Raw genomic sequence first — 56,709 nt, forward strand, 5'->3', positions numbered from 1 at the left:
CATCAGGCCGTGCGGCAGCGTCGCGTCGACCAGGTCCTCGTAGGTGCACATGCCCTGCACGTCGGCGGTGCGGCCGGCCGGGTCGACCGACAGCACGCCGTTCAGGCCACTCACGTCGAGCCCCGGAGTCCGGGGAGCGGACCGGGGGCGGAACAGGTTGGAGGTGCGTTTGGCCAGCCGGACAGGCTCGCCAGTGGGCACCGCGGCGTACGACCGCCGCAGCGTGTCCACCGCTTGATCATGGTCAATTGGGTGATCCACACGCTCAGCGCGCATGTGATCACCTTACGCTCGCCTTTTGGAAACCGTGGGATGTCGGCGGTGGCAGTTTCCCGTCCGCTGGCAGGCCCGACGGCTACCGTGGCGGGCATGCCATCGCCAGCGATCACCGCCCTGGACGCCGCCCAACTGCCGTATCGGCTGGTCAGCCACGGTGCCGTCGGCAGCCTCGCGGAGGCCGCCGCCGCCCGGGGCGTAACCGTCCCCGACGTGGTCAAGACAATCGTGGTCCGGCGCGGCGAAGACGATCACCTGTTCGTGCTCACCCCCGGCGACCGGGTCATCTCCTGGCCCAAGCTGCGCGCCCTGCTCGGGGTGCACCGGCTCTCCATGCCGGACGCGGCGGGCGCACTGGCCGCCACCGGCTACGAACGCGGCACCATCACCCCGTTCGGCGCGAGCACCGCCTGGCCGGTGGTCGCCGACGAGCGGCTGCGCGGCCGGGAGATCACCCTTGGCGCCGGCGAGCGGGGTCTCGCCATCGCGATCGACGCCGACGCCGCGATCGCCGCCCTCGACGCCACGGTGGCCGACGTCACCGACGAGCAGCCCACCCGCTGAGCCTCGCCGACCCCCGCACCGCCGGGCTGGCTCCGGCGCGACGTCGTGGGTGAGGATGGCGCGTATGTCAGCGCCCGAGGAACGCCCCGATCCCGCCGGCACCGTCTACGGCGGGCACCGGGCACCGCGCTCCGGCCCGCTGGCCGATCCGATGCTGCGGGTCGCGGTGGCGGTCGGGGCCGTCGGCGTACTCCTGGGGGTCGTCTTCGCCACCGGGCTGCTCGACGGTGACGGCGAGCCGTCGGTGCCGGCGTCGGTCGGTTCACCGTCCAGCGCGGCGCAGCCCAGCGCGCCGACCGGCGAGCCGAGCCCGACCGCACCGGCCGAGCCGTCGCCGACCCCGTCAGCCAGCACGCCGGCCGCCCCGCCCACCGGGCCCCGGGTGCTGCGCGCCACCTCGGGCCTCTGCCTGGGGCTCGACGGTGCCGGCAAGGAGGCCGGGGCCGAGTTGGCCGTGTGCACCGGCGCCCCGGAGCAGCAGTGGGTGGTCAGCCCGGCCGGCGCGGGCGTGCTGTCGTTGACGAACGCCGCGTACGGGCAGTGCCTCGACGTCGAGGGTGGCAGTCAGGACGACGGCGCGCGGTTGCTGCAGTTCCCCTGCCACGGTGGGGCCAACCAGCAGTGGCGGTTCGGCGGGACCGACACCAGCGCGGTCCTGCTCATCGCCGCGCACAGCAACAGGTGCGCCCAGGCCGACGACGACGCCGTCGAGGCGGGCGATGACATCCGGCAGCGACAGTGCGACGGCCGGCCGGCCCAGCAGTGGACAGTGAGCTGACCGGCCGACGCGTCGCACGTCCCGTGCGGCCGTCAGGTTCAGCGCGGTTCAACCCCGGAACCTCCACGCCCTGGGCGCGGTCGCGGCGACCAGCACGGCCTCCGGCACCGCTCGGCCCGGTCGGCGGCGCAGCAGCAACGACAGCCCGGCGGCGCCGATCGACAGCGCACCCGCCACGTACCAGGCCATCGCGTAGTCGCCCAGCCGGTCCCGGACCAGCCCCGCGCCGGTGGCGGCGACCGCCGCGCCCAGTTGGTGCGCGGCGAACACCCAGCCGAACACCACAGCTCCGGCGCCACCGAAATACTCCCGGCACAGCGCCACCGTCGGCGGCACCGTGGCCACCCAGTCCAGGCCGTAGAAGACGATGAACACCAGCATGCTCGGCTCGGCGGTGCCGGAGAAGAGGCTCGGCAGCACCAGCAGGGACAACCCGCGCAGCGCGTAGTACAAGCCGAGCAGCAGCCGGCTGTCCACCCGGTCGGTGAGCCAGCCGGAGGCGATGGTGCCGACAATGTCGAAGAGCCCCACCAGGGCGAGCAACCCGGCCGCCGTGGTCTGGGACATGCCGTGGTCGTGCGCGGCCGGCACGAAGTGGGTACCGACCAGGCCGTTCGTGGTCGCCCCGCAGATCGCGAAGCCTCCGGCCAGCAGCCAGAACGGTCGGGTCCGGGCCGCGGTGGCCAGCGCGCCGATCGCCCGGGCCGCCGCGCCGCCGGTCGCCGGCGGCGCCGCGACGACAGCGGTCGCCCCGTAGGCGGGCAGGCCGAGATCCGCCGGGTGCTCGCGCAGCAGCCACACCACCAGGGGTACGACCGCCAGCGCCGCCGCGGCCACCACGAGTGCGGCGGTACGCCAGCCGTGATCGCGTACCAGGATGGCGATCAGTGGCAGGAACACCAGTTGCCCGGCCGCCCCGCCGGCGGTCAGCACTCCGGTGACCAGGCCCCGCCGGTGCACGAACCAACGGCCGGTGACGGTGGCCACGAACGCCAGCGCCATCGAGCCGGTGCCCAGCCCCACCAGCACACCCCAGCAGAGCAGGAGCTGCCAACTGGCGGTCATGAAGACCGTCAGACCGCTGCCCGCGGCGACCAGCAGCAACGCCACCGAGACCACCCGGCGGATGCCGAACCGGTCCATCAGGGCGGCCGCGAACGGCGCGGTGAGCCCGTAGAGCAGCAGGTTGACCGAGACGGCCGCGGAGATCGTGGCCAGCGGCCAGCCGAACTCCTCGTGCAGCGGGTGCAGCAGCACCGACGGGGTGGCACGGAAGCCGGCCGCGCCGACCAGCGCCACGAAGGCAACGGCGGCGACCAACCAGGCGGGATGCAGACGGCGGTTCTTGGTCACGCGACAAGTCTGAGCGGGGCCGTCGACGGCGACGAGTGGCCGGAAAGCCATCGTGCGCAATAATCGGGCCATGTCCGTACGCCCGCACAACATCGCCGTACTCGCCCTCGACCACGTGGTCGGCCTGGACCTCGGCACCCCGGCCCAGGTCTTCAGCACCGCCCGCGCCACCGACGAGACGCACTACTACGACGTCCTGGTGTGCACTCCCGGCGGGCAGCCGGTCCGTAGCACCGCGGGCTTCCAGGTGCTACCCGACCACGGGCTGGAGTTGCTCGACACCGCCGACACGGTGATCGTCCCCGGCATCCACGACGGCACCGTCCTGTCCTCGGGCATCGTCGAGCCGGACGTGACCGAGGCGCTGCGCGCGGCGTACGAGCGGGGTGCCCGGATCATGTCGATCTGCACCGGAGCGTTCGTGCTCGCCGCCGCCGGGCTCCTCGACGGGCGGCGGGCGACCACCCACTGGGCGTACGCCGAGCAGTTCCGCCGCCTGCACGACCGGGTGGACCTCGACCCGGGCGTGCTCTTCATCGGCGACGACCGGGTGCTCACCTCGGCCGGAGTCGCCGCCGGCATCGACCTCTGCCTGCACGTCATCCGCCTCGACCACGGCAGCGAGGTGGCCAACCGGGCGGCCCGCCGCTGCGTGATGCCGCCGTGGCGCGACGGCGGTCAGGCGCAGTACATCGAGCAGCCGGTGCCGAAGGCGACCGACACCAGCACGGCGGGAGCCCGGGAGTGGGCGCGGCAGCGGTTGCACGAACCGATCGCGCTGCGCGACCTGGCCGAGCAGGCGCGGATGAGCGTGCGCACCTTCACCCGACGCTTCCGTTCGGAGACCGGCCTCAGCCCGGCGCAGTGGCTGCTGCACCAGCGCACCGACCACGCGAGACTGCTGCTGGAGACGACCGACCTCACCGTCGACCAGATCGCCCACCGCTGCGGTTTCGGCACCACCGCCGCCCTACGCCAGCAACTGCACCAACGCATCGGCGTGGCCCCGTCCACCTACCGCCGCACCTTCCACCCCCGCCCCGAACTGATCAAAACCTGACCGCACCGCACCGCACCGCGCCCCCGCACCCCGCGCTGCGCCCCCGCGATCTTGCACTTCCGGTCGCCCGTATGCACGGTTTGCCCTAATTGCTGGGACAGAAAGTGCAAGATCGCGTGGAGCCGGGGGCAGGGAACGGGTAGGGCTGGGCGGGCGTGATGTCTGTGGGTCATCAAGATGACCCACAGACATCACGCTCAACGGACCACGGCACCCGTGCCGGGTCGCACTGATCAGCCGCCGCCCGTACCGCCGCCGTTCAGGACCGGAGCAGGTGCAGTTGGGACTGGTGCTTCGGCAGGTGCACCCGGGTGTGCAGGTCCAGGGTGCGGGACCAGGGCAGTGGCTCGTCGACGACGAGGTCGAAGCCCTCGCGGAGGTGCGTCTCGACCGGCGTCTCCGCTGCCAGGCCGAGCTGGTCGACCAGCCCGCACAGCCTGTCGCTGGTGCCGTGCAGCAGCGCGGTCAGGCCACGCAGGCCACCCTGCTCGGCGGCGAGCGCGTCGAGCTGCGGACGGTGTACGTCCTCCTCCAACTCGTAGTAGGCGAACGGCGACCCGGCCAGCAACGCCTCGGTGGCGTGGATCATCAGCTCGTCGTTGGCGACCAGATGCGCGACGATCTGCTCGGCACTGAGCTGCCCCTCCGGAGCCGGACCGAACCCTCCAGCGTCGACCTCCGCGAACAGGGCACCGTAAGCCCGCCGCAATCCCCCGCTCTCCATCCCCCCAGTCAACCCGCCGCGGCGGGAGTTAGCGGCGGGATTGGCGGGAGCGGAGGTAGTCGCTGACCACGTACTCGCCCAGGTCGTCGGTGTCCGGCGTGAACATGCGACCCCGGCTGCGGCGGGCCACCGCGTCGACGAAGCGTCGCAGGCCCGGGTCGTCACCGAGCATGAACAGGTTGAGCGTGGCACCGTAACGGCTCAGCCGGTCCACCTCGCGGACCGTCGCCTCGATCGTCTCCGGCAGCGGCGGCCAGTGGAACAGCGCCTCCCCGTCGTCCGGATCCAGGTGCGCGGTCGGCTCGCCGTCGGTGACCACCAGCACGATCGGCTCGGCGTCCGGGTGCCGGCGCAGGTGCCGGCCCGCCAACCGCAGCGCGTGCTGGAGGTTGGTGCCCTGCTCCATGTCCGGCTCCACGGCCGCCAACTCCTGCTGGGTGAGCGTCATCGCCTCCCGGCCGAAGCCCACGATCTGCAAAGCGTCCTGTGGGAAGCGCGTCTCCATCAGGTGCGCCAACGCCAGCGCCGTCTGCTTCATCGGCCCCCAACGACCCTGCGAGATCATCGAGTACGACAGGTCGACGCAGAGCACCACAGCGGCCGAGGCGCGCCTCTCGGTCTCCACCACCTCGAAGTCGTCCACCGCGAGCTGCACCGGGACCGTCGGCCCGGCCCGACTGACCGCCCGGGTCAACGTGCGGACCACGTCCAACGGTTGCTCGTCGCCGTACTGCCAGGGCCTGGACGCGCCGCTGACCTCGCCCGCCGCACCGGCCGAGCGCAGGTCGTGCTGGCCACGCGGCCCGGCGGTAAGCTCCGCGAAGACCTGCCGCAGCGCGGTCCCGCCGAGCCGGCGCAGCGCCTTCGGGCTCAGCGTGAGCCCCTCCGCGTCCCGGCTGACCCACCCCTGGCGGCGCAACTCCCGCTCCAGGTCACGCAGACGGCGAACGTCATCGGCCGCGTCCCGGCCCAGTGTGCGCGCCACCGCGTCGACGTCCACGTCGTCGAGGGTCGCCCCCGGGTGCTCCTGGTCGAGCTGGTCCAGCAGGTCGTCCAGGTCGCCGATCTCACCCAACGCGCCGGCCGCGTCGGCGTAGTCCAGCGGCTGGTCGCCACGGACCCGCTCGCCGCGCCCCCAGCGCAGATCGGGTCGCAGCGCGCGCAGGTTCGCGTCGAGCGCGGACAACTCCCCCGCGAGGCGGTCGCCGAGCGACTGCTGCATGAGGCCAGCCAGCTCGGCGCGCTGCCGCTCGGAGAGCGAGTTCATCAGCCGCTCACCGGCCGCCGCCCGGCGGGCCAGCACATCGATCAACTCGTCGACGTTCTCCGGCTTCTCCGGGAAGAAGTCGCCATGTCGGCGCATGAACTCGGCGAACGCGTCGGTGGTGTCCTCCGCGCGACCGTGCCGGGCCAGCAGGTCGTTCAGATCGCCCATCATCTCGGCGAGCCGCTGCTGGGCGGCCGGGTCGGCGGAGGCGCGCACCGCGTCGCGCATCCCGGCGAAGCGCTGGCCGAGCACGTCGTCGCGGAGTTGGTCGAGGATCTGCTGGTACGCGCGGCGGGCATCGTCGCTGGCCCACCGGTAGCCGGACAGCTCCTCCACCGCCCGCGCCGTCGAGCGCGGCAGATTGTCCAGCACCGCCTCGGCGAACCGCGCGGCGTCGTCGTCGCGACCCCGCAGCTCGTCCCGCTCGGCGGCGAGGGCCTGGTCGAGCAGGGCCTGGGCCCGGGTCACCGCCCCGTCCAGGTCGCCCCTGCGCAACGCCTCCCGGCGTAGCCGCCGAGCCCGGGCGGCCAGGTCGTCCAGGCCACCCCGTCCCTGCGGGCCACGGCGCAGCAGGTCACGCAGCGCCTCCCGCAGGCTGCCGCCGGCCAGCACCTCGGCACCGACCGCGTCCACCGCCTCGCGCACGTCGTACGGGGGTGCGAGCGGGTCGGGCCCGCCGTTCCACTGCCCGTAACGGAACCGGTTGCCGGCCACTGTCAGCCCCGGCCGCCGTAGACGGTGCGCCCCGAGTCGGTGACGTCCTTGCCGAGCCGGCGGGTCAGGTGCAGCCCCTCCAGCACGAACTCGACGGCGGCAGCGGCCTCCTCCGAGGTGGGCGCGTCGCCCAGGTCGAGCCGGTCCATGACCTTCGCCAGCCCGGGTACGGTGCCGACCTGGCGCAGCAGCTCGGCGGCGCTGACCAACTCGCCGGTCTCGATCGCGGCGCCGTCCTCGACCAGGGCGGTGAACCCGGACAGGTCCAGCCCGGCCAGGCGGGCCCGGAACGTCTCGGCGGTCGCCGTACGCAGCAGGTGCGCGAGGATCTCGGTCTCCCGGCCCTCCTCGCCGCTCTCGAACTCGACCTTGCCGCGCAGCGTGCTCGTCACCGACACCGCGTCACCGACGCGGGCGACGGCGGCCTCGGGGCGTCCATCCGGGGTGTCGGAGGCGGCGAGCAGACCGGCGCGACGCAACGCGGCACCGGCGACCGTCTCGGCGGCGGCGATGGCGAAGCGGGCGGAGACACCGGAGCGCGGGTCCACCGACGGCGACTCCCGGACGGCGCGGGCGAAGCGGGCCAGCACCTCCAGCACGTGTTCGGGCACCTCGGCGAACAGGTCGGCCTCCTGGCGGATCAGCGCCAGCTCCAGCTCCAGCTCGACCGGGTAGTGGGTGCGGATCTCCGCGCCGAAACGGTCCTTGAGGGGAGTGATGATCCGGCCCCGGTTGGTGTAGTCCTCCGGGTTGGCGCTCGCCACCAGGAGCAGGTCCAGCGGCAGGCGCAGCTGGTAGCCGCGTACCTGGATGTCGCGCTCCTCCAGCACGTTGAGCAGGGCCACCTGGATCCGCTCGGCCAGGTCGGGCAGCTCGTTGACGGCGAAGATGCCCCGGTTGGTGCGCGGCACCAACCCGAAGTGGATGGTCTCCGGGTCGCCGAGGGTACGACCCTGGGCGATGCGGATCGGGTCGACGTCGCCGATCAGGTCCCCGACGCTGGTGTCCGGGGTGGCCAACTTCTCGCCGTACCGCATCGAGCGGTGCAGCCAGCCGATCGGCAGGTCGTCACCGGCCTCGGCGACCTGGGCGACCGACGCCGGGGTGAGCGGGTGCATCGGGTGCTCGTTGAGCACCGAGCCGGGCAGAACGGGGGTCCACTCGTCGAGCAACGCGCCCAGTGAGCGGATCAGCCGGGTCTTGCCCTGGCCGCGCTCGCCGAGCAGCACCATGTCGTGCCCGGCGAGCAGGGCCCGCTCGACCTCGGGCAGCACTGTGTCGTCGTAGCCGACGATGCCGGGGAAACGGGTCTCGCCGGAGCGCATCCGGGCGAGGAGATTGTCGCGGAGTTCCTGCTTGACGGTGCGGTACTGGTGACCGGCCGCCCGTAGCGCGCCGAGCGTGCCGGGCAGGTCGGCCGGTGGAACCGGGATTACCGGGGTAGGCGCAGTCACCCGACCCACGCTAGCTCACATTCGCGGGGGCGCCCCGGGCATCAGGGGCCCCCGCTCCCACCCTCAGCCCCTGTCGCAACGCCGGCAGGCACCGCGACGGCGCAGGTGGTAGGCGTACGTGGCGACGCCGAGGGCCACGCCCCACAGCGGCCAGAGCAGCATCGGCGCCCCGGTCATGCTGAACCCGCCGGTCAGCCGCCAGAACTCGGGATTGCTGAGCAGCCCCAGCGAGGCCGCGGTCACGGAGATGGCGACCAGGGTGGCCGGCACCACGGCCAGCTTCACCGGCACCCGACGGCCGGCCAGGCCGAGCATCCAGCGCGGGAAACGCTCGCCCCAGCGCTGCACCAGTCCCAGGGTGAGGATCGCGCCGACGCTGGCGAAAGCGCCCAGCCCGAGCCCGGCCCAGACCAGCCCGGTGTCCTGCATCTCGGTCAGGAAATCGCGGGAGATGCCGAGCGGGATGCCGGCCGCCCAGGCGAACCGGGTCACCGCGTACGTCAGGGGGATCAACGCGGCGATGCCGGCGGCCCACCGGCCCCAGCGGATGGCGGCGGCCGGGGTGGTCCACCCCTTGCCGGTGTCGGCGCGGCCGCAGCCGACGCAGGCCCCGGCGGTACGGCGCTGCCAGGCGAGTACCGCCCCGACCAGCAGCAGCCCGCCGGCCAGCGCCGCGAACCGGGCGAACAGCGCCCAGTTGAAGACATCGGAGTAGTCGATCGGCGGCCAGCCGAACGGCGCCCCGACGATGAGTATCGGCAGGTAGCCGAGGACGATCAGCACTCGGACGTCCGGCACGACCAGGACAAGGACGAACGCGACCGCCCAGCCGTAGCCGGCGAGCAGCGCCCGCAGCGGGCCGGGTGATCGCGCCGCCAGGCGGCTCATGGCCAGGGCGGCCACCGCGGCGGTGAGCAGCACACCGGCGAAGAGCGGGGTGGCCACCTCCACCGGCACCAGGCGGAGCAGGCTCACGTCGCCGCCGTGGGGGTCGTTCGGGCCGAACGGGTAGCCGGCGCCGGTGAGCGTGCCGAGCAGGGCGAGCACGCCCCACAGGCCGAGCCAACCGGCGGCCAGTGGGGCCAGCCGATCCGGCCAGCGGGAGTCGGTACGGGGCAGAGAGGCAGTGATCGTCGTCATGCTCTCAGCCTCGACTGGCAGCCGCCGGATTCCCTCCCGGCCGGCGGTGAACCCCCTCCCCCGGTGGAGGGACCGATCAGCCGGACGGGGTGACGAAGCCGGACTCGTAGGCGGCGATGACCGCCTGCGTGCGGTCGCGGACCCCCAGCTTGGCCAGCACGTTGCCGACGTGCGTCTTGACCGTCTCCACCCCGACCACAAGGTGCGCGGCGATCTCCGGGTTGGACCGGCCGGTGGTCATCAACCGCAGCACCTCGGCCTCCCGTTCGGTGAGCCGGGCGGTGCTCAACCGGTCGCCGCCCGCCGGCCCGTACGCCCCGACCAGTTGGCGGATCGCGGCCGGGAAGAGCAGCGACTCGCCGGCCGCGACCACCCGGACCGCCTCGACCACCTCGGCGGGCCGGGCCCGTTTGAGCAGGAACCCCGAGGCGCCGGCGCGTAGCGCCTCGTAGACGTACTCGTCGTTGGCGAAGGTGGTGACCACCAGGACCCGGGGCGGGTCGGCGGAGGTGGCCATCAGGTGCCGGGTGGCCTGGATGCCGTCGATGCCGGGCATCCGTACGTCCATCAGCACCACGTCGGGCCGGTGCCGGGCGACCAGCGGCGGCACCTCGGCCCCGTCGGCGGCTTCGGCGAGCACGCGCAGGTCGGGTTGGGCGTCGATGATGGCCCGCAGCCCCACCCGGATCAGCTCGTCGTCGTCGACGATCAGCACTCCGGTGGTCATGTCGTCTCCTCGTACGGCAGGCGGGCCCGGATCAGCCATTGGTCGCCGTCCGGGCCCACGGTCAGCCGGCCGCCGAGCAGCAGCACCCGCTCCCGCATGCCGTCCAGGCCTCGACCGCCCCGCCCCGGCCGGCCCTGGTCGGGGTGGCGCACCGCGTTGGTCAGCTCCAGCTCCAGCGCGTCGCCGCGCAGGTCCAGGCGTACCGTCACCGGCCCGCGGCCGTGCCGGGCGGCGTTGGTCAGTCCTTCCTGGACGATCCGGTAGCCCTCCCGGGAGACCACAGCGGGCACCCGGGCCGGGTCGCCGGCGCGTTGCGCGTGCACGGCCAGGCCGGCCGCGCGTGCGTCGGTGACCAGCCGGTCCAGGTCGGCGAGGGTACGCTGCGGCGCCACCACGGGCCGGTCGCGTCCGTTCTCCCGGAGCAGCCCGAGCACGTGGTCGAGGTCGTCCATCGCGGTCCGTCCGACGTCCTCGATGGCGGTGAGCGCCCGCCGGACGAACTCGGGGTCGGTGTCGAGGACCTCGCGGGCGGCCCCGGCCTGGAGGGTGGCCACTGTCAGCGCGTGGCCGACGGAGTCGTGCAGCTCCCGGGCCAGCCGGTTGCGTTCGGCGAGCTGGGCGGCCCGTGCTTCGAGGGCGGCGATCCGCTCCGCCTGGGCCGGGCCGAGCAGCACCGGCGCCATGGATCCGGCGAGCGCGCCGAGACCGGCGACGGCGTAGCCGAGGACGACCAGCAGGAGCACCCCGGTCACTGTCAGCCAGCCGCTGTCCTGTCCGTCCAGTGGCCCGAACTGTTCCTGGCTGATCACCTCGGTGCCGATGCCGAACTGTTGGGCGATGAACGCCAGTGCCATCGGCAGGGCGCTGAACAACCCGATCATCACCAGCGCGCCGACGATGAGGTGGGTGGCGATCCAGAGCGCGCTGCGCAGCCGGGTCTCCCGGTCGCCGTGGTGCCCGGGCGCGGGGTCGGGCAGGTCGACGCCGAGCAGGGCCCGGACGGCGGCGATCTCCAAGGCCCGGCTGCCGTCCAGCAGCAACGGGACGACGGCGATCAGTGCGGCGATGACCAGCAGGACGTAGACCATTGGACGGGGGATCGCCGAGTCGGCGAGCAGTTGGGCGAAGGTCACCGCGAGCAGCCCGTACGGCAGTGCCAGCACGCCGCCGAGCAGCAGGAACACGCCGCGTCGCCAGGTGGTGCCGGCGACCAGCGGGGCCAGCGCCGCTCGGAGGGTCACCTCGTCATTCTGCTGCCCGGACGGGTCCCGCCGACTCCCCCGCGTCGGGGAGATGTCAGCGGTGGTCGGCGACGTACTGCTGCGGGTCCTTGTCGCGGAACGGCAGGTTGCGGCCATTCTTGTGCTCGCCGTAGAAGGTCAGCCAGCGTTGGCCCAGCTCGGCGCGGAGTTCGGTGCCGGCGTGCCGGCGGAAGTCGGGCAGCGCCTCGTCCTCTTCCTCGGCCAGGTGTTCGCTGTTCTCCCGGCGGGCGTTGCCGACCGCCTCCCACCACTGGTCCGAGCCGACCGGGTGCAGTTTCGCCTCGGCGATGGCGTCGCGGATCTTGTTGTGGTCGCCGATCGCGTCGGCGGTCTCGTCCTCGCCGTCGTCGCCGTGCTTGACCAGGTGCGGGTAGAGGATCGCCTCTTCCGCCTCGGCGTGGATGTCCAGGTGCAGGGCGAGAGCGTCCCAGATGGCGAGCATCTCCTGCTCGTCGCGGGCGTCGTCGAGGCGGGCGAAGCCACGCCGGAAGGCGGCGTGGTCGTCCAGGATCAGTGCGGTGATGTCGTCCACTGTGCTCACTTTCCGGTTGGGTTGCCGAACCGGGCACGCAGCATCGCCGGCATCGCGGCGAGCCCGGTGATCGGGCGGAAGCGTTTCGCCGCCTCAGCCAGGGCCGTGTACTCGTCGTCGGCGAGGTCGATGTCGGCGGCGGCGGCGTTGCGTTCCATCTGCTCGACCCCGGACGCCCCGGGGATGGCGAGCACGTTCGGGTGGCGCAGCAGGTGGGCCAGCGCGATCTGGCTGGGGGTGGCGTCGTGGGCGTCGGCGACCTGACGCAGCGTGTCGATCAGGGCTGCGCCGCGCTCAAGGTTTTCCGGCAGGAAGTACGGGTTGGCACGCCGGACCGCACCGGTCGGCGGGTTCCTGGCGTCGTAGCGGCCGGAGAGGAAGCCCTGTGCCAGTGGGCTGTACGCGATGACCACCCGGCCGGCCTGCCGCGCGTACGGCAGCAGGTCCTGCTCGGGGGCGCGGTCCAGCATGCTGTAGCGGACCTGGTTGCTGAGCACCCGCCGGCCGAGCGCGGCTTCGGCGATCTGCCAGCGGCGCAGCCCGTAGTTGCTCACGCCGACGTCGCCGATCAGCCCGACGTCCTGAAGGGTCCGCATGCCGCGCATCGTGTTGTGGTCGGCGACCAGCGGGTTGTGCTGGTGCACCTGGTACAGGTCGATGCTGGTGACGCCGAGCCGGGCCGCCGAGGCGACCGCCCGCTGCTGCACCACAGCGGCCACCGGCAGCACCGGCAGGATCTTGCTGGCGATCACGACCTTCGGCCGGTCGTCGCCGAGGGCCGCGCCGAGGATGCGTTCGCTGCGCCCGAAGCCGTAGATCTCAGCGGTGTCGAAGACCGTCACACCCAGCTCGACGGCCCGCCGGACGATCTGCGCCGCCTGCCGCTCGAAGTCCGGGCCGTACCCCCACTCCCGGGAGCCGAACTGCCAGGTGCCCAACCCGATCTTGGACAGCGGTTTGGGGGTGTCGAGCGCAATGAAACGCATGGCGTCGAAACTACCCCGATGTCCCGGTTTCCACGCCCGATCCACGCCAGGGCTGGCCGGAGCTAGGCTCATGATCGTGACTTACCTCGCTGCGGATGACCGCTACGACACCATGACCTACCGGCGCAGCGGACGCAGCGGCCTGCGACTGCCTGCCGTCTCGCTCGGGCTGTGGCACAACTTCGGTCCGGACCGCCCGTTCGAACGGCAGCGCGACATCGTCCGCCGCGCCTTCGACCTGGGTGTCACCCACTTCGACCTGGCCAACAACTACGGCCCGCCGCCCGGTTCGGCGGAGGAAAACTTCGGCCGGATGCTCGCCACCGACCTGAAGCCGTACCGGGACGAGTTGGTCATCTCCAGCAAGGCCGGGTACCTGATGTGGCCCGGCCCGTACGGCGAGTGGGGCTCGCGCAAGAACCTGATCTCGTCGCTGGACCAGTCGCTGGGCCGGATGGGGCTGGACTACGTCGACATCTTCTACTCGCACCGGTTCGACCCGGACACCCCGCTGGAGGAGACGATGGGGGCGCTCGACGCCATCGTCCGCTCCGGCAAGGCGCTCTACGTCGGCATCTCGAACTACAACTCGGAGCAGACCACGCGGGCCGCCGCGATCCTGCGCGAGCTGGGTACGCCGCTGCTGATCAACCAGCCGTCGTACTCGATGCTCAACCGCTGGACCGAGTCCGACGGCCTGCTCGACACGCTGGAGCAGGTCGGTGCGGGCTGCATCGCGTACAGCCCGTTGGCGCAGGGCCTGCTGACCGACCGCTACCTGGGCGGCATTCCGGCCGACTCGCGGGTTCGCACCAGCGTCTTCCTCAACGAGAGCGATCTCAGCGACGAGAAGATGGCCACCATCCGTGGGCTCGGCGCGGTCGCCGAGGGGCGCGGCCAGTCCCTCGCGCAGCTCGCGTTGGCCTGGGCGCTGCGTGACCCGCGGATGACCAGCCTCATCATCGGCGCGAGCAGCGTCGAGCAGTTGGAGACGAACATCGCCGCGCTGGGCAACCTCGACTTCACTGCCGACGAGTTGGCCGAGATCGAGCGCCACCTGGGCTGAACACCGTCGGGTCCCGGGCGGGTCGGTTCACCAGATCCGGCGCCGCCCGGCCCGGTGGTTACGCACCTCGCACTGCCGGCCCACGGGTGCTGCGGCGCTGCGGCGTCGCCGTCCGGCACCGATCAGCAGCAGCGCCAGGACCAGCACGGTGGCGGCACCGGCCAGCACCGGCCACCGGCCGCCGAGGTTGGTCACCGACGCCACCGGCACGCCCGGGTCGGCCGCCGCCGCCACCGCCGTCTCGGTGGCGACCGGCCCACTCGCGGCGGTACGCGGCGCGCTCTTCGTCGCGGCGGCCTTCGCCGGGGTGGGGGTGGCCGTGGCTCCGGTGGCCTTGGCGCCGCGGAACACCACGTCGGAGCAGGAGTAGTAGGTGTCCGGCGTGTTGGAGTTCTGCCAGATCGTGTAGATCAGGTGTCGGCCGCTGCGGCCCGCCGGCAGCCGGCCCGCCAACTGGTACGCCCCGGCCCGCACCGGCGGGTCGGTCAGCGTCAGGAACGGGCGCGACTCCAGATCCGCCCAGGTCAGCTTCTTACTCGGGTCGTAGTCGGGCGTGGTGACGTAGAGCCGGAAGGTGCCCCGGTGCTCGATGGTGGTCCGGTACCGGAAGGTGAACTTCGCGCCGGTGGTCAGCGTGGTGCTGGGCCAGTCGGTGCGGGGCAGGTCCAGTCCCCGGTACGCGGACAGCCCGCCGCTGCACAGCTCGCCGTCCGGGATCCGTTCCCGATCTCGCCCGTTGACCGTGGAAACGCGCACGTTGTCCCATTCGCGGACCGCCGCGCCGGCCTGGATCGCCGCCCGGCAGGCACTGGTGGCCGCGTACCGACCCTCGGGGCCGCAGGCCGCCGCGCGACTGACCGGGTCGGTGGGAGCGCCGTGGGCGGCTGCGGGTGTGGCGGCCAGCGGCACGGTCGCGGCAGCGACCAGCACCGTGGCGACGAGCCGGCGTACGGGCATGAGGATGACCTCCGCCCACTGGTACGGCTGGCAGACGGCAAAGGTTCGACGGCCGCCCTGATCACCGTTTCCCGTCGACGGCCGCCGCAGCTCGATCGGCGAGGTAGGCCAGGTAGACCAGGTAGGGCACGACCAGCAGGGCGAGCACCAGCACGGCCGCGATCACCGGCGGATCACCGTAGGCGGCCCCGAGCAGAATCGGCAGCGGCGAGGCGACCGCCAGCAGGACGCCGGCGCGGCGCAGGGGGCGGGCGACCCGTTGGTGCGCGGCGTGCCAGTGCTCGGCCGACCGCATCGTCGCCGGCGTCCGTACGCCGGGGCTGCGGTTTCTGTTCACCGTCGGTCGCAGCGCGACCCGGGCGGTGTACGCCACGAGCCATCCGAGGAACGCGTAGACGACAGTCACAAAGGCCCCGGGCCACACTTGAGTACCTCCTCACACATCGCCAACCATCAGCGTAGGGGGCGGGAATCCCCAGGGTGGGTGCGGCGTTTCGATACTCGGAACCGCTGGCACCGAGGAGGCAGACATGAAGGTACGTAGCTCGTTGCGTGCGCTCAAGCAGAAGCCGGGTTCGGTGGTGGTCCGCCGTCGCGGCCGGGTGGTCGTGGTGAACCGCGCCAACCCGCAGTGGAAGAGCCGCCAGGGCTGATTGAGCCCTTAGCGGACATCCAGTCGCCAACGCCCTGACCGGGTCATCCGGTCGGGGCGTCCGCGTGCTGGGGCGGTCCTGCGGATCGCGGCTGACTGCGGCGGACACCAGAAACAGCAGAACGCCCTGGTCGGATTATCCCGACCAGGGCGTTTCTCAAGGGTGGAGCCGAGGGGACTCGAACCCCTGACCCCCACACTGCCAGTGTGGTGCGCTACCAGCTGCGCCACGGCCCCTTGTTGTTCTCCCGGTCGCCCGGGCACTGGGAAACTATACACAGACCGGCCCGCATGGTCATCTCGCGGGGTCCCCCGCCAGGCCGGGTCAGTTGAGCGCCACGTCCGGCGGAAAGTGCGCGACGGCGGCCATCATCCCGCCCTGTCGGCGCAGCACCATCGGCCACAGGTCGTCGGGCCGGTCGACGAAGGCGTCACCGGGCAGCCCGTCCAGCACGAACCAGGACCCGTCGGCGATCTCCTGCTCCAACTGGCCGCTGCCCCAGCCGGAGTAGCCGGCGAAGACCCGGATGCCGCCGATGCTCTCCCGCAGCCGCTCCGGGTCGACCGAGAGGTCGATAGTGCCGACCGCTCCGGAAACCTGGTGGAAGCCCTTCACCCGGCGCATCGGGTGCCGCATCCGGGCGAGGCAGATGGCCGAGTCGGGCTGCACCGGGCCACCCTCGAAGAGCACCGCCGGGTGGCGGGCCAGGTCGCTCCAGTCACCGAGCACCTCGGCCACCGGCACCTCGGTGGCCCGGTTCAGCACCACGCCGAGCGCGCCGCCAGGCTCGTGAGCGACCAGCATCACCACCGTACGGTCGAAGTTTGGATCCTTGAGCGCCGGAGTCGCGACCAGCAGCCGCCCGGTCATCGACTCCATCGCTCGTCCGCCGATCGCCTGGCCCTCTCCCTGCATGCCACACACCCGTCAACCGTGAGCCCGCGCCGGGCGCCGGTCATCGACCGGATCCGCCCGCCGCATCGGGTTCAGCCGCGCTGTCAACGCCATGCCTGGCACCATAGCCTGCGTGCTGGGTGCTGGCTAAGGTCTGACCGGCGGGTGATCGGACAGTTAAGACGAAGGGCCGGCGCACCCGGCGGCGGAGCTCCCGGTGATCGAACGATCGGGGCCACCGACGGCCGAGAAACGCCCGAAAGGTCCGTCACATCCCGATAGATTCGGCTGATCGGGAGGGCGAGCGCGGTTGCCCCTGCCCGCGAGACGGAGGCAGGTGCGAATGGCAACTGTCCGGGACGCGACGTACGACGTGCTCCGCACCCTCGGTATGACCACTGTCTTCGGCAACCCCGGCTCCACCGAGGAGCCGTTCCTCCAAGACTTCCCCGCCGACTTCCACTACGTCCACGCGCTGCACGAGGCGACGGCCGTCGCGATGGCCGACGGCTACGCCCAGGCCACCGGGATGCCCGCCCACGTCAACCTGCACACCGCGCCGGGCACCGGCAACGGCATGGGCAACCTGGTCACCGCCTGGCACAACAAGACCCCGCTGATCGTCACCGCCGGCCAGCAGACCCGGGAGATGCTGCTCCTGGAACCCCGGCTGGCCAGCCGCCGACCCACCGAACTTCCGCAGCCCTACGTGAAGTGGGCCTACGAGCCGGCCCGGGCGCAGGATATCCCCGCCGCGATGCTGCGGGCGTACGCGACTGCGGTGCAACCACCGGCCGGGCCGGTCTTCCTCTCCCTGCCGATGGACGACTGGGCCCAGCCGGCCGACCCACCGCCCGCGCCGCGAACGGTGGCCACCCGCTTCGCGCCGGACCCCCAGCGGTTGGAGGAGTTCGTCCGGGTGCTGGCCGGCAGCCGCAACCCGGTGCTCGTGTACGGGCCGGGGGTGGACCGCTCCGGGAGCTGGTCGTCAGCGGTCGCGCTGGCGGAGCGGCTCGCCGCGCCGGTCTGGTCGGCTCCCGCCACCGAGCGGTCGGTGTTCCCCGAGGACCATCCGCACTTTCGCGGTGTGCTGCCGTACGCGATCGGTCCGCTCGCCGAGGCGCTGCGCGGGCACGACACGGTGCTGGTCGTCGGCGCCCAGGTGTTCCGCTACTACCCGTACGTGCCGGGCGGGCACCTGCCCGACGGCGCCCGCCTGCTGCACATCACTGACGACCCCGACGAGGCCGCGCGGGCACCGGTCGGTGACAGCCTGCTCAGCGACCCGGGACTGGCCCTGGCCGCGCTGGTCGAAGGGGTGCCGCCGAGCGACCGGCCGGCACCCAGGCGACGGGACGCGCTCGCGCCGCCGGAGATCAGCACCCCGCTGAGCGCTGACGCCCTGTTCGCCGCACTGGCGGCACACTGGCCGTCCGACGGCGTGCTAATCCAGGAGTCACCATCCAATCTGTCCGCGCTGCGTCGTCAGCTGCGGATCACCCGCCCGGCGTCGTACTTCACGATGGCCAGCGGCGGCCTCGGCTACGGCCTGCCGGCGGCCATCGGCATCGCACTGGCCGAACGGGACACCGGGCGCGGTCGCCCGGTGGTGGCGGTGATCGGCGACGGCTCCTTCCACTATTCGGTGCAGGCGCTCTGGACGGCCGCGCGCCTGGCACTGCCGGTGGTGGTCGTCGTCCCGGTCAACCAGCAGTACGCGATCCTCAAGGCGTTCGCCGAGCTGAAGCACACTCCCGGGGTGCCCGGCCTGGATCTGCCGGGGTTGGACATCGTCGCGATCGCGGCCGGCTACGGCTGCGCCACGCAGGTGGTCCAGACCGCCGACCAGCTCGGCGCGGCGCTCTCCGCCGGGCTGCGCGCCGACCGGCCCACCGTGGTGCCGGTACCGATCAGCACCGAAGTGCCCAGCATCCTCTGAACCGGGTCAGCGCGGTCCGATCGAGAGCGGGGCACCGGTGAGGACGTCCAGCACCGGTCGGCTGCCCAGCGGTGTCGCCAGGGTCACGGTGACCGGCTCCACCTTCAGCAGGGCGATGCATTCGCCGGTGGCCCGGGTGACGCCGCCACCGACCACCACGACGTCCGGCCGTTCCCACACCAACGGCGTGATCCCGGTGTCGCACGCGCCGACGCCGAGGCGCACTGTCAACCGGGCGCCGTCGACGGTGGCCAGGTCATGGGCCGCCACCAACCCGTCCGGCAGGGGCCGGGCCGGCGTGGTCGGCTCGGGCACGGGGGTGACCGCCGTCGGCGCGACGGCGAGCCGGACCACCGGCGTGGTCAGCTCCTTGATGGTGAACAGCCAGGCCGGGACCTGCGCCACGCCACGGCTCGTGCGCACCGGCACGGCACCCAACGTGACAGCGGTGACGGTGAGCGGGAGGCAGGCGGTCTGCGTGCTGCTCGTGGCCCACCCGTCGGGTCCCGGTTCGACTGTGGGGCCGCCGGGGGTGGGTCGTCCGGGCCGTTTCGGCCGCCCCGGGCAGGGCAGTGGGTCACCCTGGTCGAGCTGCCGGTACGCCTCGGCGGCACTGACCAACGGCAGCGTCAACCGCCCGTCCGGGAACTGGATCTCGCCGCCGACCCGGGTGGGCGGTATTCCGACCTGCTCGCGGTACCACCCGGCCCGAAAGGCCGCCTCGGTCTCGGGGGTGAAGCCCGGGTCACCGGTGAGCAGTGTCGGCCCCTCCAACGGCACGTAACCCGTGCGCCACTCGACGCCGGGCCGCCACGCCTCGGCGACCTGAGCGGCCCGCTGGGCGAAGGCCTCCGCCCCGTCCGTGCGGCTGGGCGGGCCGCCGGCCGGACCGGCGTCGGTCGCGGCACAGCCCGTCAGGAGCAGCAACGGGAGTACGAGCAGCAGGGCGAGCCGATTCATGCACGGTTCGACGCCCCCGCCGACCGGCCGGTTCCCGACCTGAACTCAGGTCTCGCCACCCAGATCCGTCTGGTACGCCTCCCAGAGCAGGTCGGCGCCGCGCCGCCGATGTCGGGCCAACCGCCGCAGCAGGTGCCCGGCCCGGTGGCGCAACTCATCGGGGCGCGTCTCGGGCCGCTCGGCGATCTGCTGAACCGCCAGGATCACGGCGACGATCGCCTCGTGCTCCCGGGTCAGCAGCCGCACCCCGTGGTCCAGTCGTGGCGACTGGCTGAGCAACTCCCGGTAGAGGCCGGTGGGACCTTCGGTGACCCGGACGTGCTCGGCGAAACCGTGGCGCACCGGACGCAGGCGAAGGAGCACCTCCTCGCGCCAGCACGGCTCGGTGCTCGCGACGGCGACGGCCCGGCCGAGGGCGTGCACGTCACCGGCGAGGCCGGCCGGGCGCGGCACGCCGGGAAGACCGAGGGAATGTGGATCGGCGGGGAGCCCCGCCGGATGCGCGACGCGCGGTTGGGCGACGACTGACGGCTGCTGGACCGGACCGGTGACCATTGGCACCTCCCGCACGGCGACTCTGCTACCCCATACCGCGATGGTGAGGCTGCCAGGCCCACCCTGTCCAGGGCCCAGACTCGTCTCATCTGCCCCGTTGACCGCAGGAACCCCACCAGCCCCGCTGCTGTTGGCCTCCAGCCTTCCGCAACGGCCGCCTGGGACGTACGACCGCCTCAGTCGGCCGACGGGCGCTCTGCCAGCCGGCGCAGGTGGTCGGCCACGGCGGTCGCGTCGCCGGCCGGCTCGTCGCCCGGTCGACCCGTCGTGATCGCCTCGGCCAGCGCCCGCAGCTCGGACGGCGGCAGGACGGGCAGCCCCATGCCGCGCAGTGGGATGGTGACCCCCCGGGCGCTCCCCGGGTCGGTCGCGAGGATGGCCCGCGCCTGCGGTTCGCCGGCCGGGTCGTCAACGCCCGGCTCTCGGTACGACACCGCACCGGACTCGATCCGGGCGGTGGCGAGGTCGACGGAGCGGGTGCGCAGCGCACCGCGTACCCGAGCCCGGCTGCCGTCCAGCCAGGCGGCCGTACGGAGCACCCGCAGCACCAGGTAGAGGCCGAGCAGCACAAAGGGCAGACCACACAGGCCGACAAACGGGCTGGGACCGGACTGGTTCGGGTCGACGGAGTCGCGCAGCCCGGGCGGCAACAGCCCCGGTGGCAGGTCGCGAGCCTCCTCATAGGAGGGGAACGCGTCACCCCGGCCGGTCAGTCGGCGCAGCAGCCCATCGGCGACGAGGGGCAGTGCCACGAACGCCGCGCCGACGGCCGTGAGCAGGACGCCGAACACCACCGCCACGACGCGCTGGCCGGGCGACGCGCCGACCGACAGGCGCAGCTCCTGGTTGGTCACAGGAGGCAGCGTAGGACCCCGCGAACAACAAAGCGCCCCGGCTGGTGGGCCGGGGCGCTTCGTTCGAGGTGGTGGAGGTGCCGGGAATCGAACCCGGGTCCTTCGCCGGTTTGTCAGGGCTTCTCCGAGCGCAGCTCGCTGTGCCTCTACTCGGCCCCACCGCTCACGCGAGCAAGTTGGTGTGACGGGCCCAGTCGCTGATTAATCTCGCCGCACGGACCCCGCGACCGGGTCCGATTGGCCAGCCTCCTAGCTGATGCCGGCTACTGGGACGAAGGCGTTCCCAGGCCGACAGACTTAGCTACTCGCCTCAGGCGGCGAGAGCGAAGTCAGCGCGATTTTGCTTGGCGCTTATAAGTTTCCGACGACCGATTCTCGAGACGACGTCGGCTTCCTCGGCTCGCTTCCCCTGTCGCTGCGTACGAAGTCGAAACCAGTCACCCCCTCGACAGGCCGCCGATGTGGCGGCACTGACAAGACTAACGCCTTGCGCAACAGCTTTCATCCCGAGCCCCAGGCCGGCACGCCGACCCGGACAAACAGGATGAACTAGTCGTCCATTCCCTTGCCACGTCGACCGGAAACCCGGGCGATCTCCCGGTCCGCGTCGCGCTTGGCGAGATCCTGGCGCTTGTCGTACGACTTCTTGCCCTTGGCCAGGGCGATCTCGACCTTGGCCCAGCCGTCCGAGAAGTAGACCTGCAACGGGACGATGGTGAAACCGCCCTCGCGGGTCCTGCCGAGGAGCTTGTCGATCTCGCCCCGGTTGAGCAGCAGCTTGCGGGTACGCCGGGGCTCATGGTTGGTCCAGGTGCCCTGGGTGTACTCCGGGATGTGCATCGCGTGCAGGAACAACTCGCCGTCACGTTCCTGCGCGAACGCGTCGACAAGTGACGCCCGCCCGGCCCGAAGCGACTTGACCTCGGTGCCGGTCAGCGCCATGCCCGCCTCGTACGTGTCGAAGATGGCGTAGTCGTGGCGCGCCTTCTTGTTGGAGGCGACCACCTTGCGCCCCTTTTCCCGTGGCATCGGTGCCACCCCCTCTCCTGGCGTCCGCGGCCGGGCTCACCCCGGCCGGACAACCGATCATGCTACCCGAATGACAAGGACCCTCCCGCGCCGTTTATTTCCGGCTGGGGGAGGGTCCTCGGGAGACCACGGGACGACCCGTACGGTGCCTAGACCCGCAGGTAGAAGCGCAGGGTGATCCAGGCGGTGCCCGCGCTGACCAGACCACCGACGCCGGCCATCAGCGGGAAGATGAACAGGATGTCGCCCCAGGTGATCGGCGAGAGCAGACCCTGCAACGCGCTCAGCGACCCGTCGAAGAGCAGATACTTCGCCGCGACCAGGGCCACCAGACCGAGGAGTGAACCGATCAGGCCGGCCACCACGGCCTCCAGCACGAACGGCGCCTGGATGAACCAGTTGGACGCGCCGACCAGCTTCATGACCGCCACCTCACGCCGCTTGCTGTACGCGGCCACCTGAATGGTGTTCGCGACCAGCAGCAGGGCGGCGACCGCCATCACGATGGCAGCGGCCAGGGCGATGTTCTGGATCGCGGTGAGGATGTTGAAGATCTTGTCGAGCAGTCGACTCTGGTCGACGATCTCCTCGACACCCTCCGTGTCCTTGTACTGGTCGTAGACGTTCTTGTACTGCTCCGGATTGTTCAGTGTGAGTCGGAAAGACTCGGGCAGCTGGTCCGGCTTGACCGCGTTGACCAGATCCGGCGCGTCCTGGTACATCGACTTGAAGCGCTCGTACGCCTGGGCCTTGTCGACGTAGATGACCTCCTTGACCAGGGGGTCGCCGTCGAGCTTGGTCTGCAGGTCGGTGCGCTGCTGCTCGCTCACCTCCTGCTCCATGAAGATCGAGACCTGGATGTTCTTGTAGTAGAGGTCCTTCATGTCGTCGACCTGGCGGTACATCAGACCGCTGGCGCCGAGCATGGTCAGCGAGACCGCCATCGTGATGATCATCGCGATGGACATGGTCACGTTGCGCCACAGTCCGACCAGTACCTCGGACAGGACGTATTTCACGCGCATCGGGATTTCCTCCGGGTCTCCGGCATGAGGTGTTCGTCGTCAGGCTGCGCAGGGGTGGAGCGCCGGCTCACCCGTAGACGCCGCGGGCCTGGTCACGCACGATGCGACCGCTCTCAATCTCAACGACGCGGCGGCGCATCTGGTTCACGATGTTGGAGTCGTGGGTGACCATCACGACGGTCGTGCCGGTGCGATTGATCCGGTCCAGCAGACGCATGATCTCGATCGAGGTGTCCGGGTCCAGGTTTCCGGTGGGCTCGTCCGCCAGCAGGATCAGCGGACGGTTCACGAACGCCCGGGCGACGGCGACCCGCTGCTGCTCACCACCGGAGAGCTCGTGCGGGTAGCGATGCTCCTTGCCACCGAGCCCGACCAGCTCCAGCACCTCCGGCACGACCCGGCGGGCAACCGCCTTCGTCTTACCGATCACCTCAAGGGCGAACGCCACGTTCTCGTAGGCGGTGCGGTTGGGCAGCAACCGGAAGTCCTGGAAGACGCAGCCGATCGAACGCCGGAAGTGGGGTCGCTTCCAGGATCGCATCGACGTGACGTCCTTGCCGTTGACGACGACGCGCCCCTTGTTGGGGGCCACCTCGTGCAGCAGCATTTTGATGATCGTGGACTTGCCGGAGCCGGATGGACCGATGAAGAAGACGAACTCGCCCTTCTCGATCGAGACGGACACGTTGTCGAGCGAAGGCCGGGACGCCTTCGGGTACGTCTTCGTCACTTGCTCAAGCTGAATCACGGGTGGTGAGTCTACGCGGTGTAACAACTGAGCCAAGCCCCACGCCCCACAGATCCGGCGCGCGTCGTCGAATCAGGCCTCTACCTGGAGATCGATGACGCGCTCCGCCCGCGAGCCGTCACGCAGCGTCGTTGGCGAGTTGACGCTGCTTGCGCCAACGGATGCCGGCCTCGATGAAATCGTCGAGGTCGCCGTCGAAGACCCCGCTCGGATTGCCGGTCTCCTGCTCGGTTCGGAGATCCTTCACCATCTGATACGGGTGCAGGACGTAGGAGCGCATCTGGTCGCCCCACGAGCTCGTGCCGCCGCTCTTGAGGCCGGCCATCTTCTCTTCCTCCTCCTGGCGCTTGCGCTCCAGGAGCCGGGCCTGGAGCACCCGCAGCGCGGAGGCCTTGTTCTGCAACTGGGACTTCTCGTTCTGGCACGTCACCACGATGCCCGTCGGAATGTGCGTCAGGCGCACCGCCGAGTCGGTGGTGTTGACGCTCTGCCCACCCGGCCCGGAGGAGCGGTAGACATCGACCCGAATCTCGTTCTCCGGGATGTCGATGTGGTCGGTCTGCTCGGTGACCGGCAGAACCTCGACACCCGCGAAGCTGGTCTGCCGACGGCCCTGGTTGTCGAACGGGCTGATCCGGACCAGCCGGTGCGTGCCCGACTCGACGCTGAGCGTGCCGTACGCGTACGGCACCTTGACCGCGAAGGTGGCCGACTTCAGGCCCGCCTCCTCGGCGTACGACGTCTCGTAGACCTCGGTGGGGTAGCCGTGCCGCTCCGCCCAGCGCAGGTACATCCGCAGCAGCATCTCGGCGAAGTCCGCGGCGTCCACGCCACCCGCGCCGGCCCGGATGGCGACCAGCGCCTCCCGGGAGTCGTACTCGCCGGAGAGCAGGGTGCGGACCTCCATCTCCTGGATGGCCTTGGTCAGCCCGGTGATCTCCGACTCGACCTCGGTCAGCACACCCGGGTCGGCCTCGGCCTCGGCCAGCTCCAGCAGCACCTGGGCGTCGTCGAGACCGGAACGTAGGCTGCCCAGCTTGCTGATCTCGCCGTTGACGTACGACAGCTGCGAGGTCACCTGCTGGGCCTTGGCCTGGTCGTCCCACAGATCGGGGGCGGAGGCCTCCTGCTCCAGGCGGGCCTTGTCCTCGTGGAGCCGGTCGAGGTTGAGGACGGCCTCGATGTTTCGCAGGGTCGCGTCGAGTTCCTTGAGCTGTTCGGCGTAATCGGCAGCGGTCACGACAGACAAGCGTACTGCGTCGGTAGCGGAGCAGCTCGTTCCCTATGCGCGAACCCGCCGACCATCACCCGACGGGGGCGGACTTCAACCACGACAGGGCCGCGCGGTGGTAGGCGACGGCGAACTCCAGCGCGCTGGCGTCGTACGTCTCGCCGTCCCGTTTGGCGTTCTTCACCTGCTCCCGCACCTGGGCGAGGGCCTCGGTGTGGTATTCGTTGGCCGAGGCGTACAGGCCCTTCAGCTGGCTGGCGGAGTGCAGGTTGCCGAACGCCATCCGGAGCGCTATCGGGTTGCGGATGGTGTCCCGCCCCGGGTTCTCCGCGAGCCAGCGGGAAAACGTCCGTTTTCCGCTGGCGGTGAGTGCGTAGGGCTGACTCATCCGCGGGCCCGGCTTGCCGAGCCGCACGTAACCCCGCTCAGCCAGCACCGGCAACTCGCGGTACACCTGACTGCGGGTCATCGACCAGTACGGCGCCAGACGGCGCTCAGCGGCGGCCATCAACTGACCGCCTGTCATCGGGCCCTCGTGGAGGAGGCCGAGAAGGGCCGCCGCCGTAGGGTTGACTCCGGAATCCGCCATGGCCACTACGCTGCCACTTTGCGCACCCGGCGTCCAGGATTTGCCGGTTTGCCACCCGACAGGACTTCCTAAGTGCACTGTCGGCGGCAGACTGTCCGTTGAGGACTATCGATGGATTGCCACATTCGGGGCATCCCGCCGGCGACGCCCACGCGCCGCCGGCGGGTCGTCGCCGGTCAGCCCATGTGGGGGTACGTGTGGTCGGTCGGCGGCACGAAGGTCTCCTTGATCGTCCGCGGGGAGACCCAGCGGACCAGGTTCAGCCAGGAGCCGGCCTTGTCGTTGGTGCCGCTGGCGCGGGCGCCACCGAAGGGCTGCTGCCCGACCACCGCGCCGGTCGGCTTGTCGTTGATGTAGAAGTTGCCGGCCGCGTACCGCATCCGCTCGCCGACCGACTCGACGACCCGGCGGTCGGTGGCGAACACCGAGCCGGTCAACGCGTACGGGGCGATCGACTCCGCCTGCGCGACGACCTCGTCGAAGCGGGCGTCGTCGAACACGTGCACGCCCAGGATCGGCCCGAAGTACTCGGTGGTGAAGGTCTCGTGAGCGGCGTCGCCGCACTCGAAGAGCGTCGGTCGCACGAAGTAGCCGACCGAGTCGTCGGCGGTGCCACCGGCCAGCACCCGGCAGCTGTCGTCACCGGCGATCAGCTCCAGCGCGGCGGTGTGCCGGGCGAACGCCTTGTCGTCGATGACCGCACCGCCGAAGTTGCCGAAGTCGGCCACGTCACCGTAGGTCAGCGAGTCGGCAGTGGCGGCCAGCCGGTCCCGCAGCCCGCCCTCCCAGATCGAGCGCGGCACGTACGCCCGCGAGGCCGCCGAGCACTTCTGGCCCTGGTACTCGTACGCGCCACGGATCAGCGCGGTGTGCAGAGCGTCCACGTCGGCGCTGGTGTGCGCGACGACGAAGTCCTTGCCGCCGGTCTCGCCGACCAGGCGCGGGTAGCCCCGGTAGCGGGAGATGTTGTCGCCCACGGTCCGCCACAACTGCTGGAAGACCTTCGTCGAACCGGTGAAGTGGATGCCGGCCAGATCCGGGTCGGCGAGCACGACATCGGAGACCTCCTCGCCCCGACCGGTGACCATGTTGATCACGCCGGGCGGCAGGCCGGCGGCCTCGAACAGCCGCATCGTGAAGTGCGCGGCGAACTGCTGGGTCGGGCCCGGCTTCCAGACCACGGTGTTGCCCAGCAGGGCCGGCGCCGACGGCAGGTTGCCGGCGATGGCGGTGAAGTTGAACGGGGTGACCGCGTAGACGAAGCCCTCCAGCGGGCGGTGGTCGAAGCGGTTCCAGACGCCGGGCGAGGACGCCGGCTGCTCCTCGAGCAGGCGACGCGCGAAGTGCACGTTGAACCGCAGGAAGTCGATGAACTCGCACGCCGCGTCGATCTCCGCCTGGATCGCGGTCTTCGACTGACCGAGCATGGTGGCGGCGTTGAGCGTGTCCCGCCAGGGACCGGCGAGCAGCTCGGCGGCACGCAGGAAGATCGCGGCGCGCTCCTCGAAGGGCAGCGCCCGCCACATCGGCGCGGCGTCCTTGGCCGCCCTGGTCGCGGCGCGCGCGTCGTCGTGGGTGGCGTGCCCGGTCACCCCCAGCACGTGGGCGTGCTTGTGCGGCTGCACCACGTTGATCGGGTCACCGCCGGCCATCCGCTGCTCACCGCCGATGGTCATCGGCAGGTCGATGCGCTCGGCGGCGAGCTCGGTCAGCCGCCGCTGGAGCCGGTCCCGGTCGGGGCTGCCCGGCTCGTAGTTGCGAACCGGCTCGTTGCGCGGCTCGGGAACGGAGAACACGGCATCCATCAAGGCTCCTGGCGATCTCGACAGCAGTGGCGAAACCGGACCCGCGGGCGCCGACCGGATGGCCGGACACCGGACGCCGCACGGGAAGCCGAGCAGCGGCGGGACCTCCCGTGATTCTCCCACGACGAGCCGCGCGACCCACTTCCGCCACCGCCCCGCGCCAAGGACCGCCCCACCCCTCCTCCCCTTACCTACCGGCCTCGATCCGTCCCGCTGTCCCGGGGCGACAGGCAGCCCAGCGGGCCCGCGTACCCTGAATGGTCGGTGACCTGCCGCCTCGAAGGGGAAACGATGACCAAGCAGCCCGGCCGCGTCCCCGCGGTCAAGCAGCCCGGCCGCGTCCCGGCCGCTGAGTCGGACGAGCCGGCGGTCGACGCGGCCAGCGCCGGCAGTCGGCCGCTGCCCGCCCCCGGCGCCGCAGTGCTCGCGCTGCTGGCGCTCGGCTGGCTGGCCGCCATGCTCTGGTCCACCCGGGAGGCCATCACCTCGGCGGCGGCCGGGGTCACCGCGATCAGCCTCTCCGCGTTCGCCCTGCCCGGCGTGATCTCGGCCGCGCTGGTGGCCGGGGCCGCCGTCGCGCTGGCCGCCGGCAACCTGCTGGCCCGCCGGTACGGCGACTGGGCCACCCTGCGCTTCGCCGGGGCGATCGGCGGCGGAATGCTGGTCGGGCTCGCCGCCGCGGTGGCCATCAACCTGACCTACTTCGACACGTCCACCACCAACGTGATCGCCGGCACCACGGCGGCCGCGGCGATCATCGGGGGCGCGCTGGCCGGCGCGCGGACCGCCCCGGCGATCGGTGCTGTGGTCACCGCCGCGCTGGGCACGCTGATCTTCGTGGTCGCGTTCAGCCGCGCCCGGGACCCGCTGTTCGACCTCTTCGGCTCCGGCGACAGCCAGGAGTCGCTGATCAACGCAGCCAAGTGGGTGTCCCGCACCGAATCGCTCGTCGCCGGGCTGCTCGCCGGGCTACTGGCCTTCGGCTACCTGACGTGGGCGCGGCGTCGAGCCGTCCGCCGCGATCCCGGGGCACCCGCGCTGCGCTGGCCGGCGTACCTGCTTGCCGGCGCCGGCCCGGGGCTCCTCCTGCTGCTCGCCGAAGTGATCATCAGGGTTGGCGGCCGGTCGCTGCTCGACCTCGCCAGCGCGCTCAGTGAGGCCGACGCGGTAGCCCAGACCTCGCTGGGCACCTCGCGGGTCGACAACGGCATCTGGGTGCTCTTCGTGGGGGCGCTGACCGCGCTCATCGCGTTCGGCCGCACGCTCAGCCCGGCCCACAGCGACGACGACGAACCCGCCAGCGACCCGAACCCCGTCGCGAACCAGGTCGACCCGGCCGACGACAAGCCGGGCTACGCCAAGGCGTTCGACGCCGACCCGGCCGAGACGTCCGACGCACCTGACACCTCCGAAGCCAACCCGGCAAAGGCCGACCCAACGCGCTGAGCCCGCCCCGACGCAGCCGCCCTCTCCCCGGTCGATCAAGGAGTTGTGGTGGGCGGTTCACCCGCCTGTGCGGCTTGTGTCTACCACCACAACTCCATGATCGGCGCGGGGGCGCGCACCGCGGGGGGCCGGGGGCGGCTCGGGCGGTCTGGGCCGGTTTTCCCGGTCAGTCGGTGGCGTGGAGAACCTGGTCCAGCTCCGTCACGTCATACCACTCCAGCTCGTGGTCCTCGGCGCCGTCCACGGTGAACTGGGCGTCCGGGTCACCAGCCGCCGCCTCAGCCACCACGTCGGCAGCAGCGCCGACCTCCTCGGCCGCGTCCTCGCCATCCACGTGGATGGCCGCGACGGCACCCACCGGCACGGCGTCGGCCAACGTCACAGTGCTGGAGCCGAGCTCACCGTCAGCGCGCCCGACCGCCGCCGACGGCAGGTCGACCGAGACGACGACGCGACGCCGGGGAGCGGTCGGATCGGCCCGGAGCAGGTGCAGGGCGTCCTGGGCTGCGCGGGTGAAGGCGACGTACTCCAACTCCTCCTCGTCACCCTCGGCGTACCACTCACGAAGCGCCGGAGTCACGGCGTGCGCCTGGTCGGCGGCCAGCCCCTCCTCGCGAAGCCGAGCCAGCATCGGTACGGTCGCCGGCACGTACACCCGGACAAGCTCGTCGGTCACCGGTCGTCTCCCCGCGTCGTCCTCCACCGGCGGCCGCCGGCACGGGCGCAGATCATGCCGCACGCCGTGACCGTCATACACCCCGCCTCCGGCCGGAGGAAGTTTCCCGCCGGTGTGTCCCCCGCGGGGTTGGTCGGCCACCGAACCGGTGCGGCGCTGGGCGGCGGGGTCTGTCGGTGGCAAACTGAGCCAAACGACATCAACCCCGGGAGTTTCTGTGGAACCCAGGTTCCTGCTGCTCTCCGACGTGGCCGCCGAGCTCAACGTGTCGGACTCGCAGGTCTACCACATGGTGCGCAGCGGTGAACTGCCGGCAATCAAGATCGGCGGGCGCGGCCAGTGGCGCGTAGAGCGCACCCGGCTGGAGGAGTACATAGCGCGCAAATACGATGAAACGGCAGACTGGGTGCAGAGCAACCCGCTGGTCGACCGCGACCCCGAGTAGCAGAGCCCAAGCCCGCCCGTCCATCCCGCGAGCTGAGCCCGCCGAGCCCGCCGAGCCCGCCGAGCCCCGTCGAGAGCATGATCCACTCGGATTCACGGAAGTCGGGGCGTTAGGGCAGCTGGGACACCGCGTTATCAAGGAACCCGAGTGGATCATGCCCTTTGTCGGGTCGGGGCCGCCACGAAGCCATTGACCGAGGCCATTCTGTCACCCAGAATCGAGCTTGTCGGAGGCAAACGTAGGCAAACGCAAGATCAAAGGGGTCCTGATGAGCGGAACGCGACCCGGTCCTTCCCGACCCCCAGTGCGGCTACGCCCCGTTCCGCCCTTCGACCCGCCCTACGTGGACGAGAGCGACGGGTCGTACTGGCCAGGGCCGACCGACGGTCAACTCGCCCTCGACCTGTTCGCCTCCACCCGGCCCAGCCCGGTCCGGCCGGCGGAGCGGCGAGCAGCCCTGCGCCCGGTGCCCAGCCGGTCCACCACCCACCCGGTCGCGTCGTTGCCGCCGTCGACCGCACCGGAAACCACCCGGGCCGCGCACCGCTTCGTCGGCACCTGCCTGGAGGTGGTCAACGGCTACCGTTCGCCGGCCCAGGTGCGAGCGCTGCTCGACCCGGCCCGAGCGGGCGACCTGCTGACCGAGCTCGCCCGCGCATCCGGCCGGGCCGGGACATCCCGCCGCCGTAGCGGCCGACCACTCGTCCGGCTGCTACGCCTGCGGGTCTGTGAGCCCCGGGAGACCGCAGTGGAGGCGGCAGCCGTCCTCACCGGCGCGGGCGGCCGAAGTTGGGCGATGGCCCTGCGCCTCGAACATCGCCGGGGCCGCTGGCTCTGTGTCGCCCTGCACGTGCTCTGACCCGCCTGCCCCGGTCGGTCGCGAGGCTCGCAAGAACACCGACGGGCCCCGGCCTGGTCGGCCGGGACCCGTCGGTCAGACGCTGTCGGTGCAGCTGCTGTTGGTCAGTTGCCGCCGTTGGGCGCGCCGTGGCAGCGCTTGTACTTGCGACCCGAGCCGCACGGGCACGGCGCGTTGCGGGACGGGCCGTTGCTCGCCTCCGCCTGGTTCGGTGCCGGCCGACGGGCAGCAGCCGACGGAACAGCCGGCCCACGCAGCCCGGAGGCCGGCCGCTGCGGCGCGGACGGCGCGCTCCGCCCCGGTGCCGCCGGAGCACCCGGAGCCGGTCGTCCCACACCGAGCGCCGGTGCCTGCTGTTCGGCCTGCTCCACGGCGACCGCACCCGGGCTGGCCTCACCGTCGATGGTGGGGGCGGAGTATTGCAGGCCCTGCCGCCGCGGCGCCTGGTTGAGGCCCTTGGCCCGGATCTCCACCGGCTTGTCGAGCAGGGTGACCTCGTCGGCCCCCTCCTCCGGCTCCGGTTCGGTCACCTGGACGTCGACGTTGTAGAGGAAACCGACTGTCTCCTCCTTGATGCCCTCCATCATGGTGGCGAACATGTCGAAGCCTTCGCGCTGGTATTCCACCACCGGGTCGCGCTGGGCGTACGCCCGGAGGTTGATGCCCTCCTGGAGGTAGTCCATCTCGTAGAGGTGCTCGCGCCACTTGCGGTCGATGACCTGGAGCAGCACCATCCGCTCGAGCTGGCGCACCCCCTCGGTGCCGAGCTGCTCCTCACGCCGGTCGTACGCGGCGTTGGCGTCGTCCTTGAGGCGGGCGACCAGGAAGTCGGCGTCCATGCCGGCCCGGGAGCCACCGGCCTCCTCTTCCAACTCCTCGATCGTCACGCCGACCGGGTAGAGCTGCTTGAGGCTGGACCAGAGCTGATCGAGGTCCCAGTCTTCGCCGTAGCCGTCCGAGGTGGCGCCCCGCACGTACGCCTCGACGGTGTCGTCGATCATGTTGCGGACCTGGTCGGAGAGGTCTTCACCGTTGAGCACCCGGAGCCGCTCGGCGTAGACGACCTGGCGCTGCTTGTTGAGCACCTCGTCGTACTTGAGCACGTTCTTGCGGATCTCGGCGTTCTGACCCTCGATCTGGGCCTGGGCGCTCTTGATCTGCCGGGTGACCATCTTCGACTCGATGGGCACGTCCTCCGGGATGTTGAAGCGCTCCATCACCGCCTCGACCGCTCCGGCCCGGAAGCGCCGCATCAGCTCGTCCTGAAGGGACAGGTAGAAACGGGACTCGCCCGGGTCGCCCTGCCGGCCGGCACGACCACGCAGCTGGTTGTCGATCCGCCGGGACTCGTGCCGCTCGGTGCCCAGCACGTAGAGGCCGCCGGCGGCCGAGACCTCTTCCGCCTCGGCGTCGCAGGCCTGCTTCCAGGTCGGAAGGACCTCCTCCATCGCCTTGGCGTACTCTTCCTCGTTCTCCAGCGGGTCGAGGCCGCGCTGGCGCAGCTCGTTCGCGGCGAGGAACTCGGGGTTGCCGCCGAGCAGGATGTCGGTGCCGCGGCCGGCCATGTTGGTCGCCACGGTGACCGCGCCCTTACGCCCGGCCTGGGCGACGATCTCGGCCTCCCGGGCGTGGAACTTGGCGTTCAGCACGTTGTGCGGGATGCCACGGCGGCGCAGCAGCTGGGAGAGGATCTCGGAGTTTTCCACCGAGACGGTGCCCACCAGCACCGGCTGGCCCATCTGGTGCCGCTCGGCGATGTCCTCGATGACGGCGTTGAACTTGGCCTTCTCGGTCTTGTAGATGACGTCCGGCCGGTCCTCGCGAACCATCGGGCGGTGGGTCGGAATGGTCACGACGCCGACCTTGTAGACCTTGTTGAACTCGCTCGCCTCGGTCTGCGCCGTACCGGTCATCCCGGACAGCTTCTCGTAGAGGCGGAAGTAGTTCTGGAGGGTGATGGTGGCCAGGGTCTGGTTCTCCTGCTTGATCTCCACCCCCTCCTTGGCCTCGATCGCCTGGTGCATGCCCTCGTTGTAGCGACGGCCATGCAGGATGCGACCGGTGAACTCGTCGACGATCAGGACCTCACCGTCGCTGACGATGTAGTCCTTGTCGCGCTTGTAGAGCTCCTTGGCCTTGATGGCGTTGTTGAGGTAGCCGACCAGCGGGGTGTTCACCGACTCGTACAGGTTGTCGATGCCGAGCCGGTCCTCGACCTTGGCGACACCCCGCTCGGTCACCGCGATGGTGCGCTTGGAGTGGTCGACCTCGTAGTCGCCCTCGCCGTCGGTGCCGGCCTGGAGCCGGGCCACCACACCGGCGAACTCGCCGTACCAGCGGGCGGAGTGCTCGGCCGGGCCGGAGATGATCAGCGGGGTGCGGGCCTCGTCGATCAGGATGGAGTCGACCTCGTCGACCACCGCGAAGTTGTGCCCGCGCTGCACCAGCTCTTCCTTCGACCAGGCCATGTTGTCGCGCAGGTAGTCGAAGCCGAACTCGTTGTTGGTGCCGTAGGTGATGTCGCACTCGTACGCGGCCTTGTGCTCACTTGCCGGCCGGTTGGGCAGCACCACGCCGACGGTCAGCCCGAGGAACTCGTGCACCCGACCCATCCACGCCGCGTCACGCTGGGCGAGGTAGTCGTTGACCGTGATCACGTGGACGCCCTTGCCGGAGAGCGCGTTGAGGTAGACGGCCATGACCGAGGTCAGCGTCTTGCCCTCACCGGTCTTCATCTCGGCGATGTTGCCGAAGTGAAGCGCCGCGCCGCCCATCACCTGGACGTCGTACGGGCGCTGGCCGAGCACCCTGGCGGACGCCTCACGGGCAACCGCGAACGCCTCCGGCAGCAGGTCGTCGAGGGTCTCACCCTCGTCGAGCCGCTCCCGGAACTGTTCGGTCATGCCGGCCAGTTCCTCGTCGGTGAGGTTGACGTAGTCGTCCTCGATCGAGCTGACGGCATTGGCGATCGCCTTGAGGCGGCGCACCATGCGGCCCTCGCCCGCGTTAAGGACCTTTTCCAGAATCGACACGGATCAACGCTCCCCTAGACAGTCTCGAACCATCGTAGGCGCTTCATCGGCGCGATGGTCACTGGTGGCGGTGCTCGACCCCGCCGAACCCGACATAACTCGCGTCCTGCACACGCCCCAAACGTTATCCGGTTACGCCGTCGGCGAACGCTACGGCAGGATGCACGGGTGGAGCTCGTGGAGATCATCGAGGACGGCGTGCTGCTGCGGCCCTGGCGAGAGACGGATGCCGAGGCCGTGCACCGAGCCTGCCAGGACCCGGACATTCAGCGTTGGACCACCGTACCGCGCCCGTACCGGCCGGAACACGCCCACGGATTTGTCACCGAGATGAGCCGGAAGGCCTGGGCCGAGGGCACCGGGGCACCGTTCGCGGTCTGCGACCCGGACACCGGGGAGCTGCTGGGTTCCAGCGGGCTCACCTCGATCGGCGAGGACGGCACCGGTGAGATCGGCTACTGGACGGCACCCTGGGCGCGTGGTCGAGGCGTGATGGTCCGGGCCACCCGGGCGGTGGCCCGCTGGTCCTTCGACACCCTCGGGCTTCGTCGGCTCATCTGGCAGGCCGAGGTGGGCAACCACGCCTCCCGGCTGGTGGCCCTGCGGGCAGGTTTCCGGATCGACGGCAGGTTGCGGCTGGCCGACCCGGCGCTGCTGCCCGGAAGCGCGGACGGCTGGATCGGCTCGCTGCTGCCCGGCGAGGTGCCGGCCGCCGGGTCGACCGGTCCGGCCGGGCCGGGCACCCTCGCCGCCCGGCGGGCCGCCGTCTTCGGCCGCCCGCAGCCCGTCCTGTTCGCCGGGACCGGGGCCGGCGAGCTGCGGCTACGGCCGATGGAGGAGAAGGACCTGGACGCGGTGGTGCAGACCTGCCGGGACCGGGAGACCATCCGCTGGACGACGGTGCCGGACCCGTACGACCGGGCCGACGCGGAGGGCTACCAGGCGTACGGCCGCGACTCCTGGGCTCGGGGGGACGCCGCCTGCTTCATGATCGCCGACGCCGACGACCGGTACGTGGGCACGCTCGACCTGCGGCTCTCCCCCACCGACCCGCTGGTGGCCGACACCGGCTTCATGACCGCGCCGGCGGCCCGGGGCCGGGGCTACCTGCCCGCCGCGCTGGTCGCGCTCAGCGCCTGGGGCTTCAGCACGTTGGGTCTGGCGCGGATCGAGTGGAGGGCGAACGTGGGCAACACCGCCTCCCGGCGAGCGGCGGAGAAGGCGGGCTTCCTGATCGAGGGGACCGCCCGGGGTGGCGTGCAGCACCGGGGCGAGCGGGTGGACGTGTGGGTCGGGGCGCTTCTCGCGAAGGATCTGGGATGAGTCTGCGGCCGGTCGTCGAGGCGCACGGGGTGCGGCTGCGCCCCTTCCGCCCGGAGGACAGCGCCGACGTCGTCGACGGCTGCGCGGACCCGCTGACCCAGCGGTTCGTGTCGAACCTCCCGACGCCGTACACCGAGGCCGACGCCCGCTGGTGGATCGACGTCGGCGCCCCGGCGGCCTGGACCGGCGGCGGCACCGCGTACGCCGTCGCGGACCCCGCGACCGATCGGCTGCTCGGCGCGGTGGGGCTGAACAACCCGGTGCCCGCCCGGGGTCAGCTGGAGATCGGCTACTGGATGCGGCCGGCGGCCCGCGGTCGCGGGCTGGCCACCGCGGCGACCCGCGTGCTGAGCGAGCACGCGTTCGCCGCCGGGGCGGCCCGGCTGGAACTGCTCACCGAACCGGAGAACGGTCCGAGCCAACGGGTCGCGCTGGCCGCCGGCTTCCGCTACGAGGGTCTGCGCCGGTCGGCCGGTGCGTCCCGCGACGCGGGCCGGCACGATCTGCTGGCCTGGGTACGCGTCACCGGTGATCCGCCCGGCCCGACCGCCCGGCTGCTGCCCGACCTGCCCGGCGGGGTGCTCACCGACCAGGTGGTGGCGCTGCGCCCTCTCGCGCCGGACGACGCGGCGCTGATGTACCGGTTGCACAGCCGACCCGAGGTGGTGGCGAACCAGGCGCCGCCGGTGCCGCCGACCCGCGAGGCGATGGAGCGGCGTTGTCGTCTCGCGCAGAGCAGCTGGCTGACCGGCGAGATCGCCAGGCTGATGATCACTGACGTGACCAGCGGCGAGCCCGTGGGCAGTTGCGGCTTGTCGTACACCGACGTGGCCGCCGGTGAGGCGTCGGTCGGCTACGCGTTGCTGCCGGACTGGCGCGGCCGGGGGTACGCGACGAGGGCAGTCCGGTTGCTCGCGGGCTGGGCGTTCGGCTCGGTCGGTATCGCCCGGCTGTCGGCCGGAACGGTGCCGGACAACACCGCGTCGCACCGGGTGCTGGAGCGGGTCGGTTTTCGCCGCGAGGCGGTTCAGCGCGGCCGACTGCCCGGACTGGCCGGCGCCCGCCTGGACGACCTGACCTTCGCGTTGCTGCCCGCCGACCTTCGCTGACCGGTGTCGCGGGGTTGTGGTGGGGCACCCCACCACAACCCCACGAGCTGCCGGTCAGGTGGCGAGGGAGATGATGCCGTAGTCGTACGCGTGGCGCCGGTAGACGACGCTGGGGCGGCCGGACTCCTTGTCCTGGAAAAGGTAGAAGTCGTGGCCGACCAGTTCCATCTCGAACAACGCGTCGTCGATGGTCATCGGCTCGGCCGGGTGGACCTTCTCCCGGGCGATGTGCCACGGCTGGTCGTCGTGCTCCTCTTCGACCCGTTCGGCAACGGCGGTGCCGGCGCGGGCGCCATCGCTCGGCGCGCTGAGCGCGTTGGGCACCAGGTCCGCGACCGGCAGGCCAGCGGTGGCCTCGGCGACGGAGATCGGCGCGTGCCGACCCCGGTGTACGCGGCGACGGTCGGCCGCGCGGCGCAGCCGGGTGTCGAGCTTCGCGATGGCCGCGTCGAGCGCGCTGTAGAAGTCGTTCGTGCAGGCTTCGGCCCGCATGACCGGGCCCCGGGAAACGCAGGTGATCTCCACCCGCTGGCAGTGGTCGGCCTGGCGCGGATTGCGCTCGTGAAACAGCTCGACATCAACGCGAATAAGTTTGTGGTCGTAGCGTTCGATCTTCGCGAGTTTCTCGGCTACGTGTACCCGGTAATGGTCCGGCACTTCGACGTTTCGGCCCTTGACCACGATGTCCACGTGACCTCCCTTTTTCGGACGGTCTTCGATCCGGTTGCCCGGCCGCGCGCCGTGGGGAGACCCGCTGGCGTCGACCGGTTGGTACGGCTACGCCTCCTCTCACCGCCGAGAGTGGTGGGAACGACCTCCTACCCCCGACAGCGAAACGCTAACTCTTGTTTGCCCGGCAGTCACCCCATGTTGCCGAGACGACCCAGGATTTTTCGCAGCTCATACACCAACGGGTGAAACGGAAACACTATGGGTTACGACTGGTGCCTTTTCTCGGTCGCCGCGAGCACCGCCGCAACACCCGGTGCCCATCCTGTCGCGGTCAGCACCCGGCTCGCGGCGGCGAGGGTCACGCCGGTGGTGACGATGTCGTCGAGCAGCACCACGACCGGCGCCGGGCCCCCGGCACGCCCCTGGAGCGGCCCCGTCGGGCGGGGCTGGAAGGCCGCCTCGGCCGCCGCCGCGCGCGCGGCGCTGTCCAGGGTGACCGAGTCGGGCCGGGGTGACGCCCGCAGCGGACGGTGCACCCGCACCGCCCAACCGCTCCGGTTGAGCCGGGCCGCGCAGTGCCGGGCCAGCCGGTCGAGGTGGTCCCCGTAGCGGGACCGGGCCGCCGCCGCGGTGTCCGGGACCGGAACCAACGCCAGCGGACGGGCCCCACCGACGGCCGCCGCGACGACCTCGGCGAGCAGCGCGCCGAGCGGACGAGCAAGCCCGTGTCGGCCGTGTTCCTTGTACGCCAGCAGGGCCTCGCGCAGCGGACCCGCGTACGGGCCGAGGGCGACGCAGGACGGCAGGCCCGGCGGAGCGGGGGTGGGACGGACCGCCCGTGGCCGCAATGCACCCAGCGCCACGACACAGGCTGGGCAGACCCCGTGCCGCAGGCCGGGTCGGCGCTCCCGACAACCGGCGCAGTCGGCGGGCAGCACCAGGTCGGCGAGGTCCGCCCAGAGCCCGCTCACCGTGTCAGTAGAGGAAGAACGGCGCCGACGGGTTGCTCGGCCGGACACCGGTCGGCACCGGGGCGATGTCGCGTACCCGGCCGGGCTCGATCCGTTCGAACGGGCTGCTGCGGTAGGCCACCCCGTTCGCCTCGTACATGTACGCCCCGCCGGGCGTCCGCACACTGCGGTTGGTCGGGTACGCGGTCAGGTGGGTGACCTTGGCGCCGAGGTCGGTCCGCAACGGTGTCTCCAGGGCGCCGTCGACACTGATCTCGTAGATCGCCGGCTGGCCGACCGACCCCGCCACCACCAGTTGGTCCTCCCTGCCCCAGTCGACAGCCGTCGGGTTCGTCAGCGAGGTGACCAGCTCTCGGGGCGGGCCGATGGACGCCCCGCCGCCGTCGAGGTTGACCGCGGCGACGTAGAGACGGCCGCCGACGATCAGCGCCACCCGCTGGCCGTCCAACCCGGCGGCCACCGCGGTGACCGCGCCGGAGGGCAGGTTGAGCGGCACCGGATACATCCGGGCCGCCTCGTCGAACCGGTAGAGCTGCCCGTCGGCCACGACGAGGCCGCGGCTGGGGCGGTTGTCGACCGTACGCAGCCAGACCGGTCGGCCGATCGAGGAGAATTCGGCGCCGCTGCGGCTGACCACGGAGACCGGGTCGGCACCCGTGCCCACGGCGAGTCGGTACCGGTTCTTGCCGCTGCTGGCGACCACCATCGCGGCGAGGATCCGGCGGTCCTTGGCCAGCCCGAGGCTGGCGGAGACGACGTTACGGTTGGCCTCGGGTGTCAACGGCACCGTGCCGCTGGGCTCGCCGTCGAAGTCGAGCGGGTGGATCGCGCCGTCGTACACGCCGAACCGCTGCGGGCTGGTGGCATACGGGTAGAGCACCCGGGCGTCTCGTCGCTCGCCCAGCTCCACCACGGGCTGCGCGTTGTTGCGGATCTTCAACTCCAGCTGACCGGTGAGGTCGCCCAACGACCAGGCGATCTGCGTGATCAACTGATCGATCCCGCTCTGGTCGTCGCCGGACATGTCCAGGTTGACCTCCCACCGACCGTTGCCGCCGGTGGCGTTGTTGATCAGCTCGGTGCGGTCCGGCAGCCCGACGACCCCCGGGCGCAACCAGTCGGAGGGGCCACCGACCAGCCACTTCACCACCTCGTTGACCTGCCGCTCGACCGGCACCGCCTGCGGTCGGTAGCGCTGGTCGGGCACCAGGCGGCTGCGGTCCGAACTCCAGAAGTAGATCGTCTCGTCCTGGTAGTACTCCCGAAGGGCGGTGTCGCTGAGCAGCAGCACGTTGGGCGGGTTGATGACGTAGAGGCCGGCCCGGTCATCGTTGACGCCGCCGTTGAAGGACGCGCTGCGCAGGCCGAACTCGTACTCCGTCTCGGTCGCCACCGGTGGGGCCAGGATGCCGTTGGTGCGCAGCACCCCGATCTGCTGCACGGTGATCTTGACTGTCGTGGTCGAGTCGCTGTTGAGGGTGTAGACCGCCTCGCGCAGCCGGACCACGTTCAGCGCGACCTCGCTGCCCTTCTTGTCCTGTAGGCGAGTCTTGTCCTCCGGGGCGATGAACGCCTTGACCCGCTCGTACGCCCGATCCGGCTCGCCGGCGGCGGCGGACAGGAAGTTGCGGACGAACGTCTCGTTGACGCTGCCGCTGGCCGTGCGCGTCGGTGGCTCACTGCCCCGACTGATCACACCGGCCTCGGTCGCGGCGCTGCCCTTGCCGTCCACCCGCACGTCGGATGCCGCCGGAATGCCACAGCCGGCGCCCAGCAGCACCATCACGCCGAGGGTCCCGAGCAGAGTCGGCCGTCTCACGAGCGCACCTCCGTCCGCTGCCCGTCCCCGGCCGGAGCCGGACCGATCGCCAGTGCCCCGCCGGTGCCGGGACCGATGGCCAGTGGCCCACCGTCGCGGGGGCCGCCGAACGGTAGGGCGGCGTCGGCCGGCACCAGCCGCAGCGGTGAGGTGGTCAGCCGATCGCCAGCACGGGCCGGCAGGGTGAGTCGGAACTGCGCGCCCTGCCCGGGAGCACCCCACGCCTCCAGCCAGCCGCCGTGCAGCCGTGCGTCCTCCAGGCTGATGGACAGGCCCAGCCCGGTGCCCCCGGTCTGCCGGGCCCGCGACGGGTCCGCCCGCCAGAACCGGTTGAACACGAGCTTCTCCTCGCCGACCTTCAGCCCCACACCGTGGTCGCGGACCGTGATCGCCACGGCGGTCTCGTCGATGCCGAGGGTGATCAGCACCGGGCGGGCCTCACCGTGCTCGACGGCGTTGCCGACCAGGTTGCGCAACACCCGCTCGACCCGGCGCGGGTCGACCTCGGCGATGACCGGCGTGCCCGGCAGGTCGAGTTCGATCGGTACGCCCACCCGCTCGGCCAGGCCCGCCAGCCGGTCGACCACCCGGTGCACCACCGGCACCAGGTCGGTCGGCTCGGAATCCAGCATGGCGAAGCCCGCGTCGAACCGACTGATCTCCAGCAGGTCGGTCAGCAACTCCTCGAAGCGGTCCAACTCGGCCTGCAGCAGTTCGGCGCTGCGGGCGACGGCCGGGTCGAACTCATCGCGCTCAGCGAAGATCAGGTCGGCGGCCATCCGCACCGTGGTCAGCGGGGTGCGCAGCTCGTGGGAGACGTCCGAGGTGAAGCGGCGCTGCAACCGGGACATCTCTTCCAGGCGCAGGATCTGCCGTTGCAGGTTGGTGGCCATCTGGTTGAACGACGCGGCGAGCAGGGCCAGGTCGTCCTCGCCGTTGACCACCATCCGCTGGTCGAGCAGGCCCGCGGAGAGCCGCTGGGCGGTACGTGCGGCGACCCGGACCGGGTTGACCACCAGCCGGGTGACAAGCGCCGCGAGCAACCCGAGCAGGATCACCAGCGCGACCCCGGTGGCCACCACCGTGGCGCGGGCGTCGGCGGCGGTGACGTCCTGCCGGCCCAGCGGGACCAGGTAGTAGAGCTCGATCTGGCCGAAGCGGGTGGGCACCGGCGAGCCGTAGACCAGGTATTTGGTGGTCTCGCCGGTGAGTCGCCCGGTGCGGATCTGACTGGCCACCTTGCCGTCGGCGATCGCGGCCCGCAGCTCGGGGCTGATCAGCGACTGCACGTTCGCCGACGGCGAGGTGCGCGTCTGGATGTCGTTGGGATAGTCGTCGGCGGTGATGGCCACCACCACGCCGCTGGTCTGCTGGGGGTCGCCGCCGGCCAGGTAGTTGACAGTGCCGTCGATGGTCTCCTGGAGCTGCGCCTCCTGCGGCTGGCCGTAGAAGGAGACCTGCTTGGCCGCGTAGCTGGCACCGCTTGTCACCCGCTGCCGGACGTCGCTGCGCGCGCTGTCGAGCAGAATGGTGGTGATCTTGTCAGCGATCAGGAACGCGAACCCGCCGACCAGGAGGCTGGACGCGACCAGCGTGATGGTCACGACCCGAACCTGGAGCGAGCGACGCCAGGTCTGGTGTGCCCGACCCACCGCACGAGCGACCCGACCACTCACCGCACGCCAGAGCTCCCCGCCGGCGCTGGGCCGGCGGGCAGCCGTACTCGGGGAGGGTGGGGGCGGCGAGGTCGACACAGTGCGACCAGGCTATCCGGTCCCCGCCTTGTAGCCCACGCCCCGCACGGTGAGGATGATTTCCGGTCGCTCCGGGTCTGGTTCGATCTTGGCCCGCAACCGCTGGACGTGCACGTTGACCAGACGGGTGTCGGCCGCGTGCCGGTAGCCCCAGACCTGTTCGAGCAGCACCTCGCGGGTGAAGACCTGACGTGGCTTGCGGGCGAGCGCGACCAGCAGGTCGAACTCCAACGGCGTCAGCTTCACCTCCTCGTCGTTGCGACTCACAGTGTGCGCGGGCACGTCGATGGTGATCTGGTTGTCCGGCGGCCCGATGGTGAGCATCTCCGGGGCCACGTCCTCGCCTCGGCGCAGTCGGGCCCGCATCCGGGCCACCAGCTCCTTGGGCTTGAACGGCTTGACCACGTAGTCGTCGGCGCCGGATTCCAGGCCGAGCACGACGTCGACGGTGTCGCTCTTGGCGGTCAGCATGACGATGGGCACGCCGGACTCCGCCCGAATCGACCTGGCGACGTCGATCCCGCTCATGCCGGGAAGCATCAGGTCAAGCAGCACTATGTCGGGACGACTGTCGCGAAAAGCGGCCAACGCCCGCTCGCCGTCCGCCACAAAAGAGGGCAGGAAACCCTCACTGCGCAGCACGATGCCGAGCATCTCGGCGAGCGCGGGGTCATCGTCGACCACCAGTACGCGGGCTCTCATGGGATTAATATTGCATCCTCATTCAGTTCGGTGGGACCGGCGTCCGCCGGTAACGCTCAGCGCCGCCGTCAAACCGGGTGCCAGCAGTCCGCGGCGGCGGCGCCACGTGCTGCGGTGCCTGGGCGCACGGTTGGCCGCGGGCCAGGCTGCCACCATGATCCCCCTTTGGCGGCGCCCGGCGCCACCGCAAGCCGGACCGATCCGGCTGTCGCCATCCGGACGACGGTCAGCCGAACAGCCCACTCCCCCAGTGTTCCCCGCCGTCGCGTACCCCGGGCGGGCAGGCGAACACCCCGCTGGAGACGTGTCGCAGGTACTCGTTCATCACGTCGTGCCGGGCCAGCTGCGTCTGGATCGGCACGAACTGACGGCGTGGATCACGCTGGTAGGCGATGAAGAAGAGGCCCGCGTCGAGCCGGCCGAGGCCGTCCGAGCCGTCGACGAAGTTGTAACCCCGGCGAAGCAGTTGGGCCCCGCCGTTCCGGCTCGGGTGGGCGAGCGTGACATGGGCGTGCTCGGCGATCACCGGCTTGCCGTCAGCGCCACGGGCGGCGAAGTCGGGCTCGTCGAACTCGTCGCCGCGACCCAGCGGCGCGCCGCTGCCCTTGGTCCGGCCGACGATCTCCTCCTGCTCGGCGAGGGAGGTCCGGTCCCAGGTCTCCACCAGCATTCGGATCTTGCGGGTCACCAGGTACGAGCCGCCGGCCATCCAGTCCGGCCCGTCGCCCGGCTGCACCCACAACTGGTCGCGCAGCAGGTCGGTGTCCTCGGCCTTGAGGTTGGCCGTGCCGTCCTTGAACCCGAAGAGGTTGCGTGCGGTGGCCTGCTCCCGCGTGGTCGACGAGGTGCGGCCGAAGCCGAGCTGCGACCAGCGGACGCTCACCACGCCCATGCCCAGCCGGGCCAGGTTACGGATCGCGTGCACCGCCACCTGCGGGTCGTTGGAGCAGGCCTGGACGCAGAGGTCGCCGCCGGAGAGCTGCGGCTGCAACGCGTCGCCGGGAAACTTCGGCAGATCGGCGAGGGCGGCAGGACGACGCTCGGCGAGGCCGAAGCGGTCCCGTCCGTCGGCGTCGCGGAACAGCGTCGGCCCGAAACCGATGGTGAGGGTGAGCTGCGAGGGAGGCAGGCCGAGCGCTTCGCCGGTGTCGTCCGGTGGGGCCTCCGGCATCCCGCCGACCGCACCCAGCACCCCGGCGTCGCGCCCCGCCGTCATCCTGGCGGCGGCGGCCGTCCACTCCTCCAGCAGTTCGACGAGTCGGGCCCGGTCCTTGGTGATCACGTCGAAGGACACGAAGTGCAGCCGGTCCTGCGCCGGGGTGACGATGCCGGCCTGGTGCTCTCCGTGGAACGGCACAGCCCCGGCCGGGTGGTCGCTCGCCGCGGCCGGGCCATGGGAGCCGTTCAGCAGCGCCCCCGCGCCGGCCGCCACTCCGGCGACCCCCGCCACCCCGGCGCCGGCCAGGGTGATCGCCCGGCGCCGGGTGAACCTGCTTCCGCTCATCGACTCGACTCTTTCTGCCAGGTGGTCACTTCGCGACGGCCGCGGCGACCTTGCTGATCGGCTCGGCGAGCGCGTTGATCCCGTCGGAGAGCTCCTTGAGCTCGGCCTTGCTCAGCGCGGTGTGCAGCTTCCACCCGTCGCCGTCGCGGTGCTTGCCGAGCAGGCCCTCGACGTTCGTGAACTCGGTGTCCAGCTGGCTGACGAGCTCCGGCGAGCGCTGCTGCAACGCGGGCCGCAGGGCGGACACGGCGGCCTTGGAACCTTCGAGGTTGGCGGCGAAGTCCCACAGGTCGGTGTGCGAGTAGCGGTCCTCCTCGCCGGTGATCTTGCCGCTGGCCACCTCGTCGAGCAGTTCCTTGGCACCGTTGGCGAGCTGGAGCGGGGAGAGCTTCTCGGCGTTCGCCTTGGCCACGATCTCCTTGACATCCGCCAGCAGGCGGTCGGCGATCGGGCCGTCCTTGGAGATGTCGCCGGACTGCCAGAGGTCCTTCTCGATCCGGTGGAAGCCGGTGAACTCCATCCCCTCCTCAAGGACCTCCTCGCGGCCGTCGATCTTGGGGTCGAGGTCACCGAAGATCTCAGCGACCGGCTCGATCCGCTCCCAGTAGGTGCGGGCGACCGGGTAGAGCGCCTTGGACTTCGCCACATCGCCGGCCTTGACCGCGCCGACGAACTCCTCGGTCTTGTCCAACAGCGCGCTGGTCTGGCTCTTCACGTACCGCTGGTAGTTGTCCGTGGCGTCACCCAGCGCGGCGTCGGCGGTGAGCGGCTGCGCCGACCCGCTGACCTTGAGCGCGCCCCGGATGCCCTTGCCGCTCATCCCCGGCTTGCAGGCCGTCTGGTACGTGCCGGCCGGCAACTCCACGTGCAGCTCGCGGCTCAGCCCAGGGGCGATGTTCTCCACCTCGCCCATCACCCGGTCGCCGTCGGCGTACACGTAGAACTCGGTCACCTTCGCGCCCGAATTGGTGATCTTGAAGGTGGCGGTGCCGGCGCCCAGGTCGGTCGAGCCGACCTCACAGGCGGTGTCGCTGGCCTTGACCACGATCGGTCCGCCGGACCCGGCCGAGTCACCCTTGTCGGAGTCGGAGCAGGCGGCCAGACCGGCCGTGGCCAGCACGCCGGCGGCGGCCAGCGCGAAGAACTGGGTGGTACGCATCGAAGCTGTCTCTCCTCGTGGTCAGGCACGCTGCGGCGTGGACGCCGCCTCGGCCTCAGCGCCGGTATCGGCCCCGCGCTCGGTGACTGTGGTGGTGGTCGCGGTGGGTGCCGGCTTACGTCGGGCCGGTCGCAGGAAGAGCAGGAGCACCGGTACGGCGTACGCGACCCAGGCGATCGTCTCCAGCACTGTGGGCGCGGGGGTCACGTTGAACATGCCGGCGAGCAGGGCCGCGTACCAGGTGCTCGGGTCGAGCACGCTGGTGATGTCGAAGGCCAGGTCGTTCAGGCCGGGCAGGACGCCGGCCTCCTGGAAGTCGTGCACGCCGTACTTGAGGATGCCGGCGGCGACCAGGATCAGCAGCGCGCCGGTCCAGGTGAAGAACTTGCTGAGGTTGATCCGCAGGGCGCTGGCGTAGAGCAGCACGCCGAGGACCACGGCGGTGACGATGCCGCCGATCAACGCGAGCAGCGGGCCGCTGTCGCCGGCCGCGCCCTGGGCGGCCGAGTAGAAGATCAGCGCCGTCTCCAGACCCTCGCGGATCACCGCGAGGAACGCCATCCCGGCGACGGCGAGGGACCCGACGGCCAGCGCCTCGGTGAGCTTGCCCCGCAGTTCGCCGGCGATGGTCCGGGCGGCCCGGCGCATCCAGAAGATCATCCAGGTCACGAAGACCACGGCGGCGACCGAGGTGATCGCCTCGAACAACTCACGATCCTCGGATCGGGACAGCAGCGAGGTCGATGTGTACTCGATCAGCCAGCCGAAGAGCACCGAGAGCGCCACGGCCAGGCCGACGCCCGCCCACACCTGCGGCAGCCGGTCCCGGCGCTGCGACTTCACCAGGAAGGCGACCAGGATGCTGACCACCAGGGTGGCTTCCAGCCCTTCCCGCAGACCGATCAGGTAGGTGGCGAACATCCGAGCTCCGAGTAGGTTAGGCACGCCTTGGTTGACTTAGGGCAGGCATACCTTCCTCCTGGTCAGCGTCGTCGTCAAGTCGTTCACGACAAGCTCACCCTGTCTGCGGCGAACTCCACTGTGCGAAGATCGCGCCGTGAGGGGATTCCTGCCGTGGTTGACGGTCCTGGCCGTGGTGCTGCTGCTCAGCGCACTACGCCTACGGGCACTGGCCACCCTCGTCTCGCTCGGCTGGCTGGCCTGGTGCATCTGGACCTGGTTCCGCCCCACCCGCCGCACCTGACCAAGCCCCGACCCGGCGCCCCGAACCCCAGACCCCGGCCTCCGGCCCCGCGCCCCGGCCTCCGGCCCCGCGCCCCGGCCCCGGCCCCGGCCCCGCGATCTTGCACTTTCTGCGGCGACATATCGCATCTAAAGCCGCGAATCTCCAACCGAAACTGCAAGATCGCGGGAGTGCGGGGCAGATCGCGGGATTGCGGGGCAGATCGCGGGAGTGCGGGGGGCAGGGCGGAGACGACGGACCGGGCCGGCTGCGAACAGCCGACCCGGTCCAGAGATGTCGATCAGTAGCGGTAGTGATCCGGCTTGAACGGACCCTCCGTGGAGACGCCGAGGTAGGCGGCCTGCTCCTTGGTCAGCGTGCTCAGCTTGGCGCCGAGTGCGCCGAGGTGCAGTCGGGCCACCTTCTCGTCCAGGTGCTTGGGCAGCACGTAGACACCGATCGGGTACTCCTCGGTCTTGGTGAAGAGCTCGATCTGGGCGATCGTCTGGTTGGCGAACGAGTTCGACATGACGAAGCTCGGGTGCCCGGTCGCGTTGCCCAGGTTCAGCAGGCGGCCCTCGGAGAGCACGATGATGGCGTGCCCGTCGGCGAAGCGCCACAGGTCGACCTGCGGCTTTATGTTGATCCGCTCGACGTCGGACCGCTTGGCCAGCCCTGCCATGTCGATCTCGTTGTCGAAGTGGCCGATGTTGCCGACGATGGCCTGGTGCTTCATCCGGGCCATGTGCTCGTTGGTGATGACGTCGAAGCAGCCGGTGGCGGTGATGAAGATGTCGCCCTGCTCGACAACGTCGTCCAGGGTGGCGACCTGGTAGCCGTCCATGGCGGCCTGCAACGCGCAGATCGGGTCCACCTCTGTCACCACGACCCGGGCGCCCTGGCCGCGCAGCGACTCGGCGCAGCCCTTGCCCACGTCGCCGTAGCCCATGACGACCGCCATCTTGCCGCCGATCAGCACGTCGGTGGCGCGGTTGATGCCGTCGATGAGCGAGTGCCGGCAGCCGTACTTGTTGTCGAACTTGCTCTTGGTCACCGAGTCGTTGACGTTGATGGCCGGGAAGAGCAGGGTGCCGGCCCGGTGCATCTCGTAGAGCCGGTGCACGCCGGTGGTGGTCTCCTCGGTCACGCCCTTGATGCCGCCGGAGATCCGGGTCCACCGCTGGCCGTCCTCGCCGAGCGAGCGGTGCAGCAGCTCGAGGATGACCGCGTACTCCTCGGAGTCGGCGGACTCGACGGGCGGGACTGCCCCGGCCCGCTCGAACTCGGCGCCCTTGTGTACGAGCAGGGTCGCGTCGCCGCCGTCATCGAGGATCATGTTGGGGCCCTGCCCGTCCGGCCAGGCGAGCACCTGCTCGGTGCACCACCAGTACTCCGGAAGGGTCTCGCCCTTCCAGGCGTACACCGGAACCCCGGCCGGAGCCTCGGGGGTGCCGTCCGGGCCGACGACGATCGCCGCGGCGGCGTGGTCCTGGGTGGAGAAGATGTTGCAGGACGCCCAGCGCACCTGCGCGCCGAGCGCGACCAACGTCTCGATCAGGACGGCGGTCTGGATGGTCATGTGCAGGGAGCCGGTGATCCGCGCGCCGGCGAGCGGCTGCGCCTCGGCGAACTCGCGACGGATCGCCATCAGGCCGGGCATCTCGTGCTCGGCGAGCTGGATCTCTTTACGCCCGAACTCGGCGAGCGACAGATCCGCCACCTTGAAGTCGCCGTCGGCGAGCGTGCTCGGCCGGGCCTCGGACGGCGTGCCGCTGGCGGACGCCGGGAGGGTGCTGGTCATGAAAGCTCCTGTCGAACGATGTCTGCGCCGACCTTCCACCTTACGCGCGTCGGCGACGGGCATCAGGCACGGTCGGCGGACAGCGCACGGGGCGGTCGGTGATGGACGGACTTTCCCGCCCACGTCCCGCCCGCCCCGTGCATCCCCCCGGTTTGGTTCCCCCGCACGTTCTCGGACCGTCGTCGCGATAACGCTGCGTACTCATAGAGTCACACTCAGGCAGGGTGACGTCAAGCTATTCCGGGAAAGTCGGACTTGTGTCGTTGACTCGGGTCGAGGTCAGCGCAGCCCGGACGTCGCCACGAACGCCACACCGGCGCCGTCGATCCGCAGCGGCGCTTCCAACGCCGTACCGATCGCCGCCTCGCCGGAGACCAGCGTCAACGCGCCGGCACCGTCGTCCACGGTGATCGCACCACCAGCGCAGAGCACCACCCGGGGGCCCGGCAGCGACAGTGTCACCGAGGGCACCGCCGCGTCGACCCGGACCCGGTGCAGCGCGAAGTCGTCCACCGGCACAGGCCAGCAGTCCACGCCCGGGCCGACCGGCTCCGCGGCGCGCACCGGATCGACGAGCACCTCGAAGCGCAGCACCCGCAACAACTCGTCGACGTCCACCCGCTTCGGGGTCAGGCCGCCGCGCAGCACGTTGTCGCTGGCCGCCATGATCTCCACGCCGCAGCCGCTCAGGTAGGCGTGCAGGTTGCCGGCGGGCATCCAGATCGCCTCCCCCGCCTCCAGCCGCAGGTGGTGCAACAGCAGCGCGACCAGCGCACCCGGATCCCCCGGGTACGCCGTGGCCAGTCGGCGGGTCAGTTCCGCGTCCGGGCCGTCGGCCGGTGCCGCCACCACAGCGGCCATCAGGTCGTGACGCCTGGCGACCGGCCAGCCGAGCAGCGTCCGCACCGCCGCCCGCAGCCCCGCCGGCCCGGACCGCAACGCGGCGACCACAGGCGCCAACTCCGGTACGCCGAACGCCGCGAGCGCCTCGGCCGACTCCGCCGGATCCCGGAAACCGCACAACGCCTCGAACGGGGTGAGCGCGACAAGCAACTCCGGCTTGTGGTGCGGGTCGGAGTAGTTGCGCGGCCCCTCGGTGCGCCCCGCCTCCGCCGCGTAGCCGGCCTGCGCCTGCTCGGCGTCCGGGTGGGCCTGCAGGCTCAGCGGAGCGTCGGCCGCGAGCACCTTGAGCAGGAACGGCAGCCGGTCGCCGAACCGCTCGGACACCCGCTGGCCGAGCCACTGCCCAGGTTCGTCCCGCACCAGGTCACAGAGGCTCACCCGCAGACCGGCACGATCCACGAGGGCCGGGGCGCCCGGGTGGGCCCCCAACCACAGCTCCGCCTCCGGGCCCGCGCTCGGCACCGCTCGCCCCTGGAGGAGGGCGATGGCCGAGCGCGAGCCCCAGGCGTAGTCCCGGATCGGCCCGTACAGTGGCTCCACCCGTCAGCCCCCGGGCCGCCCGGCCGGCTCGCCCGACGTGTCCTGCGGCTGCGGCACCGCGGTGTCGGCCGCGGCACCGGTGCCGGCCTCGGCGGCAGCGGTGCTGTAGACGTCCGGCTCCAGATAGATCACCCGGGCGATCGGCACCGCGGCGCGGATCCGCGCCTCGACGGCGTTGATGCCACGGGCCAGGTCGTGAGCGCTCTCCCACTCCGGAACGGCGATCTTGGCGGCCACCATCAGCTCTTCCGGGCCCAGGTAGAGCGTCTTCATGTGGATGATCCGCTCCACCTCGGGGCCGTCGGTGACGGCCCGCTCGATGGCAGCCAGCTCGGACGCCTCGGCGCCCTCACCGAGCAGCAGGCTCTTCGTCTCGATGGCCAGCACGACTGCGATGACCACCAGCAGGATGCCGATCATCGCGGTGCCGGCGGCGTCCCACTCGCCGTTGCCGGTGATCAGCGTCATGGTGACGCCGAACAGGGCGAACACCAGACCGACCAGCGCGCCGAAGTCCTCCAGGAGCACCACCGGCAGCTCCGGCGCCTTGGCCCGGCGGATGAAACGCACCCAGGACTGGTTGCCCCGGGTGTGGTTGGACTCCTTGATGGCGGTCCGGAAGGAGAACGACTCCATGATGATCGCCAACACCAGCACGACCACCGGCAGCCAGTGCCAGGACTCGATGCCGCCCTTGTCATGCCACTTGTGGTACGCCTCGTAGAGCGCGAACAGGCCACCGATGCTGAACAGCACGATGGACACGATGAACGCGTAGATGTAGCGCTCCCGGCCGTACCCGAACGGGTGTTCCGGTGTGGCCGCGCGCTTCGCCCGCTTGCCGCCGAGCAGCAGCAGGCCCTGGTTGCCGGAGTCGGCGACCGAGTGGACCGCCTCGGCCAACATCGACGACGAGCCGGAGAGCAGGAACGCGATGAACTTGGTGACGGCGATGCCGATGTTGGCCAGCAGGGCGGCGACAATCGCCTTCGTCCCACCGTTGGCGCTCATGCCACCGCTCCGCTTCGCCGCGCGAAGCCGCTCGGTCCGCGCATGATGCGCCGCCCCCTACGTTCGTTCACTGGTTCGATAGCTCCTTCATCTCGGTGATGGCCGGAACGGCCATCGGGTCCAACCCGTGTGCCAGAGCAAGGTAGATCGAGGCGAAATCCGGAACGGCGATCAGCGACGCCAGCCGCTCCAGGGCGGAGCCGCCCTCGGCGGTCACCACGTCGCACCGCACGCCACGGCGCTCCGCGAGGGTCTGCACCGCGTCCGCACGGCGCTCCTCGACGGCGAGCGGCTCGTCGGTGTCGTCCTCGGCGTTGAGCCCGCCGTCGCGCAGCAACACCAGCCGCAGCCGGGTGCCCTCGCCGTCGTCCTCGGCCGGGTCGGCGAAGATGTCCCGCTCCCCCTCGGCCAGGCCGCCGAAGACACCGTCGAGCAGCCCGACCCGACCCCGCCCGGCCTCACCCAACGCTCCGGTGACCACCGGGTAGCGGGCGTTTGCCGACAGGGTGTCGCCGAACCGGCGGGCCGCCACCGTGGCCAGCGGGGACGAACCCCAGACGATGGGGATCGAGCCGGCCAGGCCCAGCGCCAGTGACTTCGCCGGGTTGACGAAGGACTCGGCCGCGGACCGGCAGCGGTCCGCGTCCGCGTCGAGCCGGGACGCGGTCTCGGCCAGGTCCGCCTCGTTGACCTTCACGAGCCCGAGGGAGCGGGCGGCAAGCAGGACCGGCACCGTGAGCGCCCAGAGGCTGGCCCGGGCCGGGGCACGCCGGGGCACCGGGATGAACGGCGCCCGGGCCTGCTCGGCGATCGACTGCAGCTGCGAATCCGGGGCACCCACGGCGACGAGTCGGGCACCACGGCGGTGAGCCGCCTCGGCGGCGCCGAGCGCCTCCGGGCTACGTCCGGACGCGCTCACCGCGATCACCACGTCGGCCGCGCCCACCCAACCGGGCACGCCGGCGGAGCGGTGCCCGATGATCGGGACCGGGCAGCGTGGCCCGGCGACAGTGGCCAGCACGTCACCGGTACGCCCGGCGGTGCCGATGCCGGCGATCACGACGGCTCGGGGCCGCCCGTCGTCGGCGAGCACCGCGAGGTTCGCCTCGGCTGCCAGTGCGGCGCTCTCGCGAACCTGCGCCCCGGCCGACGCCGTGTGCCGGAGCATGCCACCCGGGTCGGCCTCGGCCAACGCCTGCGGGTTGTCGAGCAGGGCCTCGTCGGCGTCACGGCGCCCACTGACCCCGGCCGTACCGTCGATCATGAGGACTGCCCGGGGCCGCCGCGCGCCTCGTCGAGCAGCAGCACCGGCACGTCGTCGCGGACCTCGAAGATCCGGCCGCACTCCGTACAGGTCAACGTCTGCGCCTCGGCGTCATAGGTGAGCGGGGCGTGGTGCGTGTCCGGACAGGCAAGGATCTCCAGCAACTGCGGATCCAGGGCCATGGCACGGCTCCTTCCACGTGTACGGCTTGACCGGCGGCGGTGCCGACCGGCGCAGGCGATCTTATCGGCGAACGCGGTCGAGCACGTCGTCCCGGAGCGAGACCATCCGATCCCGGGTGGGCGCCTCGACGTTGAGCCGCAGCAGCGGCTCCGTGTTGGAGGCGCGCAGGTTGAACCAGGCGCCGTCGGGGAAACGCAGGGTGAGCCCGTCCATCTCGTCAGCGACCGCGTCGGGGTACGCGGCGCGCACCTCGGCCACCGCCGCCGCCTGGTCGGTCACCGTCGAGTTGATCTCGCCGGAGGCGATGTAGCGCTCGTACTCACCGGCCAACACGGACAGCGGCAGCGACTGCTCGCCCAGCGCGGCCAACGTGTGCATCGCCGCGAGCATCCCGGTGTCGGCGAACCAGAAGTCCCGGAAGTAGTAGTGCGCGGAGTGCTCGCCGCCGAAGACGGCGTTGGTGCGGGCCATCTCCGCCTTGATGAAGGAGTGCCCGACCCGGGCGACGACCGGCTTCCCACCGTGCTCCCGGATGATCTCCGCGACGGCGCTGGAGGTGATCAGGCCGTGGATCACCGTGGAACCCGGGTGCTTGGCCAGCTCACGGGCGGCGACGAGTGCGGTGATCGCCGACGGTGACACCGGCTCGCCGCGCTCGTCCACCACGAAGCACCGGTCGGCGTCACCGTCGAAGGCCAACCCGATGTCCGCCCCGTGCTCGACCACGGCGCGCTGGAGGTCGACCAGGTTCGCCGGGTCGAGTGGGTTGGCCTCGTGGTTGGGGAAGCTGCCGTCCAACTCGAAGTAGAGCGGCACGATCTCCAGCGGCAGCGGCGACAGGGCCGCGTCGCCCAGCACCGTAGGAACTGTGAAGCCACCCATGCCGTTGCCGGCGTCGACGACCACCTTCAACGGCCGGATGCCGGACAGGTCGACCAGCTTGCGCAGGTAGCCGGCGTAGTCGGGGAGCAGGTCGCGCCGCTCGGCGGGCCGGGTCGGCGCTCCGGCGGGACGAGCGTCGCCCGAGTCCAGAAGTGCCTGGGCCCGCTCCCGGATCTCGGCCAGGCCGCTCTCCTGGCCGATCGGGCGCGCGCCGGAGCGGCACATCTTGATGCCGTTGTACTGCGCGGGGTTGTGGCTGGCGGTGAACATCGCGCCGGGCAGGTCGAGCGAGCCGGACGCGTAGTAGAGCAGGTCGGTGGACGCGAGGCCGATCTCGATCACCGAGCGGCCCTCGGCGCGTACCCCGGTGGCGAACGCGGCGGCCAGGCCGGGCGAGGTGGCCCGCATGTCGTACCCGACGACGACGGCGTCGCCCGGCTCGTCGGTGGAGTTGAGCAGTTGGGTGAAGGCGGCGCCCAGTGCCTCGGCGGCCCGTTCGTCCCACTGGTCCGGCACCGTCCCGCGGACGTCGTAGGCCTTCACAATCTGGGACAGATCAGACACGTGTTCCACTCCTTGGCCGCGGGTTAGACACCGATCCTGAGCCTAACGGAGGGCCGGGCCGTCCTCCGCTCAGCCGGGGAGGCGGGGGATGAACACGGTGTGGCCGTCACCGTCGGTGGGCGGGTCACCGGGCTTCGGGCGGCCGTCAGGCCGGCCCGGCATCGGCTGGGTGGCCTCCGGGGCGGGGGTGTCCGGCCGGGCACCGTAAACCCCGCCGGCGGCGGGACGCGGTGACGGCACCGCGCCACCCCAGGCGGCGGCCGGCGGCTGCTGGCCGTACACCTGACCGGGGCGACCGGGCGCGGCCGGCAACCCACCCCCGGCCCGGTAGGTGGTGCCGCCGGGGTTGCCCGGCAGGGTGTCGGGCGCCTCGTCGGACGGCTTGCGGTCCTGCCGCGAGCGACGGAACAGCAGCACGATGAGCAGCAGTCCGACCGCCACCAGCACAATGCCGAAGTACATCACCGGCGATCCTCCCCCGGACGACTCGGCGGCGGTCGCCGTGGTGCTCGGCGCCGCGGAGACGCCGCCCTGCGCCGCCGGGTTCACCGCCTCGTCGACTGTCGCGACCTCGGTCGGGCTCGGAGTCGGCGACGGCGTCTTCGACCGCGACGGAGTCGGCGACGGAGTGACCCGCGCTCCGGTCAGCCGCGCCGCGTCGGTGGCGCGACCCAGCGTCTGGCCGGAGGCGCTGATGCCCACGCCCGTGACCACGAGACGGCCGCCCGGCGAACCCGCCGCGAACGCCACCCGGTAGCGCACCGTGATGCCCTTGCCCTTGCACAGGGTCGGCTTCAAGGGTGACGTCTGCGCTGTCGACACGGTGCCGGTGCCGCCGGTGACGGCCACCGGGAACCAGCGCCCGCCCGCGTTGACCTCGACCGCCACCTGGTTCGGCTGGAGGCCCTGCAGGCTGAAGCCCAGCGCGGTACGCAGCAGGACACACCCGTCGGTGCGCTTGCGCACCGCGACGTTCACCCCCTGCGCGGAACCACCGGCGGCGAAGCTGCTGGCCGCGCCCACCCGGACCGAGTCCTGGTCGGCCAGCGCCGGTGACGCACCGAGCATCACCAGGCCGCCCGCAAGACCGCAGACCGCCGCGAGCCGTGCCACGCGTCGACGCACTGTCATGATTACCTCGCCGTTCTCCCCGGGTGGGGTCCGCCGGCCAGGCTACTACCGGCCCACCTGTCCCACCGGTCATAGAGCGCCCCGCATGTGTGCGGCGTTACGGTTTACCACCCCTCCCGCCGACCTCCCGGCGGCTGGGCTGACCAGCCAATCAGCGGGCGCGCTCCGCCTCGGCGAGGGCGTCACGGCACAGCCGGTCGGCGGTGCGGGTGGTCTCCGGCAGCCGGTAGCGCGGCGTCAACGCGAGCACCTGCGCCGCCGCGTTCTCCAGGCTCATCCGATGGCCGACGCTGACGAAGACCGGCTTCACCCCGTCGCGGGTCCGCAGCACCCGACCGACGACCTCACCACCGTCGCGCAACGATGACCAGCCGCCCCGCTCGGCGGACGGCGGATCCCACGCCCCGACCAGTGGCGTCTTCGCCACGCCGATCGCGGGTAACCCGGTGACCACCCCCAGGTGGCAGGCGAGCCCGAAACGGCGCGGATGGGCCAGCCCGTGCCCGTCGCAGACCAGCAGGTCCGGGATGGTCGTCAGCCGGTCGAGCGCAGCGAGCAACGCGGGCAGCTCACGGAAGGCGAACAACCCCGGCACATAATCGAACGCGGGTCGCCCCACACCGACCGCGGAGTCCACCACCGCCAGGGTCCGGGCGTCCAGCACCGTCACTGCCGCCGCCAGCAGGTCACCACCCTCGGCGTACGCGACGTCCAGGCCCGCCACCGTCGCAGGCGCGCTCGGCCCCGGCCCGACCAGGTCGACAAGCGGCCGCAACTCCTCCTGTACGGCCACCGCCTCGGCAACACTGCCCGGCGCGTGCGGCGCGCGCGGCGCGCTCCATGATCCACTCGGCTTCACGGAAGTCGGGTGGTCCCGCCGGCCTGGATGCCCCGACATCAATGAACCGGAGTCGATCACCCTCGGCCTGAAGCACCGACGCCATCTCCGGTGGCCCCGCCATCCTGGGCAGGATCACCGCCGGCCCGGCCCCTGATCGCACCCAGGCCGAGGGCGAAGGCAGTACAGAAGGCGATACCGAAGGCAACGCCACCCTTCGCACCGAACACGGGGATACCGATCGCCAGACCGATCAGGAGGCCGACCGGCCAGGCCCAGACAGTCGACCTGACGCTCTGCGTACCAGATTTCGCCATGCGTCGATCTTATTCGGCCCCACCAGGGCCCCGCCGATCGCTCCCACGCTCAGGCAAGCCCACGCCTACTTCGCTCTCCCGACGTCGGGGTCCGCGCCAGGATCACCGGCCGCGCGAAGCTGCTCCTCGAACATGACGAACGTCCGCTGCCGAATCCCACGAATGAGCGCCTGCTCCTTCGGCGTCTCGTGACGCGCCTCAGCGTCCGCCAGAAGCTCGATCGAACGCACCGTCTCGTAGAGCGCGAAGATCGGCCCTTCACCCTTGAGATAGTGCGCCCGGAATGCCTCGACCTCCTGCACGAAGTCCTCTGCGGTGCGCCGAAAGATGTCACCTCCGACGCCTAGGGTCACTTCAACAAAGATGTCGTTCTTCTCATGCCAACCACCAGAGTCAATAGACAGCCGCCAGACCCTGGCACCGCCGTCGGGAGTCTCGACGATCTTCACTGGCGATTGGTAGTAGAGGTAGTAGGAGGGAAGCACCAGACCCGGCATCTTGGTCATTCAGACTTCTCCTCGAAGGTTGACTGTAATGCCGTCCAGAACAGCTGTTGCTCACGAAGGCGAATGCCATCTGTGATCGCTCGCTCTCGAGGCGTCAGGGCTCGGCCTTCCTCCTCGGCAAGGGCCTCCACGTCCCTTCGGACCTCATAAAGCACATGCTCCCAGACAGCGACGGCGTCAAGCGCAGCCAGGTGGAGGCGAAATTCGGCTAGGTGACCGTTCCGCATCCGCAGCACGATTTGCACGTCCCGATAGCCACTACTCATTGGTGACAGGAACCGATCTTCACAGCTCACAACGACGATGCCGGGGTAGCCGTTGACCCGTCCGAAGGCCGCGTAGAGGTCGTCGAGGTTGCGGAACTCGACCTTCGCGGCGGCCAGGTCGAGCAGCTTGGACGCATCGCCCTGGTGTTTGGACACCTTGTCCTCAGCTCGACGACGATCCTTGGGCTGAGGACGCCAGCCGGGCTCACCGACACGGAGACCATCGACCTGGGCTAGGGATACCGCAAGCTGATTCAGGTCGACCTGCGCCTCTACCGCCGCCGAGTAGAGACCGTCGAGGTAGCGCTTCCGGTAGCCAGCGTCGTTCCGTCTGGCCTCGTCGAACCCTGCCTGCACCACCGGTCCCCGACGCACCTGGATGCTTGCGCTGATCGTCAGCTGCTCGCTGGTGAGGGGTGTCGGCTCTGGTGGGGGTACTTCCCGGCGGTCCGAATCCTGTCGCGTCGCCTCCTGCTGGGCGACGTCGTCCAGCACCTCGGCGAGGACGTCGATTGCCTGCTGATGGCTGGCCAGGTGATACAGGGTCAGCGGACGGGACGTCAGCGACGCCGCGAGTTCAGGCGTGGACTGGATCATGCGCGCCAGGTCCGGCTGCTGCACCAACTGCCGTACCAACCGCTCGGCCAGGTCGGGCTCGTTCGGGGGCGGCTCTCGTCGGGCGGCGTCGAGCATGTCCCGGACCCGGT

54 protein-coding genes, 1 tRNA gene and 1 other RNA gene (2 of these 56 cut by a window edge) are annotated in these 56,709 nt (G+C 71.2%); 12 read left to right on the top strand and 44 right to left on the bottom strand.

Going from position 1 to position 56,709, the window contains the following annotated elements:
• On the bottom strand, positions 1 to 276 hold the beginning of the coding sequence (locus ABZU43_RS06530; protein WP_355005527.1) for an FAD-binding oxidoreductase. 1,122 nt of this gene lie to the left of the window's left edge; 276 of the gene's 1,398 nt are visible here — the first part of the coding sequence; it begins with the start codon at positions 274 to 276; its stop codon lies off the left edge, out of view.
• Between the two features lie 93 nt (positions 277 to 369).
• On the opposite strand from ABZU43_RS06530, the gene ABZU43_RS06535 reads away from it, so the two are divergent.
• Entirely contained in the window at positions 370 to 840 is a 471-nt protein-coding gene (locus tag ABZU43_RS06535; RefSeq protein WP_355005528.1) for a YbaK/EbsC family protein, read from the top strand.
• Positions 841 to 904: 64 nt separating this feature from the next.
• A complete protein-coding gene (locus ABZU43_RS06540; protein WP_355005529.1) occupies positions 905 to 1,618 on the top strand; it encodes an RICIN domain-containing protein in 714 nt (237 codons plus the stop codon).
• A 48-nt stretch (positions 1,619 to 1,666) separates the two neighbouring features.
• On the opposite strand, the gene ABZU43_RS06545 is transcribed toward ABZU43_RS06540, so the two are convergent.
• Positions 1,667 to 2,971, bottom strand: a complete 1,305-nt coding sequence (locus tag ABZU43_RS06545) for an MFS transporter (protein WP_355005530.1) — start codon at positions 2,969 to 2,971, stop codon at positions 1,667 to 1,669.
• 70 nt (positions 2,972 to 3,041) lie between these two features.
• On the opposite strand from ABZU43_RS06545, the gene ABZU43_RS06550 reads away from it, so the two are divergent.
• On the top strand, positions 3,042 to 4,031 hold the full coding sequence (locus ABZU43_RS06550) for a helix-turn-helix domain-containing protein (protein WP_355005531.1): 990 nt from the start codon (positions 3,042 to 3,044) through the stop codon (positions 4,029 to 4,031).
• Positions 4,032 to 4,290: 259 nt separating this feature from the next.
• Here the strand turns inward: ABZU43_RS06550 and ABZU43_RS06555 are convergent, their stop codons facing one another.
• From ABZU43_RS06555 to ABZU43_RS06590, 8 genes are all read right to left on the bottom strand, one after another.
• Positions 4,291 to 4,755 (bottom strand): hypothetical protein, encoded by a 465-nt coding sequence (locus tag ABZU43_RS06555; protein WP_355005532.1) that lies wholly within the window; start codon positions 4,753 to 4,755, stop codon positions 4,291 to 4,293.
• Positions 4,756 to 4,783: 28 nt separating this feature from the next.
• The gene (locus ABZU43_RS06560; protein WP_355005533.1) at positions 4,784 to 6,736 is read right to left on the bottom strand and encodes a VWA domain-containing protein; all 1,953 of its coding nucleotides are present in this window, start codon (positions 6,734 to 6,736) and stop codon (positions 4,784 to 4,786) included.
• 2 nt (positions 6,737 to 6,738) lie between these two features.
• Positions 6,739 to 8,199: a sigma 54-interacting transcriptional regulator gene (locus tag ABZU43_RS06565; RefSeq protein ID WP_355005534.1), complete on the bottom strand. Its 1,461-nt coding sequence runs from the start codon at positions 8,197 to 8,199 to the stop codon at positions 6,739 to 6,741.
• A gap of 54 nt (positions 8,200 to 8,253) precedes the next feature.
• Positions 8,254 to 9,330 (bottom strand): hypothetical protein, encoded by a 1,077-nt coding sequence (locus ABZU43_RS06570; RefSeq protein WP_355005535.1) that lies wholly within the window; start codon positions 9,328 to 9,330, stop codon positions 8,254 to 8,256.
• A 76-nt stretch (positions 9,331 to 9,406) separates the two neighbouring features.
• Positions 9,407 to 10,057 (bottom strand): response regulator transcription factor, encoded by a 651-nt coding sequence (locus ABZU43_RS06575; protein WP_355005536.1) that lies wholly within the window; start codon positions 10,055 to 10,057, stop codon positions 9,407 to 9,409.
• Positions 10,054 to 11,298: a histidine kinase gene (locus ABZU43_RS06580; protein ID WP_355005537.1), complete on the bottom strand. Its 1,245-nt coding sequence runs from the start codon at positions 11,296 to 11,298 to the stop codon at positions 10,054 to 10,056. The genes ABZU43_RS06575 and ABZU43_RS06580 overlap by 4 nt, the downstream gene beginning before the upstream one ends.
• Before the next feature lie 55 nt (positions 11,299 to 11,353).
• Positions 11,354 to 11,851 carry a hemerythrin domain-containing protein gene (locus ABZU43_RS06585; protein WP_355005538.1) on the bottom strand — a complete coding sequence of 166 codons (498 nt, stop codon included), beginning with the start codon at positions 11,849 to 11,851 and terminating at the stop codon, positions 11,354 to 11,356.
• 5 nt (positions 11,852 to 11,856) lie between these two features.
• The gene (locus tag ABZU43_RS06590) at positions 11,857 to 12,837 is read right to left on the bottom strand and encodes an aldo/keto reductase (RefSeq protein WP_355005539.1); all 981 of its coding nucleotides are present in this window, start codon (positions 12,835 to 12,837) and stop codon (positions 11,857 to 11,859) included.
• A gap of 70 nt (positions 12,838 to 12,907) precedes the next feature.
• Between ABZU43_RS06590 and mgrA the strand changes: the two genes are divergently transcribed.
• Positions 12,908 to 13,903: an L-glyceraldehyde 3-phosphate reductase gene (mgrA, locus tag ABZU43_RS06595; protein ID WP_355005540.1), complete on the top strand. Its 996-nt coding sequence runs from the start codon at positions 12,908 to 12,910 to the stop codon at positions 13,901 to 13,903.
• 27 nt (positions 13,904 to 13,930) lie between these two features.
• On the opposite strand, the gene ABZU43_RS06600 is transcribed toward mgrA, so the two are convergent.
• Together ABZU43_RS06600 and ABZU43_RS06605 are read right to left on the bottom strand one after the other, a co-directional pair.
• The gene (locus ABZU43_RS06600) at positions 13,931 to 14,860 is read right to left on the bottom strand and encodes a lytic polysaccharide monooxygenase (protein ID WP_355005541.1); all 930 of its coding nucleotides are present in this window, start codon (positions 14,858 to 14,860) and stop codon (positions 13,931 to 13,933) included.
• A 61-nt stretch (positions 14,861 to 14,921) separates the two neighbouring features.
• Complete coding sequence (locus ABZU43_RS06605; protein ID WP_355005542.1) at positions 14,922 to 15,266, bottom strand: SdpI family protein; 345 nt, start codon at positions 15,264 to 15,266, stop codon at positions 14,922 to 14,924.
• 124 nt (positions 15,267 to 15,390) lie between these two features.
• Between ABZU43_RS06605 and ABZU43_RS06610 the strand changes: the two genes are divergently transcribed.
• Positions 15,391 to 15,513, top strand: coding sequence for a 50S ribosomal protein L36 (locus ABZU43_RS06610; protein WP_030490864.1), 123 nt, complete (start codon positions 15,391 to 15,393; stop codon positions 15,511 to 15,513).
• A 163-nt stretch (positions 15,514 to 15,676) separates the two neighbouring features.
• Here ABZU43_RS06610 and ABZU43_RS06615 read toward each other — a convergent pair.
• A tRNA-Ala gene (locus ABZU43_RS06615) sits at positions 15,677 to 15,749 on the bottom strand.
• An 88-nt stretch (positions 15,750 to 15,837) separates the two neighbouring features.
• Positions 15,838 to 16,428, bottom strand: coding sequence for a YqgE/AlgH family protein (locus tag ABZU43_RS06620; protein WP_355005543.1), 591 nt, complete (start codon positions 16,426 to 16,428; stop codon positions 15,838 to 15,840).
• Between the two features lie 322 nt (positions 16,429 to 16,750).
• Here ABZU43_RS06620 and mdlC point away from each other — a divergent pair, with 322 nt between their 5' ends.
• Positions 16,751 to 18,346 (top strand): benzoylformate decarboxylase, encoded by a 1,596-nt coding sequence (gene mdlC / locus ABZU43_RS06625; RefSeq protein ID WP_355005544.1) that lies wholly within the window; start codon positions 16,751 to 16,753, stop codon positions 18,344 to 18,346.
• A 6-nt stretch (positions 18,347 to 18,352) separates the two neighbouring features.
• Here the strand turns inward: mdlC and ABZU43_RS06630 are convergent, their stop codons facing one another.
• The 10 genes from ABZU43_RS06630 to pruA all read right to left on the bottom strand — a co-directional run bounded on the left by ABZU43_RS06630 (position 18,353) and on the right by pruA (position 27,142).
• The gene (locus ABZU43_RS06630; protein ID WP_355005545.1) at positions 18,353 to 19,306 is read right to left on the bottom strand and encodes a hypothetical protein; all 954 of its coding nucleotides are present in this window, start codon (positions 19,304 to 19,306) and stop codon (positions 18,353 to 18,355) included.
• Positions 19,307 to 19,351: 45 nt separating this feature from the next.
• Positions 19,352 to 19,876: a hypothetical protein gene (locus ABZU43_RS06635; RefSeq protein ID WP_355005546.1), complete on the bottom strand. Its 525-nt coding sequence runs from the start codon at positions 19,874 to 19,876 to the stop codon at positions 19,352 to 19,354.
• Positions 19,877 to 20,037: 161 nt separating this feature from the next.
• A complete protein-coding gene (locus ABZU43_RS06640; protein ID WP_355005547.1) occupies positions 20,038 to 20,715 on the bottom strand; it encodes a hypothetical protein in 678 nt (225 codons plus the stop codon).
• Between the two features lie 69 nt (positions 20,716 to 20,784).
• Positions 20,785 to 21,160: a transfer-messenger RNA gene (ssrA, locus tag ABZU43_RS06645) on the bottom strand.
• Positions 21,161 to 21,264: 104 nt separating this feature from the next.
• Positions 21,265 to 21,744, bottom strand: a complete 480-nt coding sequence (gene smpB / locus ABZU43_RS06650; protein WP_124854050.1) for an SsrA-binding protein SmpB — start codon at positions 21,742 to 21,744, stop codon at positions 21,265 to 21,267.
• 149 nt (positions 21,745 to 21,893) lie between these two features.
• On the bottom strand, positions 21,894 to 22,769 hold the full coding sequence (ftsX, locus tag ABZU43_RS06655) for a permease-like cell division protein FtsX (RefSeq protein WP_112582377.1): 876 nt from the start codon (positions 22,767 to 22,769) through the stop codon (positions 21,894 to 21,896).
• A 67-nt stretch (positions 22,770 to 22,836) separates the two neighbouring features.
• Entirely contained in the window at positions 22,837 to 23,517 is a 681-nt protein-coding gene (gene ftsE, locus ABZU43_RS06660; RefSeq protein ID WP_030331491.1) for a cell division ATP-binding protein FtsE, read from the bottom strand.
• Positions 23,518 to 23,635: 118 nt separating this feature from the next.
• Positions 23,636 to 24,757, bottom strand: coding sequence for a peptide chain release factor 2 (prfB, locus tag ABZU43_RS06665; RefSeq protein WP_355005548.1), 1,122 nt, complete (start codon positions 24,755 to 24,757; stop codon positions 23,636 to 23,638).
• 64 nt (positions 24,758 to 24,821) lie between these two features.
• Entirely contained in the window at positions 24,822 to 25,337 is a 516-nt protein-coding gene (locus ABZU43_RS06670; RefSeq protein ID WP_238666587.1) for a PadR family transcriptional regulator, read from the bottom strand.
• Between the two features lie 176 nt (positions 25,338 to 25,513).
• Positions 25,514 to 27,142: an L-glutamate gamma-semialdehyde dehydrogenase gene (pruA, locus tag ABZU43_RS06675; protein WP_355005549.1), complete on the bottom strand. Its 1,629-nt coding sequence runs from the start codon at positions 27,140 to 27,142 to the stop codon at positions 25,514 to 25,516.
• A gap of 291 nt (positions 27,143 to 27,433) precedes the next feature.
• Between pruA and ABZU43_RS06680 the strand changes: the two genes are divergently transcribed.
• Positions 27,434 to 28,588 (top strand): hypothetical protein, encoded by a 1,155-nt coding sequence (locus ABZU43_RS06680; protein ID WP_355005550.1) that lies wholly within the window; start codon positions 27,434 to 27,436, stop codon positions 28,586 to 28,588.
• Positions 28,589 to 28,754: 166 nt separating this feature from the next.
• Here ABZU43_RS06680 and ABZU43_RS06685 read toward each other — a convergent pair whose 3' ends face one another.
• Positions 28,755 to 29,264 (bottom strand): hypothetical protein, encoded by a 510-nt coding sequence (locus ABZU43_RS06685; protein WP_355005551.1) that lies wholly within the window; start codon positions 29,262 to 29,264, stop codon positions 28,755 to 28,757.
• A 217-nt stretch (positions 29,265 to 29,481) separates the two neighbouring features.
• Between ABZU43_RS06685 and ABZU43_RS06690 the strand changes: the two genes are divergently transcribed.
• Together ABZU43_RS06690 and ABZU43_RS06695 are read left to right on the top strand one after the other, a co-directional pair.
• On the top strand, positions 29,482 to 29,709 hold the full coding sequence (locus tag ABZU43_RS06690; RefSeq protein WP_355005552.1) for a helix-turn-helix domain-containing protein: 228 nt from the start codon (positions 29,482 to 29,484) through the stop codon (positions 29,707 to 29,709).
• 268 nt (positions 29,710 to 29,977) lie between these two features.
• Positions 29,978 to 30,568, top strand: a complete 591-nt coding sequence (locus ABZU43_RS06695; RefSeq protein WP_355005553.1) for an Rv3235 family protein — start codon at positions 29,978 to 29,980, stop codon at positions 30,566 to 30,568.
• Between the two features lie 104 nt (positions 30,569 to 30,672).
• Here the strand turns inward: ABZU43_RS06695 and secA are convergent, their stop codons facing one another.
• Positions 30,673 to 33,600 carry a preprotein translocase subunit SecA gene (secA, locus tag ABZU43_RS06700; RefSeq protein ID WP_355005554.1) on the bottom strand — a complete coding sequence of 976 codons (2,928 nt, stop codon included), beginning with the start codon at positions 33,598 to 33,600 and terminating at the stop codon, positions 30,673 to 30,675.
• 168 nt (positions 33,601 to 33,768) lie between these two features.
• Here secA and ABZU43_RS06705 point away from each other — a divergent pair, with 168 nt between their 5' ends.
• Together ABZU43_RS06705 and ABZU43_RS06710 are read left to right on the top strand one after the other, a co-directional pair.
• Positions 33,769 to 34,923: a GNAT family N-acetyltransferase gene (locus ABZU43_RS06705; protein WP_355005555.1), complete on the top strand. Its 1,155-nt coding sequence runs from the start codon at positions 33,769 to 33,771 to the stop codon at positions 34,921 to 34,923.
• A complete protein-coding gene (locus ABZU43_RS06710; protein WP_355005556.1) occupies positions 34,920 to 36,032 on the top strand; it encodes a GNAT family N-acetyltransferase in 1,113 nt (370 codons plus the stop codon). The genes ABZU43_RS06705 and ABZU43_RS06710 overlap by 4 nt, the downstream gene beginning before the upstream one ends.
• Positions 36,033 to 36,086: 54 nt before the next feature.
• Here the strand turns inward: ABZU43_RS06710 and raiA are convergent, their stop codons facing one another.
• The 8 genes from raiA to efeU form a co-directional block, all read right to left on the bottom strand.
• A complete protein-coding gene (gene raiA / locus ABZU43_RS06715; RefSeq protein WP_355005557.1) occupies positions 36,087 to 36,722 on the bottom strand; it encodes a ribosome-associated translation inhibitor RaiA in 636 nt (211 codons plus the stop codon).
• Positions 36,723 to 36,967: 245 nt separating this feature from the next.
• Positions 36,968 to 37,675, bottom strand: coding sequence for a ComF family protein (locus ABZU43_RS06720; RefSeq protein WP_355005558.1), 708 nt, complete (start codon positions 37,673 to 37,675; stop codon positions 36,968 to 36,970).
• Positions 37,676 to 37,679: 4 nt separating this feature from the next.
• Positions 37,680 to 39,494, bottom strand: a complete 1,815-nt coding sequence (locus ABZU43_RS06725; protein WP_355005559.1) for an LpqB family beta-propeller domain-containing protein — start codon at positions 39,492 to 39,494, stop codon at positions 37,680 to 37,682.
• Complete coding sequence (gene mtrB, locus ABZU43_RS06730; RefSeq protein WP_210784506.1) at positions 39,491 to 41,248, bottom strand: MtrAB system histidine kinase MtrB; 1,758 nt, start codon at positions 41,246 to 41,248, stop codon at positions 39,491 to 39,493. The genes ABZU43_RS06725 and mtrB overlap by 4 nt, the downstream gene beginning before the upstream one ends.
• A gap of 12 nt (positions 41,249 to 41,260) precedes the next feature.
• Entirely contained in the window at positions 41,261 to 41,950 is a 690-nt protein-coding gene (mtrA, locus tag ABZU43_RS06735; RefSeq protein ID WP_030331519.1) for an MtrAB system response regulator MtrA, read from the bottom strand.
• A gap of 226 nt (positions 41,951 to 42,176) precedes the next feature.
• A complete protein-coding gene (efeB, locus tag ABZU43_RS06740) occupies positions 42,177 to 43,454 on the bottom strand; it encodes an iron uptake transporter deferrochelatase/peroxidase subunit (protein WP_355005560.1) in 1,278 nt (425 codons plus the stop codon).
• Between the two features lie 25 nt (positions 43,455 to 43,479).
• Entirely contained in the window at positions 43,480 to 44,613 is a 1,134-nt protein-coding gene (gene efeO, locus ABZU43_RS06745; protein WP_355005561.1) for an iron uptake system protein EfeO, read from the bottom strand.
• Positions 44,614 to 44,634: 21 nt separating this feature from the next.
• The gene (efeU, locus tag ABZU43_RS06750) at positions 44,635 to 45,534 is read right to left on the bottom strand and encodes an iron uptake transporter permease EfeU (RefSeq protein ID WP_355005562.1); all 900 of its coding nucleotides are present in this window, start codon (positions 45,532 to 45,534) and stop codon (positions 44,635 to 44,637) included.
• Positions 45,535 to 45,670: 136 nt separating this feature from the next.
• Between efeU and ABZU43_RS06755 the strand changes: the two genes are divergently transcribed.
• Positions 45,671 to 45,817 (top strand): hypothetical protein, encoded by a 147-nt coding sequence (locus ABZU43_RS06755; RefSeq protein ID WP_167493764.1) that lies wholly within the window; start codon positions 45,671 to 45,673, stop codon positions 45,815 to 45,817.
• A gap of 280 nt (positions 45,818 to 46,097) precedes the next feature.
• Here the strand turns inward: ABZU43_RS06755 and ahcY are convergent, their stop codons facing one another.
• From ahcY to ABZU43_RS06805, 10 genes are all read right to left on the bottom strand, one after another.
• Positions 46,098 to 47,597, bottom strand: a complete 1,500-nt coding sequence (gene ahcY / locus ABZU43_RS06760; RefSeq protein WP_355005563.1) for an adenosylhomocysteinase — start codon at positions 47,595 to 47,597, stop codon at positions 46,098 to 46,100.
• A gap of 279 nt (positions 47,598 to 47,876) precedes the next feature.
• A complete protein-coding gene (gene manA, locus ABZU43_RS06765; RefSeq protein WP_355005564.1) occupies positions 47,877 to 49,040 on the bottom strand; it encodes a mannose-6-phosphate isomerase, class I in 1,164 nt (387 codons plus the stop codon).
• Between the two features lie 3 nt (positions 49,041 to 49,043).
• Positions 49,044 to 50,051 (bottom strand): cation diffusion facilitator family transporter, encoded by a 1,008-nt coding sequence (locus ABZU43_RS06770; RefSeq protein ID WP_355005565.1) that lies wholly within the window; start codon positions 50,049 to 50,051, stop codon positions 49,044 to 49,046.
• 67 nt (positions 50,052 to 50,118) lie between these two features.
• The gene (locus tag ABZU43_RS06775) at positions 50,119 to 51,315 is read right to left on the bottom strand and encodes an SIS domain-containing protein (protein ID WP_355005566.1); all 1,197 of its coding nucleotides are present in this window, start codon (positions 51,313 to 51,315) and stop codon (positions 50,119 to 50,121) included.
• The gene (locus ABZU43_RS06780) at positions 51,312 to 51,497 is read right to left on the bottom strand and encodes a Trm112 family protein (RefSeq protein ID WP_091394023.1); all 186 of its coding nucleotides are present in this window, start codon (positions 51,495 to 51,497) and stop codon (positions 51,312 to 51,314) included. Before ABZU43_RS06780 ends, ABZU43_RS06775 begins: the two co-directional genes overlap by 4 nt.
• Positions 51,498 to 51,558: 61 nt before the next feature.
• Complete coding sequence (locus tag ABZU43_RS06785; protein WP_355005567.1) at positions 51,559 to 52,944, bottom strand: phosphomannomutase/phosphoglucomutase; 1,386 nt, start codon at positions 52,942 to 52,944, stop codon at positions 51,559 to 51,561.
• 69 nt (positions 52,945 to 53,013) lie between these two features.
• Positions 53,014 to 54,075 carry a hypothetical protein gene (locus tag ABZU43_RS06790; protein WP_355005568.1) on the bottom strand — a complete coding sequence of 354 codons (1,062 nt, stop codon included), beginning with the start codon at positions 54,073 to 54,075 and terminating at the stop codon, positions 53,014 to 53,016.
• Between the two features lie 151 nt (positions 54,076 to 54,226).
• On the bottom strand, positions 54,227 to 54,973 hold the full coding sequence (gene nfi / locus ABZU43_RS06795; protein ID WP_355005569.1) for a deoxyribonuclease V: 747 nt from the start codon (positions 54,971 to 54,973) through the stop codon (positions 54,227 to 54,229).
• A gap of 322 nt (positions 54,974 to 55,295) precedes the next feature.
• Complete coding sequence (locus tag ABZU43_RS06800) at positions 55,296 to 55,736, bottom strand: hypothetical protein (RefSeq protein WP_355005570.1); 441 nt, start codon at positions 55,734 to 55,736, stop codon at positions 55,296 to 55,298.
• Positions 55,733 to 56,709, bottom strand: the end of a protein-coding gene (locus tag ABZU43_RS06805; RefSeq protein WP_355005571.1) for a toxin glutamine deamidase domain-containing protein. Its footprint extends 3,403 nt past the window's final position; the window shows 977 of its 4,380 coding nt (coding positions 3,404-4,380); its start codon lies off the right edge, out of view — the gene reads right to left on this strand; its stop codon occupies positions 55,733 to 55,735. Before ABZU43_RS06805 ends, ABZU43_RS06800 begins: the two co-directional genes overlap by 4 nt.

The sequence above is a fragment of the Micromonospora sp. NPDC005205 genome (assembly GCF_040608275.1).
Taxonomy (GTDB): domain Bacteria; phylum Actinomycetota; class Actinomycetes; order Mycobacteriales; family Micromonosporaceae; genus Micromonospora.

Bases quoted from the DNA above. Each gene is read 5' to 3' on its own strand.
- ABZU43_RS06630 (WP_355005545.1), bottom strand. From the start codon at position 19,306: ATGAATCGGCTCGCCCTGCTGCTCGTACTCCCGTTGCTGCTCCTGACG.
- ABZU43_RS06775 (WP_355005566.1), bottom strand. From the start codon at position 51,315: ATGATCGACGGTACGGCCGGGGTCAGTGGGCGCCGTGACGCCGACGAG.
- ABZU43_RS06550 (WP_355005531.1), top strand. From the start codon at position 3,042: ATGTCCGTACGCCCGCACAACATCGCCGTACTCGCCCTCGACCACGTG.
- mtrA (WP_030331519.1), bottom strand. From the start codon at position 41,950: ATGAGAGCCCGCGTACTGGTGGTCGACGATGACCCCGCGCTCGCCGAG.
- ABZU43_RS06780 (WP_091394023.1), bottom strand. From the start codon at position 51,497: ATGGCCCTGGATCCGCAGTTGCTGGAGATCCTTGCCTGTCCGGACACG.
- nfi (WP_355005569.1), bottom strand. From the start codon at position 54,973: ATGTCGGGGCATCCAGGCCGGCGGGACCACCCGACTTCCGTGAAGCCG.
- mdlC (WP_355005544.1), top strand. From the start codon at position 16,751: ATGGCAACTGTCCGGGACGCGACGTACGACGTGCTCCGCACCCTCGGT.
- ABZU43_RS06540 (WP_355005529.1), top strand. From the start codon at position 905: ATGTCAGCGCCCGAGGAACGCCCCGATCCCGCCGGCACCGTCTACGGC.
- ABZU43_RS06575 (WP_355005536.1), bottom strand. From the start codon at position 10,057: ATGACCACCGGAGTGCTGATCGTCGACGACGACGAGCTGATCCGGGTG.
- ABZU43_RS06670 (WP_238666587.1), bottom strand. From the start codon at position 25,337: ATGGCGGATTCCGGAGTCAACCCTACGGCGGCGGCCCTTCTCGGCCTC.
- efeO (WP_355005561.1), bottom strand. From the start codon at position 44,613: ATGCGTACCACCCAGTTCTTCGCGCTGGCCGCCGCCGGCGTGCTGGCC.
- smpB (WP_124854050.1), bottom strand. From the start codon at position 21,744: ATGCCACGGGAAAAGGGGCGCAAGGTGGTCGCCTCCAACAAGAAGGCG.
- ABZU43_RS06770 (WP_355005565.1), bottom strand. From the start codon at position 50,051: ATGAGCGCCAACGGTGGGACGAAGGCGATTGTCGCCGCCCTGCTGGCC.
- ABZU43_RS06600 (WP_355005541.1), bottom strand. From the start codon at position 14,860: ATGCCCGTACGCCGGCTCGTCGCCACGGTGCTGGTCGCTGCCGCGACC.
- efeB (WP_355005560.1), bottom strand. From the start codon at position 43,454: ATGAGCGGAAGCAGGTTCACCCGGCGCCGGGCGATCACCCTGGCCGGC.
- pruA (WP_355005549.1), bottom strand. From the start codon at position 27,142: ATGGATGCCGTGTTCTCCGTTCCCGAGCCGCGCAACGAGCCGGTTCGC.
- ABZU43_RS06620 (WP_355005543.1), bottom strand. From the start codon at position 16,428: ATGCAGGGAGAGGGCCAGGCGATCGGCGGACGAGCGATGGAGTCGATG.
- ABZU43_RS06610 (WP_030490864.1), top strand. From the start codon at position 15,391: ATGAAGGTACGTAGCTCGTTGCGTGCGCTCAAGCAGAAGCCGGGTTCG.
- ABZU43_RS06590 (WP_355005539.1), bottom strand. From the start codon at position 12,837: ATGCGTTTCATTGCGCTCGACACCCCCAAACCGCTGTCCAAGATCGGG.
- ABZU43_RS06555 (WP_355005532.1), bottom strand. From the start codon at position 4,755: ATGGAGAGCGGGGGATTGCGGCGGGCTTACGGTGCCCTGTTCGCGGAG.
- ABZU43_RS06680 (WP_355005550.1), top strand. From the start codon at position 27,434: ATGACCAAGCAGCCCGGCCGCGTCCCCGCGGTCAAGCAGCCCGGCCGC.
- ABZU43_RS06790 (WP_355005568.1), bottom strand. From the start codon at position 54,075: ATGACAGTGCGTCGACGCGTGGCACGGCTCGCGGCGGTCTGCGGTCTT.
- efeU (WP_355005562.1), bottom strand. From the start codon at position 45,534: ATGTTCGCCACCTACCTGATCGGTCTGCGGGAAGGGCTGGAAGCCACC.
- ABZU43_RS06695 (WP_355005553.1), top strand. From the start codon at position 29,978: ATGAGCGGAACGCGACCCGGTCCTTCCCGACCCCCAGTGCGGCTACGC.
- ahcY (WP_355005563.1), bottom strand. From the start codon at position 47,597: ATGACCAGCACCCTCCCGGCGTCCGCCAGCGGCACGCCGTCCGAGGCC.
- ABZU43_RS06710 (WP_355005556.1), top strand. From the start codon at position 34,920: ATGAGTCTGCGGCCGGTCGTCGAGGCGCACGGGGTGCGGCTGCGCCCC.
- mgrA (WP_355005540.1), top strand. From the start codon at position 12,908: ATGATCGTGACTTACCTCGCTGCGGATGACCGCTACGACACCATGACC.
- ABZU43_RS06570 (WP_355005535.1), bottom strand. From the start codon at position 9,330: ATGACGACGATCACTGCCTCTCTGCCCCGTACCGACTCCCGCTGGCCG.
- ftsX (WP_112582377.1), bottom strand. From the start codon at position 22,769: ATGCGCGTGAAATACGTCCTGTCCGAGGTACTGGTCGGACTGTGGCGC.
- ABZU43_RS06535 (WP_355005528.1), top strand. From the start codon at position 370: ATGCCATCGCCAGCGATCACCGCCCTGGACGCCGCCCAACTGCCGTAT.
- ABZU43_RS06800 (WP_355005570.1), bottom strand. From the start codon at position 55,736: ATGACCAAGATGCCGGGTCTGGTGCTTCCCTCCTACTACCTCTACTAC.